The sequence below is a fragment of the Glacieibacterium arshaanense genome (assembly GCF_004681125.1).
Classification (GTDB): domain Bacteria; phylum Pseudomonadota; class Alphaproteobacteria; order Sphingomonadales; family Sphingomonadaceae; genus Polymorphobacter_A; species Polymorphobacter_A arshaanense.
The window spans coordinates 849,496-905,508 of sequence record NZ_SIHO01000002.1 but is presented as its reverse complement, the minus strand read 5'-3'; the positions used below and the strand labels follow the sequence as shown (position 1 = coordinate 905,508).

At 65.6% G+C, this 56,013-nt stretch carries 55 protein-coding genes and 2 pseudogenes (2 of these 57 cut by a window edge); 31 read left to right on the top strand and 26 right to left on the bottom strand.

The genetic code is table 11. The annotated features are described in order from the left end of the window. The 4 genes from gpmA to EUV02_RS10545 all read left to right on the top strand — a co-directional run. Positions 1-572, top strand: the 3' portion of a protein-coding gene (gene gpmA, locus EUV02_RS10560; protein ID WP_135246183.1) for a 2,3-diphosphoglycerate-dependent phosphoglycerate mutase. It extends 115 nt beyond the left edge of the window; the window shows 572 of its 687 coding nt (coding positions 116-687); its start codon lies off the left edge, out of view; the stop codon is at positions 570-572. 167 nt (positions 573-739) lie between these two features. Next, on the top strand, positions 740-1,222 hold the full coding sequence (gene purE / locus EUV02_RS10555; RefSeq protein ID WP_135246182.1) for a 5-(carboxyamino)imidazole ribonucleotide mutase: 483 nt from the start codon (positions 740-742) through the stop codon (positions 1,220-1,222). 11 nt (positions 1,223-1,233) lie between these two features. Further along, positions 1,234-2,292: a 5-(carboxyamino)imidazole ribonucleotide synthase gene (locus EUV02_RS10550; RefSeq protein ID WP_135246490.1), complete on the top strand. Its 1,059-nt coding sequence runs from the start codon at positions 1,234-1,236 to the stop codon at positions 2,290-2,292. After that, complete coding sequence (locus tag EUV02_RS10545) at positions 2,289-2,840, top strand: DUF924 family protein (protein WP_135246181.1); 552 nt, start codon at positions 2,289-2,291, stop codon at positions 2,838-2,840. The genes EUV02_RS10550 and EUV02_RS10545 overlap by 4 nt, the downstream gene beginning before the upstream one ends. Here the strand turns inward: EUV02_RS10545 and EUV02_RS10540 are convergent. Genes EUV02_RS10540 through EUV02_RS10505 form a run of 8 tightly spaced genes read right to left on the bottom strand, consistent with a single transcriptional unit; the run spans position 2,837 to position 10,612 of the window. Continuing rightward, on the bottom strand, positions 2,837-3,067 hold the full coding sequence (locus EUV02_RS10540; protein WP_135246180.1) for a ribbon-helix-helix domain-containing protein: 231 nt from the start codon (positions 3,065-3,067) through the stop codon (positions 2,837-2,839). The two genes, EUV02_RS10545 and EUV02_RS10540, sit on opposite strands and share 4 nt — an antisense overlap. Before the next feature lie 23 nt (positions 3,068-3,090). Then, positions 3,091-3,813 carry an acetoacetyl-CoA reductase gene (gene phbB, locus EUV02_RS10535; protein ID WP_135246179.1) on the bottom strand — a complete coding sequence of 241 codons (723 nt, stop codon included), beginning with the start codon at positions 3,811-3,813 and terminating at the stop codon, positions 3,091-3,093. Positions 3,814-3,846: 33 nt separating this feature from the next. Then, positions 3,847-4,893, bottom strand: a complete 1,047-nt coding sequence (hemH, locus tag EUV02_RS10530) for a ferrochelatase (protein WP_135246178.1) — start codon at positions 4,891-4,893, stop codon at positions 3,847-3,849. Further along, positions 4,893-7,196: a xanthine dehydrogenase family protein molybdopterin-binding subunit gene (locus EUV02_RS10525; protein ID WP_135246177.1), complete on the bottom strand. Its 2,304-nt coding sequence runs from the start codon at positions 7,194-7,196 to the stop codon at positions 4,893-4,895. The genes hemH and EUV02_RS10525 overlap by 1 nt, the downstream gene beginning before the upstream one ends. A gap of 56 nt (positions 7,197-7,252) precedes the next feature. Next, a complete protein-coding gene (gene nadC, locus EUV02_RS10520; RefSeq protein ID WP_135246176.1) occupies positions 7,253-8,098 on the bottom strand; it encodes a carboxylating nicotinate-nucleotide diphosphorylase in 846 nt (281 codons plus the stop codon). Further along, positions 8,091-9,089 carry a quinolinate synthase NadA gene (gene nadA / locus EUV02_RS10515; RefSeq protein ID WP_135246175.1) on the bottom strand — a complete coding sequence of 333 codons (999 nt, stop codon included), beginning with the start codon at positions 9,087-9,089 and terminating at the stop codon, positions 8,091-8,093. Before nadA ends, nadC begins: the two co-directional genes overlap by 8 nt. A gap of 3 nt (positions 9,090-9,092) precedes the next feature. Continuing rightward, positions 9,093-9,737 (bottom strand): DUF4230 domain-containing protein, encoded by a 645-nt coding sequence (locus EUV02_RS10510; protein WP_135246174.1) that lies wholly within the window; start codon positions 9,735-9,737, stop codon positions 9,093-9,095. Continuing rightward, positions 9,734-10,612: an MBL fold metallo-hydrolase gene (locus EUV02_RS10505; protein WP_135246173.1), complete on the bottom strand. Its 879-nt coding sequence runs from the start codon at positions 10,610-10,612 to the stop codon at positions 9,734-9,736. The genes EUV02_RS10510 and EUV02_RS10505 overlap by 4 nt, the downstream gene beginning before the upstream one ends. A gap of 140 nt (positions 10,613-10,752) precedes the next feature. Between EUV02_RS10505 and EUV02_RS10500 the strand changes: the two genes are divergently transcribed. From EUV02_RS10500 to EUV02_RS10485, 4 genes are all read left to right on the top strand, one after another. Continuing rightward, entirely contained in the window at positions 10,753-12,375 is a 1,623-nt protein-coding gene (locus tag EUV02_RS10500; protein ID WP_135246172.1) for a GMC family oxidoreductase, read from the top strand. A gap of 13 nt (positions 12,376-12,388) precedes the next feature. Then, positions 12,389-13,051 carry a lipoyl(octanoyl) transferase LipB gene (gene lipB, locus EUV02_RS10495; RefSeq protein WP_135246171.1) on the top strand — a complete coding sequence of 221 codons (663 nt, stop codon included), beginning with the start codon at positions 12,389-12,391 and terminating at the stop codon, positions 13,049-13,051. 145 nt (positions 13,052-13,196) lie between these two features. Next, positions 13,197-13,505, top strand: coding sequence for a hypothetical protein (locus EUV02_RS10490; protein WP_135246170.1), 309 nt, complete (start codon positions 13,197-13,199; stop codon positions 13,503-13,505). 224 nt (positions 13,506-13,729) lie between these two features. Continuing rightward, positions 13,730-14,383 (top strand): hypothetical protein, encoded by a 654-nt coding sequence (locus tag EUV02_RS10485; protein WP_135246169.1) that lies wholly within the window; start codon positions 13,730-13,732, stop codon positions 14,381-14,383. A 317-nt stretch (positions 14,384-14,700) separates the two neighbouring features. On the opposite strand, the gene EUV02_RS10480 is transcribed toward EUV02_RS10485, so the two are convergent. Together EUV02_RS10480 and EUV02_RS10475 are read right to left on the bottom strand one after the other, a co-directional pair. After that, positions 14,701-15,867: an OmpA family protein gene (locus EUV02_RS10480; RefSeq protein ID WP_135246168.1), complete on the bottom strand. Its 1,167-nt coding sequence runs from the start codon at positions 15,865-15,867 to the stop codon at positions 14,701-14,703. Positions 15,868-16,824: 957 nt separating this feature from the next. Next, the gene (locus EUV02_RS10475) at positions 16,825-17,769 is read right to left on the bottom strand and encodes a LysR family transcriptional regulator (RefSeq protein WP_135246167.1); all 945 of its coding nucleotides are present in this window, start codon (positions 17,767-17,769) and stop codon (positions 16,825-16,827) included. Positions 17,770-17,887: 118 nt separating this feature from the next. Here EUV02_RS10475 and EUV02_RS10470 point away from each other — a divergent pair, with 118 nt between their 5' ends. Next, positions 17,888-18,844, top strand: a complete 957-nt coding sequence (locus tag EUV02_RS10470; protein ID WP_135246166.1) for an NAD-dependent epimerase/dehydratase family protein — start codon at positions 17,888-17,890, stop codon at positions 18,842-18,844. Positions 18,845-18,892: 48 nt separating this feature from the next. On the opposite strand, the gene EUV02_RS10465 is transcribed toward EUV02_RS10470, so the two are convergent. Both EUV02_RS10465 and EUV02_RS15945 read right to left on the bottom strand, forming a co-directional pair. After that, positions 18,893-20,146 carry an alpha/beta hydrolase family protein gene (locus tag EUV02_RS10465; protein ID WP_135246165.1) on the bottom strand — a complete coding sequence of 418 codons (1,254 nt, stop codon included), beginning with the start codon at positions 20,144-20,146 and terminating at the stop codon, positions 18,893-18,895. A 67-nt stretch (positions 20,147-20,213) separates the two neighbouring features. Further along, positions 20,214-20,312, bottom strand: a pseudogene (locus EUV02_RS15945) (DUF6456 domain-containing protein); the annotation flags it as partial. 234 nt (positions 20,313-20,546) lie between these two features. Between EUV02_RS15945 and EUV02_RS10455 the strand changes: the two are divergent. From EUV02_RS10455 to aat, 3 genes are all read left to right on the top strand, one after another. Continuing rightward, the gene (locus tag EUV02_RS10455; protein ID WP_135246163.1) at positions 20,547-21,110 is read left to right on the top strand and encodes a helix-turn-helix domain-containing protein; all 564 of its coding nucleotides are present in this window, start codon (positions 20,547-20,549) and stop codon (positions 21,108-21,110) included. Between the two features lie 56 nt (positions 21,111-21,166). Then, positions 21,167-22,282, top strand: a complete 1,116-nt coding sequence (locus tag EUV02_RS10450; protein WP_135246162.1) for a zinc-binding dehydrogenase — start codon at positions 21,167-21,169, stop codon at positions 22,280-22,282. Positions 22,283-22,439: 157 nt separating this feature from the next. After that, positions 22,440-23,153 (top strand): leucyl/phenylalanyl-tRNA--protein transferase, encoded by a 714-nt coding sequence (gene aat, locus EUV02_RS10445; protein WP_135246489.1) that lies wholly within the window; start codon positions 22,440-22,442, stop codon positions 23,151-23,153. A 35-nt stretch (positions 23,154-23,188) separates the two neighbouring features. Here the strand turns inward: aat and EUV02_RS15940 are convergent. The 5 genes and pseudogenes from EUV02_RS15940 to EUV02_RS10420 form a co-directional block, all read right to left on the bottom strand. Further along, a pseudogene (locus EUV02_RS15940) lies at positions 23,189-23,395 on the bottom strand (DUF2155 domain-containing protein); the annotation flags it as partial. Between the two features lie 161 nt (positions 23,396-23,556). Continuing rightward, entirely contained in the window at positions 23,557-24,057 is a 501-nt protein-coding gene (mlaD, locus tag EUV02_RS10435) for an outer membrane lipid asymmetry maintenance protein MlaD (RefSeq protein WP_135246160.1), read from the bottom strand. After that, entirely contained in the window at positions 24,058-24,450 is a 393-nt protein-coding gene (locus tag EUV02_RS10430; RefSeq protein ID WP_135246159.1) for an NADH:ubiquinone oxidoreductase subunit NDUFA12, read from the bottom strand. A 98-nt stretch (positions 24,451-24,548) separates the two neighbouring features. Beyond that, positions 24,549-25,055, bottom strand: coding sequence for a DUF192 domain-containing protein (locus EUV02_RS10425; RefSeq protein ID WP_243445859.1), 507 nt, complete (start codon positions 25,053-25,055; stop codon positions 24,549-24,551). Further along, on the bottom strand, positions 25,055-25,660 hold the full coding sequence (locus EUV02_RS10420; protein ID WP_243445858.1) for a cold-shock protein: 606 nt from the start codon (positions 25,658-25,660) through the stop codon (positions 25,055-25,057). Before EUV02_RS10420 ends, EUV02_RS10425 begins: the two co-directional genes overlap by 1 nt. Before the next feature lie 164 nt (positions 25,661-25,824). Between EUV02_RS10420 and EUV02_RS10415 the strand changes: the two genes are divergently transcribed. The 3 genes from EUV02_RS10415 to EUV02_RS10405 all read left to right on the top strand — a co-directional run bounded on the left by EUV02_RS10415 (position 25,825) and on the right by EUV02_RS10405 (position 29,169). Next, positions 25,825-26,469: an SRPBCC family protein gene (locus EUV02_RS10415; protein WP_135246157.1), complete on the top strand. Its 645-nt coding sequence runs from the start codon at positions 25,825-25,827 to the stop codon at positions 26,467-26,469. Continuing rightward, on the top strand, positions 26,469-27,434 hold the full coding sequence (locus EUV02_RS10410) for an XdhC family protein (protein ID WP_135246156.1): 966 nt from the start codon (positions 26,469-26,471) through the stop codon (positions 27,432-27,434). The genes EUV02_RS10415 and EUV02_RS10410 overlap by 1 nt, the downstream gene beginning before the upstream one ends. Positions 27,435-27,594: 160 nt before the next feature. After that, positions 27,595-29,169 (top strand): NTP transferase domain-containing protein, encoded by a 1,575-nt coding sequence (locus tag EUV02_RS10405; RefSeq protein ID WP_135246155.1) that lies wholly within the window; start codon positions 27,595-27,597, stop codon positions 29,167-29,169. A 99-nt stretch (positions 29,170-29,268) separates the two neighbouring features. On the opposite strand, the gene EUV02_RS10400 is transcribed toward EUV02_RS10405, so the two are convergent. After that, a complete protein-coding gene (locus EUV02_RS10400) occupies positions 29,269-29,781 on the bottom strand; it encodes a regulatory protein RecX (RefSeq protein WP_135246154.1) in 513 nt (170 codons plus the stop codon). 193 nt (positions 29,782-29,974) lie between these two features. Between EUV02_RS10400 and EUV02_RS10395 the strand changes: the two genes are divergently transcribed. Next, positions 29,975-31,765, top strand: a complete 1,791-nt coding sequence (locus tag EUV02_RS10395) for a fatty acyl-AMP ligase (protein ID WP_243445857.1) — start codon at positions 29,975-29,977, stop codon at positions 31,763-31,765. A 158-nt stretch (positions 31,766-31,923) separates the two neighbouring features. Next, a complete protein-coding gene (locus EUV02_RS10390) occupies positions 31,924-32,850 on the top strand; it encodes an NAD-dependent epimerase/dehydratase family protein (RefSeq protein ID WP_135246152.1) in 927 nt (308 codons plus the stop codon). Positions 32,851-32,880: 30 nt separating this feature from the next. On the opposite strand, the gene EUV02_RS10385 is transcribed toward EUV02_RS10390, so the two are convergent. Then, complete coding sequence (locus EUV02_RS10385) at positions 32,881-34,038, bottom strand: M23 family metallopeptidase (protein WP_135246151.1); 1,158 nt, start codon at positions 34,036-34,038, stop codon at positions 32,881-32,883. Between the two features lie 163 nt (positions 34,039-34,201). Here EUV02_RS10385 and EUV02_RS10380 point away from each other — a divergent pair, with 163 nt between their 5' ends. The 8 genes from EUV02_RS10380 (at position 34,202) to EUV02_RS10350 (ending at position 43,889) form a co-directional block, all read left to right on the top strand. Continuing rightward, entirely contained in the window at positions 34,202-34,447 is a 246-nt protein-coding gene (locus EUV02_RS10380) for an acyl carrier protein (protein WP_135246150.1), read from the top strand. A 6-nt stretch (positions 34,448-34,453) separates the two neighbouring features. Beyond that, positions 34,454-35,674: a serine palmitoyltransferase gene (gene spt, locus EUV02_RS10375; protein ID WP_243445856.1), complete on the top strand. Its 1,221-nt coding sequence runs from the start codon at positions 34,454-34,456 to the stop codon at positions 35,672-35,674. Between the two features lie 141 nt (positions 35,675-35,815). Further along, the gene (locus EUV02_RS10370) at positions 35,816-36,526 is read left to right on the top strand and encodes an AcvB/VirJ family lysyl-phosphatidylglycerol hydrolase (RefSeq protein WP_135246149.1); all 711 of its coding nucleotides are present in this window, start codon (positions 35,816-35,818) and stop codon (positions 36,524-36,526) included. Continuing rightward, positions 36,507-39,188, top strand: coding sequence for a bifunctional lysylphosphatidylglycerol flippase/synthetase MprF (mprF, locus tag EUV02_RS10365; protein ID WP_135246148.1), 2,682 nt, complete (start codon positions 36,507-36,509; stop codon positions 39,186-39,188). The genes EUV02_RS10370 and mprF overlap by 20 nt, the downstream gene beginning before the upstream one ends. An 81-nt stretch (positions 39,189-39,269) precedes the next feature. After that, on the top strand, positions 39,270-40,406 hold the full coding sequence (locus tag EUV02_RS10360; RefSeq protein ID WP_135246147.1) for a helix-turn-helix transcriptional regulator: 1,137 nt from the start codon (positions 39,270-39,272) through the stop codon (positions 40,404-40,406). A gap of 79 nt (positions 40,407-40,485) precedes the next feature. Beyond that, positions 40,486-40,893: a hypothetical protein gene (locus tag EUV02_RS10355; protein ID WP_135246146.1), complete on the top strand. Its 408-nt coding sequence runs from the start codon at positions 40,486-40,488 to the stop codon at positions 40,891-40,893. Positions 40,894-41,089: 196 nt separating this feature from the next. Next, positions 41,090-41,806, top strand: coding sequence for a hypothetical protein (locus EUV02_RS15670; RefSeq protein WP_166430594.1), 717 nt, complete (start codon positions 41,090-41,092; stop codon positions 41,804-41,806). Between the two features lie 40 nt (positions 41,807-41,846). Next, a complete protein-coding gene (locus EUV02_RS10350) occupies positions 41,847-43,889 on the top strand; it encodes a M13 family metallopeptidase (protein WP_166430593.1) in 2,043 nt (680 codons plus the stop codon). Positions 43,890-43,895: 6 nt separating this feature from the next. Here EUV02_RS10350 and EUV02_RS10345 read toward each other — a convergent pair whose 3' ends face one another. Continuing rightward, positions 43,896-45,779, bottom strand: a complete 1,884-nt coding sequence (locus EUV02_RS10345) for a DUF3604 domain-containing protein (protein WP_135246144.1) — start codon at positions 45,777-45,779, stop codon at positions 43,896-43,898. Positions 45,780-45,879: 100 nt separating this feature from the next. On the opposite strand from EUV02_RS10345, the gene EUV02_RS10340 reads away from it, so the two are divergent. From EUV02_RS10340 to EUV02_RS10315, 6 genes are all read left to right on the top strand, one after another. Next, the gene (locus EUV02_RS10340; RefSeq protein WP_135246143.1) at positions 45,880-46,578 is read left to right on the top strand and encodes a Crp/Fnr family transcriptional regulator; all 699 of its coding nucleotides are present in this window, start codon (positions 45,880-45,882) and stop codon (positions 46,576-46,578) included. 79 nt (positions 46,579-46,657) lie between these two features. Further along, complete coding sequence (lptF, locus tag EUV02_RS10335; RefSeq protein ID WP_135246142.1) at positions 46,658-47,878, top strand: LPS export ABC transporter permease LptF; 1,221 nt, start codon at positions 46,658-46,660, stop codon at positions 47,876-47,878. Between the two features lie 18 nt (positions 47,879-47,896). Continuing rightward, complete coding sequence (lptG, locus tag EUV02_RS10330) at positions 47,897-48,988, top strand: LPS export ABC transporter permease LptG (protein WP_135246141.1); 1,092 nt, start codon at positions 47,897-47,899, stop codon at positions 48,986-48,988. A gap of 140 nt (positions 48,989-49,128) precedes the next feature. Further along, the gene (locus EUV02_RS10325) at positions 49,129-49,869 is read left to right on the top strand and encodes a sterol desaturase family protein (RefSeq protein WP_135246486.1); all 741 of its coding nucleotides are present in this window, start codon (positions 49,129-49,131) and stop codon (positions 49,867-49,869) included. Next, positions 49,866-51,029, top strand: a complete 1,164-nt coding sequence (locus EUV02_RS10320) for an N-acetyltransferase (RefSeq protein ID WP_135246140.1) — start codon at positions 49,866-49,868, stop codon at positions 51,027-51,029. The genes EUV02_RS10325 and EUV02_RS10320 overlap by 4 nt, the downstream gene beginning before the upstream one ends. A 103-nt stretch (positions 51,030-51,132) precedes the next feature. Then, on the top strand, positions 51,133-51,693 hold the full coding sequence (locus tag EUV02_RS10315; RefSeq protein WP_135246139.1) for a hypothetical protein: 561 nt from the start codon (positions 51,133-51,135) through the stop codon (positions 51,691-51,693). A gap of 57 nt (positions 51,694-51,750) precedes the next feature. On the opposite strand, the gene xth is transcribed toward EUV02_RS10315, so the two are convergent. The 6 genes from xth to EUV02_RS10285 form a co-directional block, all read right to left on the bottom strand. Beyond that, entirely contained in the window at positions 51,751-52,524 is a 774-nt protein-coding gene (gene xth, locus EUV02_RS10310; RefSeq protein ID WP_135246138.1) for an exodeoxyribonuclease III, read from the bottom strand. A 47-nt stretch (positions 52,525-52,571) separates the two neighbouring features. Further along, the gene (gene erpA / locus EUV02_RS10305; protein ID WP_135246137.1) at positions 52,572-52,901 is read right to left on the bottom strand and encodes an iron-sulfur cluster insertion protein ErpA; all 330 of its coding nucleotides are present in this window, start codon (positions 52,899-52,901) and stop codon (positions 52,572-52,574) included. 65 nt (positions 52,902-52,966) lie between these two features. Beyond that, the gene (locus EUV02_RS10300) at positions 52,967-54,100 is read right to left on the bottom strand and encodes a M23 family metallopeptidase (protein WP_166430592.1); all 1,134 of its coding nucleotides are present in this window, start codon (positions 54,098-54,100) and stop codon (positions 52,967-52,969) included. Positions 54,101-54,387: 287 nt separating this feature from the next. Then, on the bottom strand, positions 54,388-55,185 hold the full coding sequence (locus EUV02_RS10295) for a ferritin-like domain-containing protein (RefSeq protein ID WP_135246135.1): 798 nt from the start codon (positions 55,183-55,185) through the stop codon (positions 54,388-54,390). Further along, entirely contained in the window at positions 55,186-55,653 is a 468-nt protein-coding gene (locus tag EUV02_RS10290; protein WP_135246134.1) for a peroxiredoxin, read from the bottom strand. It lies immediately after the preceding gene. Positions 55,654-55,689: 36 nt separating this feature from the next. Then, positions 55,690-56,013: the end of a bifunctional [glutamine synthetase] adenylyltransferase/[glutamine synthetase]-adenylyl-L-tyrosine phosphorylase gene (locus tag EUV02_RS10285; RefSeq protein ID WP_135246133.1), read on the bottom strand. The gene runs 2,436 nt beyond the window's last position; only the last 324 of its 2,760 coding nucleotides appear in the window; the start codon falls outside the window, past its right edge; the stop codon is at positions 55,690-55,692.

Here is a 56,013-nt window from a genome sequence, read left to right as displayed (position 1 = left end):
CTGGCGAGCTGCTCAAGGCCAAGGGCTATGACTTCGACGTCGCTTTCACCAGCGTCCAGACGCGCGCCATCCAGACGCTCAACATCGTGCTCGAAAAGATGGATCGGCTGTGGCTGCCGGTGACCAAGGACTGGCACCTCAACGAGCGCCACTACGGCGGCCTGACCGGGCTCGACAAGGCCGAAACCGCCGCCAAATACGGCGACGAGCAAGTCCATGTCTGGCGCCGCAGCTTCGACACGCCGCCGCCGCCGATGGAGGCCGGCTCGCCATTCGACCTGTCAAACGACCGCCGCTATGCCGGCGTCAAGGTCCCCGCCACCGAAAGCCTGAAGGACACCATCGCGCGCGTCTTGCCCTATTGGGAGGCCGTCATCGTCCCTGAACTCAAGGCCGGCAAGCGCGTTGTCATCTCGGCGCACGGCAACTCGCTGCGCGCGCTCGTCAAGCACTTGTCGGGCATTTCGGATGCCGACATCCCCAACCTCGAAATCCCGACCGGCCAGCCGCTGGTTTATGAACTCGACGAGGCGCTCAAGCCGCGGGCGCGGTTTTATTTGAAGGACGCCTGAGGGCCTCCGGCGGGCAGGGACTTGTCCCTGCACCCATCAGTGGCCCCGGCCCAAACAAGTGGGTGCAGGTACGAGCCCCTGCCCGCGCAGCACGCTCTTTTCCCTAACGCAATTGCAACAGCGGTCTGACCTCCCTAAGGTGCATCGCTTCCTGCTGGGGAGCAAATATGGACAAGCCGCTGGTCGGTATCATCATGGGCAGCACGTCCGATTGGGCGACGATGAAGCCCGCTGCCGACATTTTGACCGCGCTTGGCGTGCCGCATGAGACGCGCGTTGTGTCGGCGCACCGCACCCCGGCGCGGCTGGTGGATTATGCGACGACTGCGGTCGGACGCGGCCTGCGCGCGATCATCGCTGGTGCCGGCGGCGCGGCGCATTTGCCGGGCATGGTGGCATCGATGACGCGGCTGCCGGTGTTCGGCGTACCGGTGCAGTCGAAGGCGTTGAGCGGCATGGACAGCCTGTTGTCGATTGTCCAGATGCCAGCGGGGATTCCAGTCGGCACGCTCGCCATCGGCCCAGCGGGCGCGACCAACGCCGCGCTAATCGTTGCGGCGCAGCTGGCGACAACCGATGAAGCGCTCGCCGAACGGCTCGATGCATGGCGCGCAACGCAAACTGAAAATGTTGCGGAGACGCCCGAGTGACCGCACGCCAGATGATCGCACCGGGTTCGACGATTGGGATTCTGGGCGGCGGCCAGTTGGGCCGCATGCTCGCGCTGGCGGCCGCCAACATGGGCTACCGCATCCACATCTTCGCACCCGAAGCCGAGCTGCCGGCGGGTGATGTCGCGGCGCAGGTGACGCGCGCGGCGTTCGATGATTTCGACGCGCTCGACGCCTTTGCCGGGCAGATCGATGTTGCGACGTTCGAGTTTGAAAACATCGACGTCGCAAGTGTCCGCCACCTTGCCACCAAGGTCGCTGTGCAGCCCGGTGCGGCAGCGCTCGAAATCGCGCAGGACCGGCTGAGCGAAAAGGCCTTTGTCCACGAACTTGGCGGCGCCACCGCGCCCTACCGCGCGGTCGACAGCCTGCCCGAGCTGGTGATGGCGCTCGATGCGCTCGGCACCCCGGCGCTGCTCAAGACGCGGCGCATGGGCTATGACGGCAAGGGCCAGGTCCGCATCAACGCTGACAGCGAAGCCGAGGCGGCGTGGGCGGCCATCGGCGGACAGTCGTGCATCCTCGAAGGCTTCGTGCAGTTCGACGGCGAGTTTTCGGTGCTGCTGGCGCGCGGCCAGGACGGCGATACGCGCGTCTATGACGTGCCGCACAACCGCCACGACGGTGGCATCCTCGCCACCAGTCAGGTGCCGGCGCCCGCCGACATTGCCGCGCACGCGCCGGAGGCGATGGCACTGGCGCGCCGCGTTGCTGAACGGCTCGATTATGTCGGGCTGTTGACGCTGGAGTTCTTCGCCACCGAAAACGGCCCAGTGTTCAACGAGATGGCGCCGCGCGTCCACAACAGCGGCCATTGGACGATCGAGGGCGCGCGCGTCAGCCAGTTCGAAAATCATATCCGCGCCGTCTGCGGCCTGCCGCTCGGCAACCCGGCGCTGACGGCGCCGAGCGTGCGGATGACCAATTTGCTCGGTGACGCGGTTCATGACTGGGCGACGCTGCTCGCCGACCCCAACGCGCACCTGCACCTGTATGGCAAAAGCGAGGTCAAGACCGGGCGCAAGATGGGGCACGTCACCTGGCTATGAGCCCCGACGCGCAAGCTGCAGCAGTGCTGCATTTCTGGTTCGAAGAGACGCCGCCGGCGCTGCACTTTGCGCGCGACGCCGGGCTCGATGCGGCGATTGCCGAGCGCTTCGGCGCGCTACATGCCGAGCTGTCGCGGCGCGTGACACCCGACTGGCGCGCGACGCCGCAGCAGCGGCTGGCGGCGGTGATCGTGCTCGACCAGTTCTCCCGCAACCTGTTTCGCGGCAGCGCGGCGGCGTTCGCGCAGGACGGCAAGGCGCAGGCGCTTGCCGAGCTGGCGATCGAGCGTGGCGACGAGGCGGTGCTGACGACGAAGCAACGCCAGTTCCTCTACCTGCCGTTCATGCACGGCGAGGACAAGGTCAGCCAGGCACGGTCGGTAGCGCTGTTCGAAGCGCTGGGTGACGCCGATGCGCTGCAATTCGCGCAAGCCCACCGCGACGTCATCGCGCGATTCAAGCGCTTCCCGTCCCGCAACGCGGCGCTGGGGCGAACGACGACCCCGGCGGAAGCCGCATGGCTCGCCTCACCCGAAGCGCGGTTCTAGTCGCGGACAGACTGCGCGCGGGCGCGCTCGAACAGCCAGACGCGAATTGCCGAGGACAGATTGGTCGTCCGCGCCTCGTCGATTTCGGTGATGATGACACTGAGCGGCCGCGCATCGGCGGCGGCCGCTTCGCGCAGTGCCGTCCAGAACAGCGGTTCGAGGCTGATCGAGGTGGCGTGACCGGCAATCTTGACCGAGCCTTTGACGAGGCCGGACTGGCGCGACATCAGCGGTCAACCACCCAGCCGCATCAGTACATGTGCTGCCCGCCGTTGATCGACATTGTCGAGCCGGTGACAAAGCCGGCATCGTCACCCACCAGGAACATCACGCCGCGCGCGATTTCACTGGCCTTGCCGAGCCGTCCGACGGGGATCTTGGCGACGATCTTTTCAAGGACGTCGGCGGGCACCGCGGCGACCATGTCGGTATCGATATAGCCCGGTGCGATGGCGTTGACGGTGATGCCGGCACGCGCGCCTTCCTGCGCCAGCGCCTTGGTGAAGCCATGGATGCCCGACTTGGCCGCGGCATAGTTGACCTGGCCGTACTGGCCGCCCTGGCCGTTGATCGAGCCGATGCTGACAATGCGGCCGAACTTGCGGTCGCGCATGCCCGGGAACACCGCCTTCGCCATGTTGAAGCAGCCGCCGAGGTTGACGTCGATGACTTCTTTCCACTGCTCGTAGGTCATTTTCATCAGCACGCCGTCGCGGGTGATGCCGGCGTTGTTGACGAGCACATCGACAGGGCCGAGATCTGCCTCGACCTTGGCGACGCCGGCCTGGCAGGCGGCAAAATCGGCGACGTTCCATTTGTACGCAGCGATGCCGGTGCGCTTGGTGAACTCGGCCGCCTTGGCGTCATCGCCGCCATAGTTTGCCGCCACGGTATAGCCGGCGTCGCGCAATGCGAGGCTGATCGCCTCGCCGATGCCGCGGGTGCCGCCGGTCACGATTGCCACACGAGCCATGTCTTCGATCTCCCAAACGATTACCTGGGCAGACTAGGACGCAGGCACCCATCCGGCAAGTTCGCGCGCGAGTAAATCTGCGAGCATTTTGAGCCCCGCGGCATCGGCGTTGAGGCAGGACAAATAGGCGAAGGCCTCGCCACCAGCCTCAAAGAATGTCTCGCGCCCCTGCAGCGCGATTTCCTCGAGCGTTTCGAGATTGTCCGCGGAAAATCCCGGCGAAATCACCGCCAGCTTGCGCACGCCCTGCCCCGGTAAATCGGCGAGCGTCTTGTCGGTATAGGGCTTGAGCCATTCGGCGCGTCCAAGCCGCGACTGGAAGCTCATCTGCACCGGCACATCGAGCGCCTCGCCGAGCAGGCGCGCGGTCTTGGCACACTGGCAGTGATAGGGGTCGCCGAGTTCGAGAGTGCGCGCCGGCATGCCGTGGAACGACGCCAGCAGCAGATCGGGGCGGAAATCGAGCCCGGCAAGCTGTTCGCGCACCGAGGTCGCGAGCGCAGCAATATGCGCCGGGTCATCATGGTACGGCGGCAGCGTGCGCAACGCCGGCTGCCAGCGCCAGTCCTGCAGCGTTTCGAAGACCTTGTCGTTGACCGTCCCCGTCGTCGCCGACGAGTATTGCGGGTAGAGCGGCGCGATCAGGATGCGGTCGCAGCCGGCGGCCTTGAGTGCGGCAAGGCGTTCCGGAATCGACGGATTGCCATATCGCATCGCCCATTCGACGATGACGCCGTCACCGAAGTGCGCGGTCATCGCTGACGCTTGTTCGCGGGTGATGCGGCGCAGTGGCGATTCGCCGCCAATAATGGCACCCGAAGCGTCGGGGCTGCCGCCCTCCCAAATCTTGGCGTAGTTCGCTGCGGTCTTGCTGGGGCGGGTGTTGAGGATGAAGCCGCGCAGGATTATCTGCCAAAGGAACTGCGGAATTTCGACAACGCGCGGGTCCGACAGGAATTCGGCGAGATAGCGTTTGACGCTGGCGCGGTCGGGGGCGTCGGGCGTGCCGAGGTTGACCAGCAGCACGCCGACGCGCGGTGTCAGTACCGGCGGGTGGCCGTCGGGCAGTATCGCCGCCATCAGACCTTGCCGATGAGCGGCAGGTCGCGGATGCGTTTGCCGGTCGCCGCGAACAGCGCATTGGCGACGGCAGGGGCGACTGGCGGCGTGCCGGGTTCACCGACGCCGCCGGGCGGTGCCGTGCTGGGCATGATGGTGACCTGCGTCGCCGGCGCCTGCGCCATCGACAGCAGCGGTGCGCCGTCGAAGTTGGTCGCGGTGGCGTGGCCGCCCTCGAACTGGATATCGCCCGTCAGCGCGGCGCTCAGCCCGAACAGCATCGCGCCTTCGACTTGCGCGGCGACGATGCCGGGGTTGACGACCTGCCCGCAATCGATCGCGCCTGACAGCCGGCGCACGGTGATCTCGCCGGGCTTGGCGGCGACTTCGGCGATGACCGCGACGATGCTGCCGAAGCTTTCGTGCAGCGCGATGCCGCGCGCCACACCGGGCTCGACGATGCCGAGCGGCCCGCCGAGACGCATAACCGCGCGTAGCACCGCGGCATGACGCGGGCTATTGTGGAGCAGCGCCAGCCGGAACGCGAATGGGTCGGCGCCGGCGGCATGCGCGAGCTCGTCGATGAAGCTTTCGACGAAGAAGCCGGTGAAGCTGTGGCCGACCGAGCGCCAGATGCCCGATGCCACCGGCAGGTCGACCAGCGCATGTTCGGCGAGCACCGCGCCAAGGTCATAGGGCTGGTCGAACGCGCCCTCGATCGAGCCGGCGCTGGCTTTGGGCTTGTCGCTGGCGAGGCGCGGCATGTTGCGGCGCATCACCGCCCACGCCGGGTCGGGCACCGCGATGCGCGCGCCCCAGGCGCCGACACGCTTGCCGGCGGCGGTAGTTTCGAGCTGGCCGCGCATCCGCGCCACCGCGGCGGGGCGAAACTTGTCCTGTGCAATGTCTTCGGCGCGGCTATAGATCAGCTGCACCGGGCGCTTGGTGGCACGCGCGATCAGCGCCGCCTGGACGATGCAATCGACCTCGACCTTGCGCCCGAAGCCGCCGCCGAGCAGCGTCGGATAGACGGTGACGTCCTTGTCTTCGATGCCAAGCGCGCGCGACACTGCCCAGGTCGCGAGCGTCAGCGACTGCGTCGGCGCCCAGACTTCGACATGGCCATCGGTGATGCGCGCAGTGGCGTTCATCGGCTCAAGGCAGGCGTGCGCGAGGAACGGCACGCTGTAGGTCGCAGTGATGGTCCCGGGCTTGGCGAGCAATGCTGCAGCATCGCCTTCATCCTGCGCGACGGCGATTTCACCGGTATCGAGGCCGTCGTGCAGCGCCTTTGCCATCCACGGCCCGGCGGGCTTGGGCTGCGCGGCGAACTGCGGCGCGGCGGCATCGAGCGCGTTGTTGGCGAGCCACCAGCTGGTGCCGACGACCGCAACCCAGCTCGGTCCCTTGACGACGTCAAGCACGCCCGGCACAGCGCGGGCTGCGGCGACGTTCGCGCCGGTCAGCGCCGGGTCACCCGTCGGCCCCGAACGCACCGCGGCATAGACCAGCCCGGGGATGCGGACATCGATGCCGAAACGGGCGCTGCCGTTGGTCTTGGCGGGAATGTCGATGCGCGGAGCGGATTTGCCCATCAGACGGTTTTTCGCCGGGCTGCGCAGCTTCGGCTCGCTCGGCATGTCTTCCTGGGCGGCTTCGCCCGCGATGTCGGCGAAGCGGATGCGGTTGGCCTTGTAGATGACGAAGCCGTTGGCAGTGTCGAGGTCTTCCCAGTCGGCATCCCAGCGCCGCGCGGCAGCCTTGCACAGCATCTCGCGCGCGGCGGCGCCGGCGAGCCGCAGCGTTGGTTCATAGGCGCGCACCGAGCTGCTGCCGCCGGTGAGCTGGACCTCGAAGCGGCTCATGACCTCGCCGATGCCCCAGTTGGCAATGCCGCGAAACAGCGCCGGCATCTTGGCGGTGGCATCGGCCGCCATGCCGCGATTGGCGTAGACCGGGTTGAGTGGTGCGGGTTCGACGCCGACGGTGTTCCAGTCGGCACCGAGTTCGTCGGCGAGGATCTGCGGGAGGGCGGTGAACACCCCCTGCCCCATTTCGGCCTGCGGCACGGCGACGATGACGCGGCCATCGGTGCCGATCTTGAGCCAGCCGTTGATGCGCGATTCGTCCGGGCCGGCGACCCAGTTGAGCCGCTGCTTGCGCGGCCACACGGCATAGCCAAGCAGCAGCCCGCCGACCGCGCCGGTGCCGATCAATATGTTGCGGCGCGTCGTGCCGCGCTTGGCTTGTGGGGGCGCGGCGACCGGCGCCGCGGCGGGTGCGGCTTCGGGCGTTGTTTCGGAGGTGACTTCAGGCTCGCTCATGACGCGGTTCTAGCGGCTGTCGCGGCACTTGTCGCGCCCCGCAATGCCGCAGCATCTTAAGCGAAATCGAGCCCGATATCGGCGGCGGGTGCGCTCTGCGTGATGCGGCCGACGCTGATGTAGGTGACCCCGGTTTCGGCGATGGCGCGGATGGTGTTGAGGTTGACGCCACCCGAAGCTTCGGTCGGCACGCGCCCGGCGATCAGCGCGACGGCCTCGCGCAGCATTGGCGGCCCCATGTTATCGAGCAGCAGGCGGTCGGCGCCAGCAGCCAGTGCGGGCGGAATCTGGTCCAGCGAATCGACTTCGACCACGATGTCGTGCAGCCCCGCGGCTTTGGCGGCGCGCACTGCAGCCTCGACACCGCCTGCGACGGCAATGTGGTTATCCTTGATCATCACACCGTCATCAAGGCGCATCCGGTGGTTGGTAGCGCCGCCCATGCGCGTCGCGTATTTTTCGAGCACCCGCAGCCCCGGCAGCGTCTTGCGCGTGTCGAGCAGGATCGCACCGGTGCCGTGAATGGCGTCGACATAGGCCCGCGTCAGCGTCGCGATGCCGGTGAGATGCTGGACGGTGTTGAGCGCCGAGCGTTCGGCGGTGAGCAGCGCGCGGGCGTTGGCGCTGATGCGCAGCAAGGCGCTGCCGGCGGGCAGATGATCGCCGTCATGCGCGACGACTTCGAAATGCGCATCGGGATCGAGCGCGCGGATGAAGGCGAGCGCCAGCGGCAGGCCCGCCACGACGACTTCGTCGCGGCTCGCCATCACGGCATGGAGTTGCGCGTCGGCGGGAATGACCGCGGCGGAGGTGCGGTCACCGCCGGTGCCGAGGTCTTCGGCGAGCGTCGACTGGATGAAGGCATCAAGGTCGAAGCCGGCGAGGGCGAACGGTTCAGTCACCTTTCACCGCCACCGGCGACGCGTTGGCCGCCATTTCGAGCATGCGGTCGAGCGGCACCTTGGCGCGCAGGCGGATGGCCTCGGGCACGACGATTTCGGGTTTGAGGTCACGCAGGCACAGGTAAAGCTTCTCGAGCGTGTTGAGCGCCATGAACGGGCAGGTATTGCAGCTGCAATTGCCGTCGGCACCCGGAGCGCCGATGAAGGTCTTGTGCGGCGCCTTCAACTGCATCTGGTGGATGATGTTGGGCTCGGTGGCGACGATCAGCGTCTGTTCGGGCGACTTGAGCGCATAGTCGAGGATGCCGCTCGTCGCGCCGATATAGTCGGCGAGTTCGAGGATCGGTGCCGGGCATTCGGGGTGCGCAAGCACCGGTGCCGCCGGGTTGAGCGCCTTCAATTTGAGCAATTCGGTGACCGAAAAACGCTCGTGAACGATGCAGCTGCCGTCCCACAGCAGCATGTCGCGGCCGGTCTTGCGGTTGAGCCAGGCACCCAGATGCTTGTCGGGGGCGAACAGGATTTTCTGGTCGCGCGGCAGCTGGTTGATGATGCGTTCGGCCGATGACGAGGTGACGATGATGTCCGAATGCGCCTTCACCGCCGCCGAGCAGTTGATGTAGGTCAGGCTGATGTGATCGGGGTGAGCGGCACGGAACGCACCGAATTCGTCGGGGGGACACGAATCCTCGAGGCTGCACCCGGCCTTCATGTCGGGCAGCACGACGATCTTTTGCGGCGACAGGATCTTCGCGACTTCGGCCATGAAGCGCACGCCGCAGAACGCAATGACATCGGCGTCGGTGGCAGCAGCCTTGCGGCTGAGGTCGAGGCTGTCGCCGACGAAATCGGCAAGGTCCTGCAACACCGGGTCCTGATAATAATGCGCCAGTATGACGGCGTTCTTCTCCTTGCGCAGCCGGGCGATTTCGGCGTGCAGGTCGATGCCGTCAAGGGCACCGCGGCCAAGCGGGTTCAGGCGCGCGTCCATGGTCTAGCCTTTCAGCAATGCTTCGCTTCGGAAGCGAACGGTAACGTTGGGATTGAGGCCGGCGGCAACCAGCGGCGCGGCGAAATTCCCCTGCAACGCAGCGCGGCCGGCTTCGCGTGCCGAGCCCATAAAGAACGCCTCGCGCGCCTTGCGGCCGATATCGTCGCGCGCCACGGCGAGGCTCTTTTGCAGGATGCGTTCGCGTTCATCGCCGGTCGCCAGATCGACACCGTCGACCAGCACGCGGGCGCGGGCGCCATCGATATTGGCCTCGGTCGGCACCGGATCGGGGACGACGACGACGAGCGTCCGCGTCTTCGCATCCCAGTTGAAATTGCCACGATCCAGCGTCGACAGATTGACGACATAGCGCACCGACCCCGGCACGATGACCCAGGTCGTGGTGTCGAGCGCATCGATCAGACCTTCGTGCGGCGTCTTGACGATCGAATAGAGCTGCGCGCCGAAAACGCTGAGGTCGTTCATCTTGTGAACCGAGGTCACCAGCGTCGCGACGACATCCTCGTCGCCGCCGAGCCGTGTCAGGAAGCCGCTGACCGGCGCCGGCAGCTTCTCGATGAGCTGCGGGCCATAGGCGATGCCCAGCCCGAGCGCGACAACGCCGACGAGGAGCGTCCCGCCCCTCATGCCAGTCGCCAGACTTCGCCGTCGCGCACGACGACGCCGCGCGTTTCGAGATCGATCAGATGCGCCAGCACCGAGCGACCGGCAGCAGGGTGGAGCTTTTTGTCCACCATTGCGTACATGACGGCGACCATTGCCGGGATCGACTGCGGCGCTTCGCCGAGCAGCTTCATGATCTGGTTTTCACGCTGCTTGCGGTGGGTGATGAGCCCGCGCGCGAAGCGCTGCGGATCAGTGACCGGGTCGCCGTGCGTCGGGTAGTAAATCGCGTCGTCACGGTCGAGCAGCAGCTTGAGGCTCGCCATATACGCCGCCATGTCGCCGTCGGGCGGCGCCACCACCGTTGTCGACCAGCCCATGACATGGTCGCCGGTGAACAACGCCTTCTCCTGCGCCAGCGCGAAACACAAATGGTTCGAGGTGTGGCCCGGCGTGTGCAGCGCAGTCAGCGTCCAGTCGGGTCCGGAAATGCTGTCGCCATCGGCCATCACCGCATCGGGGGCGTAGGTCGCATCAAATCCGGCATCGGCGCGCGGGCCATCGTCGCTGAGCACCAGCGGCATGCAGCCGACAATGCGCGCGCCCGTGGCGGCCGCCAGCGCCGGTGCGGCGGGCGAATGGTCCATGTGCGTGTGGGTGATGGCGATATGGCTGACGGTTTTTCCCGCGACCGCGTCGATCAGTGCAGCGACGTGCGCGGGCTCGGCAGGGCCGGGATCGATCACCGCGACGGTGTCGCCGCCGCCGATGATATAGGTGCCGGTGCCGATATAGGTGAACGGCGACGGGTTCTTCGCCAGCACGCGCCGGATCAGCGGGGTCAGTTGCTCGATGCGGCCATAGGGCGCGTTGGCAACAAGGTCATCGGCGGTGCTCATCGCGCTGATGTGGCAGCGTCGCGCCCGAATGTGAAGGGGCCGCGGCACAAACACGCATTTGCCCGTATTGCCCATGTCCGTATTGCCCTGCGCGGCCAATGCATTAAAGCTGCGCTCAAATCAGCCTTGGGAGTGGCAGCATGCGTGACGCGTTCGATTTCATCATTGTCGGTGCAGGATCTGCCGGGTGCGTGCTCGCCAACCGGCTTTCGGCCGACCCGAAGAACCGCGTGCTGCTGCTCGAAGCCGGCGGCAAAGACAACAAGACGATGGTCAACATGCCCGGCGGCATCGCGACCATCCTGCCGCCCGACAACAAGAGCCCGCTCAACTGGGGCTATTGGACGGTGCCGCAGCCGACGATGGGCGGGCGCCAGATGTATTGGCCGCGCGGCAAGGTTGTCGGCGGCTCGTCGTCGATCAACGGCATGGTCTATATACGCGGTCACAGCAGCGATTATGATCGATGGGCGCAACTCGGCCTGACCGGCTGGGGCTGGGCCGATGTGCTGCCGTATTTCCGGCGCAGCGAGGACAGCGAACGCGGTGCCGATGAGTTCCACGGCAAAGGTGGCCCGCTGCACACCGAAAAGCGCGCGCTGCCCAACGACCTGATCAGCGTGTTCCTCGATGCGGCACAGCAGGCCGGCATTCCGCACACCGATGATTTCAACGGACCGCAGTTCGAAGGCGCCGGCATCTATGATTCGACGATCAAGAACGGCAGCCGCTGGTCGGCGGCGCGCGGCTATCTGACGCCGGTCATGGGCCGCCCCAACCTTGAAGTCCGCACCGATGTCCAGGTCGAACGCGTGACGTTCGAGGGCAAGCGCGCCACCGGCGTCGCTTATGTCAAGGACGGCAAGCGCATCGAGGTGACCGCTGCCGAGACGATCCTGTGCGGCGGCGCGATCAATTCGCCGCAGATTTTGATGCTGTCGGGCGTCGGACCGGCGGCGCACCTGAAGTCGGTGGGCATCGATGTCGTGCATGACAGCCCCGATGTCGGCAGCAACCTGCAGGACCATCTCGACGTGCAAGTGCAATGGCATTGCACGCAGCCGGTGACGCTCAACGGTACCCGCTCTATTTTCACCCAGGCGGCGGCGTTGGGGAAATGGTTCTTCGCCAAGACCGGCCCGGCGAGCTACATCCCGACACCGGCGGGCGCTTTCGTGTCGACGCGTGAAGGGCTCGCCGCGCCGGATATCCAGATGCATTTCATGCCCCTGGTCGGCGCGCCGCACGGCCGCGAGAAGATGGGGCCGCAGCACGGCTACCAGATCCACGTCTGCCAGGTTCGCCCCGAAAGTCGCGGCACGATCCGGCTGGCGTCGAGCGATCCGCTGGCGGCGCCGTTGATTGATGCCAACTATCTGTCGGCGCCCGAAGATGTCGACACGATCGTCAAGGGCGTCGAGATCGCGCGGCGCATCGGTGCCAGTGCAGCGTTTGCGCCCTTCCGTGGCGAGGAAGTCTGGCCCGGTCCGGCGGCCGCAGCGACGCGCGAAACGCTCGTCGAGGCCATCCGCCACTGGGGCGAGACGATCTACCACCCAGTCGGCACCTGCCGCATGGGCGCCGATGCCGATGCTGTGCTCGACGGCGATTTGCGCGTGCGCGGGGTCAGCGGGCTGCGCGTCGTCGATGCCAGCGTCATGCCGTATCTGGTATCGGGCAACACCAACGCACCGACGATCATGATCGCCGAAAAGGCCAGCGATCTGATCCTTGCAGCGCGAGCGCAAGCTAAGGCGGCGTGACCACGGTGATGCCATGACGCACAGCCCGGGTATCGAAATTGACGGCGTCGAGTGGCGTGTCGAGCCCGGGCTGACCGACTATGCGGCCGCGCTGGCGTTCATGCAGGTGCGTGCCGACGACATCCGCGCGGGCACCGCCCGCGAACGCATCTGGCTGGTCGAGCATCCGCCGGTTTATACCGCCGGCACTAGCGCCAAAGCCGATGACTTGATCGACCCCGCGCGGTTCCCGGTGTATGTCGCTGGGCGCGGTGGCCAATACACCTACCATGGCCCGGGCCAACGCGTTGTCTATGTGATGCTCGACCTCGAACGCCGCGGGCGTGATGTGCGTTGCTTCGTCACGCAGCTCGAACGCTGGATCATCCGCGTGCTGGCAAAGTTCGACGTTGCGGCAAAGGTCGCGCCGGGGCGTGTCGGTGTGTGGGTGGACACAGCGCGCGGCGAAGAGAAGGTTGCAGCCATCGGCGTGCGGGTGCGGCGTTGGGTCACGCTGCACGGGGCAGCCATCAACGTCGATCCCGACCTGACGCACTTTGGCGGCATCGTGCCGTGCGGCATTGCCGACCACGGGGTCACAAGTCTGCGCGCATTGGGCCAGAATACCGCGATGGGTGACATAGATGCGGCGCTCAAAGCGACGTTTCCAAGTTTTCTTGCGGCCTTGGTGTCGTGAAAATGTCACCCTTGCTGGCAAATTTTGGCACTGCAGCAATGCCCCTTGAGGCGCATCACGTTTACGTTTAATGTCTACCTTGGTTAGGGGATAAGGGCTGAACCGAAACCGCAGGTATCTTGCTCAGGACTATTGGGAGACTATCATGAGTGATTTCGCACAGAAGCTGAAGACTGTTACGCTCGTTGCTGGCGTTGCACTGCTTGTCGTCGCATGCGGCGAGAAGAAGACCGAAACCACCACCACCGCAACGACGACCGAAGCTCCGGCCGCTGACGCCATGGCTGCCGCTCCGGCAACCGACACGGCTGCTACCGACGCTGCTGCTGCCGCTGCAACGGCGACCGATGCTGCTGCAACCGCGACCGACGCTGCCGCTACCGCGACGACCGCTGCTGATGCTGCTACCGCTGCTGCACCGGCTGCCGACGCAGCTGCACCGGCTGCCAAGTAATCAACGGTTAGTCCTTGATTATCGGAAAGGGCCGCCAGCAATGGCGGCCCTTTTTTTGTCCGTTGCACTTGTTTTGCGCCAATTCGGCCCATGAATATGCCGGCGGGGCTGATGGCGGCCCAATCGCAGCATTGACCTGCACGCGCGGCTTGTAGAAAACAGGTTTGCAAGGGCTGGCGCTATCAGAGCCCCAATGTTGGCCGACCTTCTGACGAGGCAATGTGATGAAAACTTCGGGCGTACTTATGGCGACTGCGGCGTTGACTGCACTGCTGATGAGTGGTGCTGGCGCGGCCGCGACCAAGAACAGCAAGCCCACGGCCACGAAGCCCAAGCCGGTCGCGGCAGCCGCAGCGCCGGCAGCAGACCCTGTCGTTGCGACCAAGCGCGGTCCGTCGGCACCCCAGGCTGTCAAATTGCGTCAAACCACAGCTGCCGAGGCCGAAGCCAACGCTGTCTGGAATATCCGGGCTGCGCTCAATATTGCAGCGCTCCAGTGTCAATTCCTGCCCTTCCTGGCTACAGTGAAGACGTACAACGACATCCTGCGTCATCATTCGGAGGAATTGAATCAAGCGCGGCTGACAATGCTGGATCACTTCAAGCGCTATGATGGCGCAAAGGCCCAGACCAGTTTCGACCAATACACCACCAAGACATACAACAGCTTTTCGACAATCGACGCACAGATACCATTTTGCGAAGAAGCCGGGATCGTCGGCCGTGAAATCCTGTCGCTCCCCAAGGGAGGGTTTGGCAAGGCTGCGCTTCGTCTGAATCCGGAAATTCGGGCATCGCTAGAACCCGGCGTTGGCCTGCCGAAGTCGTTGATTATCGTCGACATCGCGCCACGCCCGCTGCCTGAATTCGGCGCTTAAGGCGCAGCCGGCGGCGCATTTCCGGCCTTTGCCGCTATAGCTCTTTCATCGCTACGCCGCGCTAGGAGCGAGCGGCAGTAATCGGCTATTTGCGCTCTACCTAGATCCCCTGGAACTCGACACACGGCGCGACTGCGTCGAGCTTATCGATATACCGACCATTTTCAGTCGATCAACGGGTTGGAAAGCTGCGCTGAGATTCCAACGCCACTTGCGCAAGGCACGTAGCTGCATTGCCAGTCCAACAACAGCTGGCACAAAAAAACGGGGCTGCTCTTGCGAGCAGCCCCGAATTTTTCAACCGAATGTCGGCCGGATTACTGCGGCGTGCAGGGGCCGTTCGACACCGGCGCCGGAGCACCGCTGAAGGTGATCTCGACACGACGGTTCTGCGGTTCGCGGACACCATCGGCGGTCTGAACGAGCAGGTTCGTTTCACCGAAGCCCTGCGCGGTCATTGCGCTTTCAGGAACGCCCTTGGTCGCCATGTAGGCCTTCACCGCGTCAGCACGACGCTGCGAGAGACGCAGGTTGTAGTCGGCGGTACCCGAAGTATCGGTGTAACCGGCGAGAGCAACACTGGTCTGGCCCGTTGCAGCGAACTGCTCAGCGGCGCGATCGAGGATTGCCTGTGCTTCCGGCGTGACGATCGACTTATCCCAATCGAAGAAGACGAGGAACGGTCCAGGAGTCACAGCAGCCGGCGGGCACGGGGGCGGAGGCGGCGGCGGAGGCGGCGGCGGCGGCGGCGGCGGAGCGGCTTCTTCGTAGAAGTTGTAGGTGAAGCCAATCAGCAGGCTGTTGCTGACGAAATTGTTTTCGAACAACACGCCATTGGTGCTGTAAGTCTGCACGTTCGGCGCGTTGAAGTAGCGATACTTCAGCGAGATATCGACGTGCTTGGTGACCGACTTGCGGATACCAGCCAGCAGCTGCCAAGCAATGCCGGTGTCGCTGTCATCGAGATAGTGCGCGCCATACTTGACCAGCACCAGGCCCGAGTTCTTGACCTGCGCGATACCGACACCGGCGCCAGCGAAACCGCTCCAACCGAAGTCTTCATGGCCACCGAAGTCGACCATGCCGTTCAGCATGAACGACAGAACCTCAGCGTTGCCATCGGCAGCTTCGTAGTTACCCGTCGGCGGGACGCCGATGCCTGCGTAAGGCAACTGGATCGCCGGGATCACGCCGCGAACACCAATCGACTGAACGTTCGAGTTGCGATAGCCAAGTTCGAATTCGGTGCGGATTGCGCCAAAGTCATAGCCGACGACGCCATCGACGTCATAGCCGACTTCGTAGGTGTTCCGCATGCCATTGACGGCGGTGAAGGTGCCGGCCGCGTTGGTCAAGTCGAAGTTAGTTGCATTGACGATCATCGCACCAGCATCAAGACCGGCATACCAAGCCTTGTCATGAGCTAATGCCGGACCAGCGAGTGCAGTCGTGGCAAGTGCCAGCGCTACAGCAAATTTCCGCATGTTGTACCCCTTTCGTTATTCGCGCCTCAAACGAAGCCCGGAAAAGGTCTAGCGGAGGCCATGGAAGCGTGCAAGCGGGGAAACATCGAATCCTGTTGCAACCAAACAACACTGCGGCACTAACTCACGGCAATGCGGCCCGTTTAGGCCCCCCATAAGACCAATTTTGCGCAATTCGTTGAGGATCGACAGAATTGCTGCGCGCGATGCGGCATCGGTGCCCGTGCCGCTGCGGAGGCCAGCATGTCGCTGCCGCCAAATAACAACGCGATTAATGGCCATGTAACTGACAACCAGCAGCCATCTGTTCGAACGTCAATCACGCTAGGGCCCGTCACCCCGCCGGGGAACCTGCGGCCGGCGCGACAAAGCGCCAGCAGCCTTAGTCAAATGTCGCGATATCAGTGTCACATGCTGTCTAATCGGTCGTTGAACTTGCATCGACAATCGACGCGTGCATCCGGCACTGGCTCTGCAGTCGGCTGACCATGAAGAAGGCTGAGCTACGACAAACTTGGCGGTGCATCTGGGCGGAAGCTGGCCTTGCTACAGATGACCAACCGTTGCGTTCGGCCTGCCCCAATGAATGGTAGAACCTATCGGGGGCTCAAATCCGTCATCGACTTATCCCCTCAATATGCAACTCTTGCAAAGCGCTGTTTTGTTTAGTCGATCGCAATCAGCACTATTGCGTAGCCAAATACACCAAATCGGCTCTTTATTGTCCCCTCGTAAACCGCTGGCAGGAAGCACTCGCTTGACGCCTCCACCCTCGTGTCGGCGTCGGTCTGGCGATAACGGCTCTATACGAGATGCTCGTCACAAAGCATGCAAAAATTGAAAATAACCATATACGCCAATCAGACGTCTTGCGGAATGCTTCCAGGCGAACCAGCGCATCGCATTTATCGCCGGTATGGAATAACATTCTTTATAGCAATATTGCTATGCAATTAATCACATTATTGGTACTTTTTGTGGCTCGCCATGGTTCAAATTCTCCGCCACCTCGGTGAGCAGCGCCCTGAACCATGCCAGAACCGGGTCACCATTGCGCAGATCGGACCAGACAATGGTGATGCCGATATCCGAATCGGTAAATGGCGGCGGTTTGACCAGCAAATCGAATTGGTCGGCGTAAAATTCGGCGAATCGCGCACTTAGCGTCGTCACGCAGTCGCTACTGCCGACCGCGGCCAGCGCTGCGGTGAAATACGGCGTCACCAGTGCGAAGCGCCGCCGGACGCCTACCGCAGCCAGCCGCGCATCGAGGTCCGACGCCCCGTCGCCGAGCAGCGAAATCCCGACATGCGGCCAGCGGCCATAATCGGCGAGCGTCCAGTCGTGTGCCGCCGCCGGATGGCCGCGCCGCATCACCAACGCCAGCCGGTCGAGCGCCACCGGTGCGCTCATCGCGCCGGGCGGCAGCGGCGTAGCGCTCGTCGCAAACGCCAGGTCGAGATCGCCGCGTTCGATGCGCGCGATCAAATCGGGACCATAGCTTTCAACGCGCAGGTCGATTCCCGGCGCTTCCACCGCCAGCCGCGCCAGTACCGCGGGCAGCAGCAGCACCGCATGCGTGTCGGTTGCCGCCAACCGAATCGTCCGCACAGCCACCGCCGGATCGAACGCCGCCGGCGCCAGCAGCGCGCGCACGCCGCCCAGCGTAGATTCGAGCAGCGGCAGCAGCGCCGCCGCGCGCGGCGTCAGCACATAGCCGCGGTTGCCGCGCACCAGCAGCGGGTCACCCAGCAGCGCGCGCAACCGCGCCAACGCCCGGCTCATCGCCGGCTGGCTGAGCCCGGCATCATTCGCCGCATGCGTGACGTTGCGTCGCCGTAGCAGCGTCAGCAGCGGCGGCAGCAAATTGAGGTCGACACCGGATATATTCAGTTCACGCATGTTTTTTATCATAACAATGCATTTCAAATATGGTCAAGCGGCGCCTAATTGAAGGGCTCCACCCTGTGCCGCCGCCACCCTCCCCAGTTTTGACGGCGGCACCAATCGGAGAGATGACATGCAGGAAGAAGTTCTCGTTCTCGGCTACGGCCCCGTCGGTCGCGCCACCGTTGCCGCACTGCTCGCCGGTGGCGGCAGCGTCCGTGTCGCGCAACGCAGCCGCCCGGCCGACCTGCCGCCCGGCGTCGGCTTCACGTCCTGTGACGTGCTCGACCCCGCTTCTGTCAACGCAGCGCTTGCGGGCGCCGCGCAAATCGTCGTCACCATCGGCTTGCCGTACGACGGCGCGGTGTGGCTGCGCGACTGGCCGCGCGCCATGACCAACTTGCTCGAAGGCTGCGCCGCAACCGGCGCGCGCATGGTCTTCGTCGACAATCTCTACATGTACGGCGCGCAAGACCGCCCGCTGACCGAGGACATGCCGCTGGCGGCCAAGGGCCGCAAACCTGCCGCACGCGCGGAAGTGACGCGGCTGTGGCAAGCGGCCCGCGACCGCGTCCGTGTCGCGGCGTTGCGCGCACCCGATTTCTACGGCCCCGGCGTGACGCAGTCGCACCTCGGCGACATGGCGTTCGGCGCCCTGGCGCGCGGCAAGACCGCGCAGCTCGCCGCCCCTGCCGATATGCCGCATGACTTCGCCTATGTCCCCGATATCGGCCGCGCCGTCGTCATGCTGCTCGATGCCCCCGACAGCGACTTCGGCCAGGTCTGGCATATGCCGTGCGCGCCGACGCAAACGATGCGGCAGATCCTCGCGCTTGGCGCCGGTGGCAAGCCGCGCCTGCTGTCGATCCCGTTGGCGCTGCTGCCGTTGCTCGGCCTCGCAGTGCCGATGCTGCGCGAAATGGCCGAAATGCGCTTCCAGTGGGACCGGCCCTACCATGTCGACGCGCGCCGCTTTAGCCAACGCTTCGGGCTGGTGCTGACGCCGTTCGCGATCGGTGCGGTCGAAACGGCGCGGTCGTTCGCGGGCAGCACAGCGACTGACGTGTTCGGGGCAGCGCAGGCGGCTTGAGGGCCGCCGGCGGGCAGGGGCTAGCCCCTGCACCCGAATTCCTAGGTCCTATTTCAGCAGGCTGTCGAACCAGACCTTTTGGTCGAGCACGCCGAATATGAACACGCCGCGGTGGTCGGCCTTGGCGCCGGCGTTGATAGTGGTTGCCGGTGCGCCGCCCAGCAGCGCTTGCGTCGCTTCCGGAAGCTTGCCGATATATTCGGGCGTGACCTCGTCGCTGCCGCCGATATAGGCGCGCAGCGGCGTCACGCTTTTCCAGCGATAGGCCTGGTTGTCCTGCAGCACCCGCCAATAGGGTGCGGTGCCGATAGCGCCGGCGGCGACAAACTCGGGGCGCATGAAGCCCGTCAGCTTGGGGCCGGTGGCCTTCATGAAGTCCTCCCAGCTCATCTCGCCGGCGTAGAATGCCCGCGATGCGGCGAGGTATTGCGGGTTGATCGCCGACTCGGTCAGGCCGCCCTGCTGCAGATAATATTCCTGCGCCTGCAACTGCAGCGCCGCGCAGCCCGGCAGGTAAACCGCGTCGATCGGCTGCGGATTGCCCATCCAGCGGTTGATCGTCAGATAGACATCGACCGGCGCGCTCGCGGCTGCCGCTGCGGTCACCTTGACGCCGAGCTCCTCGAGTCGCTGCAGGAACACCATCGTCCCCCAGCCGCCCTGCGACCAGCCGCTGACGAACAACTTGCCCGGCGTCACCTGCTGCGCCTTCAGTACGTCGTTCGCCGCCAACAGCATGTCATAGGCCGCCTGTTGCGTGCTGCGCTTGACGAGGTAGCTGTCGGGCAGGTCGGAAATGCCGCGCCCGAAATAGTCGGCGCCGATCACCACATAACCCTGCGCCGCGAACGCCGCGATCATGATGCGCGTTTCGGCTGAGCTGTCGGGGTTCGACGGCACCCAGCTTTTGTCGAACACCGTGCCGTGCTGGTACGACACAACCGGCAGCGTCTGCGCGCCGCGCACGCCGTTTTGCGGAATCGCCACCAGCCCCGATGCGACTGTCGGCCGGTTGCCGAGTTCGGGCACCACCGAGCGGTAGGTGACGCGATACAGCCGGACATCGTAACGCGCCGGCGCGAACTTGCCGTCAAATTCGTGCGGCACCGTCGAACTCGACATAAAATTTTGCAGCTCGGACGACAGTATCTTGTCGAGCCGCGCTTTGTCGTAGCTGCCGATCAGCTCATAGGTGACGCCCGATGAGACCGCGACGGGTTTAGCGGACGCCACCGCGTCGGCCTGCACCGCGACCGGCATCGCCAGCAGCAACATCCAGGCCAGCAAAGCGCGCAGTATCATGACAAATCCCCTCGGTTCCTGCGCGGCGTGTAAGTCATCTTGGCCGCCAAGCCCAGTGCCGCGATGGTCAGCGCCCGCCGCGCGTATAGTGCGTATCGAGCCGGTCGAGCGCCAGCAGCAGCACCAGCTTGCCCGCACGCGACGGCCAGCCGAGACTGCGTTCGGCGAGATTGACGGTAACGCGGACGCGGTCGATGGCGTCCGAGGGCGACAGGCGCTTTTCGGCCAGCAACCGGTTGTGCGCATCGGGTAAGGCGACATCACGGGCTTCGGGCCGGGGTTTGCGGGCGTGCGACATGGCTATTCTCCAACAAATTTGCGGAATGTGCGAATCAGTCCTTGCCATAACTGCACGGTTGTAGGACAGAGGCGAACCGATACGGTTCAGGAAGGCCAAGCCATGATCACCCGCATCCGCGATGTCCGCAAATCCAAGCACATGACATTGCATGAAGTTGCCGCCGCCTGCGTGCCGCCGACGACGGCGCAGACCATCGGCCGTCTCGAAACCGGCATGCGCACCGTTTCAGTCGGCTGGCTCAACCGCATTGCCGGCGCGCTCGGTGTCGAGCCGTCGGACCTGGTCACCCTGCCCGACCGCGTCGACGTGCCGCTCGCCGCAGTGCTGACCTCGCTGGGTATCAGCGCCCCCAAGCGCGAACAGGCGCTGTTGCCGCCGATGCCCGAAGGCAGCTTCGTCGGCGTACTCGTCGAAGCCGCGGTCGGTGATTATCGCACCGGCGATTCGCTGTGGCTCGAACGGCTGGGCCCCGAAGACTTCGCCACCGCCGTCAACCGCGACGTGCTGGTGCCCCGCGCTGCCGGGCGCTTCGCCTTCGGCCGCCTCGCCGGCACCGATGGCAGCATGTTGCAGATCCTGCCGCTCACGCCCGGCGCGCGACAGCTGGTCATTGCCGATGCGCCGTGGATCGGTGTTGTGCGGACGCTGATCCGCGCGCTTTGATTCGAACAGCTGCTCGCCAATCCGCGTTGTGTTGAAGTCGCGTCACGGAGTTTGACATGAAGATTACCGCCGCCGTCCTCGATACCATCGGCGCCGTCGGGCCGTTTGCCGACACGCAGCCGATGCGCATTGCCGCGCTCGACCTAGCGCCGCCGCGCGACGGCGAACTGCTGGTCAAGATCGATGCCTGCGGGCTGTGCCATTCGGATTTGTCGGTGGTCAACGGCGACCGGCCGCGTCCCATGCCGATGGCGATCGGCCATGAAGCCGCCGCCACTGTGCTGGAATCAAGCCCCGGCAGCAGCTTCGCGCCCGGCGACCGCGTCGTGCTCGCGTTCCTGCCGGCGTGCGGCAAATGCCCGACGTGTGCCAGCGGCCAGGGCTATCTGTGCGCCGCGGGTGCGGCCGCGAACGGCGCCGGCCTGCTGATGCGCGGCGGCAGTCGGCTCGAAGAAAACGGCCATGCCGTCCATCATCACATGGGCGTGTCGGCGTTCGCAACGCACGCGGTCATCGACGAACGCTCGGCGGTCAAAATCCCGTCGGACATCGCCCCCGAAATCGCCGCGCTGTTCGGCTGCGCGGTGCTGACCGGCGTCGGCGCTGTGTTCAACACCGCGGCAGTCCGCCCCGGCGAGTCGGTGGCACTCTACGGCCTCGGCGGCGTCGGGCTGGCTGCCTTGCTCGGCGCGCTGGCCGCCGGCGCGCAACCGGTCATCGCCGTCGATCCCGTCGCCGCCAAGCGCGACCTCGCGCTCGAACTCGGCGCCACCGCCGCCGTCCACCCCGATGACGCCGCCGCCACCATCGCCGCACTGACGAACGGCGGCGCCGATGTGGCAATCGAATCGGTCGGCCGCGCCAAGGTGCTGGCAGACGCCTATAAATCGACGCGCCGTGGTGGCCGCACCATCACCGTCGGGCTGCCCAACCCCGCCGAAATGCTTGAAATCCCGGCGGTTTCGCTCGTCGGTGACGGCAAGACGCTGATGGGCAGCTACATGGGCTCGTCGATCCCGTCACGCGACATCCCGCGCTACATCGCGCTTTGGCGCGCCGGTCGGCTGCCCGTCGAACGACTGCTGACCTCGACGTCGCCGCTGTCGGACATCAACCACCTGCTTGACGAGCTCGCCAGCGGGCGGGCGATCCGGCAGGTGATGCTGCCTTGACGAAGAAGGGCCTCCGGCGGGCAGGCCTGAGGCCTGCACCCATTAATTGGCGCACTACAATCGGGTGCAGGCCCCTAATTTGTTTGCAAAGACTGGCCTGCCCGCCGGAGGCCCTTCGCTTCCTGCCATGACCATCATCCCCCCGCCTTCCCAGCAAATCCAGCACCTCGACCCTGACCTGCTGCTGCGTGCCTATGGCGCCGGCATGTTCCCGATGGGCGAAACGCGGTCGTCACCCGACGTATTCTGGGTCGAGCCCAAGATTCGCGGCGTTCTGCCGTTGGACGGTTTCCACCTGCCGCGCTCGCTCGCCAAGGTCATCCGCGCCGACCGCTTCCAGGTCACTGCCGACCGCGCCTTTACCGAGGTGATGGCCGGTTGCGCGGCCGCTGCCGAAGGGCGTGAGGAAAGCTGGATCAATGCGACGATTACCGAGGCCTATACCGCGCTGTTCGAACGCGGTGCGGCGCATTCGATCGAATGCTGGCAGGACGGCGAACTGGTTGGCGGGCTGTACGGCGTCAAGATCGGCGCGGCGTTCTTCGGCGAAAGCATGTTCACCCGGGTACGCGACGCCTCGAAGGTGGCGCTGGCGCATTTGGTGGCGCGGTTGCGTTTTGGCGGCTTCACCCTGCTCGACACGCAGTTCTTGACCGAACACCTCAGCCACTTCGGCGCCAAGGCGATACCGCGTGCGGCCTACCGCGGGCTGTTGGCGTCGGCTGTCGCTGGCGCGGGGGATTTCGGCGCGCTCGACGCGCGCTTCGGGTCGCCAGAGGTTTTATCACCCGGGCCGGCGCGTGAGGCGACCACGGTGTCAGGCCCGGTCGCCGGGAAGGACATCGTGCAGCTTTTGACCCAGACGTCGTAGCGCGGGTTCTGCAGCGGGTTGAGCGACGGACTTTCGGCGAACATCCAGCCCGAATAGACGCGCTTGCGCGCCGTTGCCGACGTTACCTCGTCAATCTGCAGGAACGCGGCGGTTTGCTTCTGTTCCCATTCGGGCGTGGTTTCGCAGGCTCGCATGCGGATCAGCAGCGACCCGAACGCCAGTTGCTGCCCGGCCTTGATGGCGAACCCCTGCGATTTGCCGGTGCGCTTGTCGAGCGCCATAAGTTCAGCGACGCGTTCGTTGACCGGGGTCGGCTGCGCGACGTTGACGGCGGCCGGCGGCGCGGCGGCAGCTTTGGGTGCGGCCGTTTTGGCGGGTGCCGCAGCGGGCGTCGCAGCAGGCGCCGACACTGCCACCGCTGCCGCCAGCGCCAGAAACAGGCTCACGGTTGTGGTGCGGCGGCGGGTGCAGCAGCCGGTGCGGCGTTTTTGCTGCCGCTGTTGTTGATGACCGATCCGATCAGCCCCATCAGGTCGGTGGCGCCCTGCGTATCGGTGATTTCGTCGCCGGGGCGCAGCATGTCGGGCTCGCCGCCCGGTACCAGCGAGATATAGCTGCCGCCGAGAATACCTTCGGAGGTGATCGCCGCGCTGGTGTCGATCGGCAGCTTGAGCGTATCATCGACGCGCATCGTCACCACCGCCTGATAGGTCTTGGGGTCGAGCTTCTGCTGCGAAACCACGCCGACCTTGATGCCCGAAACGCGGATGTCGGTGCCCGGCGTGATGCCGGTGGCGTTGGGGAAGCGCGCCAGCACCGGATAGCCGGCGCGGCTGTCGGCGCTGGTGCGGCCATAGGCGAACACGACGAACCACACCGCCACGGCAATGACCAACGCGCCGATCAGCGCCTCGACGACGTTTTCGCGCAGCGTCGATATCATTTATTCGGGGCTCCACGCTTCATAATCGCCGGTTGCACGTGCACGCTGGCCGCCAACGTTCAGGCTGCCCGACGGCACATGCGCACGGCCGGTGCCGGTCAAATTGGGGTGCCACGGCTTTTCCCAGACGCGGGGCTTGAGCGGCGCTTCATCGGGCGTCGTGTCGACGGTCTTGTGCAGCCACATGTGCCATTCGGGCGGTACGCGCGTTGCTTCGGGTGCGCCGTTGTAGATCACCCAGCGCTGCTGCGGTCCCTTCAGGCCGGGCTTCGACGCGTAATAGATATTGCCCTGATCATCGCGACCGACCTCGGCACCGCGGCGCCACGTCATGAAGCGCGTGCCGTATGTCGGCCCGTTCCACCAGGTGAAAATATTGAGAAGCAAACCCATGTGCGATGCCTTGCACGAAAACCAACCAATGGCCGCCGTTAGAGCCCGAAATCTTGCCAAAGTGCAAGCACCATCACGGCGCGTGACAGGCTGCGCACTTACTTCGGCAGCTTGTAAGTCACCTTGTCGCCCGGCCGCAGCCCGATGCGCGCGGCCTCGCCGCCATTGAGTTCGAGCACAGCGCGCGCCGGCACCTGCGAGCTGATGATGTCGCGCGACATCGGCTTGGCGTTGGCGGCGATGCTGACGACCTTGCCGTCTTCGCCGATGAACACCAGGTCAAGCGGCAGCCAGGTGTTTTCCATCCAGAACGTCAGCACCCGCGACGTTGAGAACGGAAAGATCATGCCGTGGTTCGCCGGCATCGAGCGCCGGTACATCAGCCCGGTCTCCTGCGCCTGCGGCGAGGCCGCCACCTCGACGGTGTAGCGATGTTTGCCCGTCGCGGTCTGAATCGTCAGCGGCACCGTCGCCAGCCCGGTCTGCGCCACGCCGGCGTTGGGTGCGGCAGCGTCATAGGCCGCAGCAACCGTCGCCAGACCAGGCGTCAACAGCGCCAGTGCCAGCACGCCGCGCAGCACGCGCGGCGTCAACCGCTGTGTCATCACAAAGCCTCGTCGGTCGCGGGTGACGGCGTATCGGATAGCGCTACCACCAGCGGGCCTTTCTGGCCTTCGGTAATGCGCGCGTGCAGCATCTGCCCCGGCATCAGCTCGGCGAGCCCGGCGCGGCGCACAGTTTCCATATGCACGAAGATATCCGCCTCACCGTCGGGACGCGTGACAAAGCCGTAGCCCTTGAGGCGGTTGAACCATTTGACGATGACCGGCTCGCTCGGCCCGGCGTTTTCGAACAACTCGGTCGGATCGACGCGCGACGCCATGCGGTTGACTGCAGTTTCCGGGTCGGGCCCGGTCGCGGTGGTCAAGTCGAGTTCGATGATGGCGCGCGCCTGGCGCCCACGTTCGCGTTCGACAGCATAGCAGGTCACCGTCGCGCCTTCGGGCAAGGTGCGGCGACCAGCATCACGGACAACAGTGAAGTGAATCAGTACATCGCCGGAATTGTCGTCAGGAACGATGAAGCCATAGCCGCGCACCGCATCGAACCACTTGACGAACCCCCGAATTCGCAAATCGTTATCGACGTTGTCCACAGCAATTCCATCAACTATCGACGAGTCGCGCTGCACCCAAGCGTGCTCGGTCATAACCGGCTCCCACGCAACCATTACCAACTTCAAGGAAACGTTAGCACAGTGATGCTGGCGCACAATAGCTTGTTGTCGCGGGCAAAATGCCGACGGCGGGCAAGATTGGCACTGCCGCCACGCGCAAATGTCGCCTATTGTGGCCACCATCAGGGAGCGATTTCATGGAACTCAAAGGCGAATCCTACATTGCGGCGCCGCGCAGTCTGGTCTGGGCCAAGCTCAACGACCCCGATGTTCTGGCGCGCTGCATCGACGGTGTCGAAACGCTGACGCGCGTCGGTGACGATCGCTTCGAAGGCAAGATGAACGCCAAGGTCGGGCCGGTGCGCGCCACCTTCACCGGCGGCGTCAACCTGACCGAACTCGATCCGCCGAACCGCTATGTCATCGTCGGCGAAGGCAAGGGCGGCGTCGCCGGTTTCGCCAAGGGCAATGCCGAAGTCATCCTGACCCCCGTCGGCGAAGGCGATCTGGAGACCACGCGGCTGTCGTATGTCGTGACCTCGAGCGTAGGCGGCAAGCTCGCGCAGCTCGGCGCGCGGCTCATCGAAGGCACCGCCAAGGCCTATGCCGAATCGTTCTTCGAGAAGTTCAAGATCGAAGTCGAAGGCCCGCCGGCCGTCGTCGAAAGCGGCGATGCGGCTGCCGGTGAAGGGCTGGCCGTCGGCGGTGATGCCGCGCAGCTTGGTGCCGCCAACGGTGGCGCCACCCCCGTGGCACCGCAGGGCAAGGGCCTGTCGCCGTTGGTCTGGGGCGGCCTACTGGTGTTGATCGTTCTCGCGCTGCTGTTCTGGCAGATGCAGTAATGACTTCCTCGCCGCTGCTTGACGACCTCGATCCCGTCCTCGAAGCGGCACGCGGCTGGCTGCGCGCCGGCCACCGCGTCGCCATCGCCACCGTCGCCAAGACCTGGGGCTCGGCGCCGCGGCGTATCGGCGCGCATCTGGTGGTGCGCGATGACGGCCATTTCGAAGGATCGGTCAGCGGTGGTTGCGTCGAAGGCGATGTCGTCACCGAGGCGCTCGCGCTGGTGCAGGACGGTGGCTTCAAGATACTCGACTACGGCGTCGCCGATGCGCGCGCCTGGGAAGTCGGGCTGGCGTGCGGCGGCCGCATTTCGGTGCTGCTGCAAAGCATCGATGCCGCGCATTTTCCGCCCGAATTGCTCGATGAACTGGCGCGGCTGCGACAAAATGGCACAGGCGCGACGCTCGCCACCGACCTCGCCACCGGTGCCACGACTCTGGCACCCGCCGATGCGCGCCCCGGGCCGGGCAGCGACGGCGTCTTCCTCAACCGCTACGAGCCACCGCTGCGCATCGCCATCATCGGCGCCGTGCATATCGCGCAGACGCTGGTGCCGCTGGCACGGCTGATCGGTCATGCCCCCAGCGTCATCGATCCGCGCGGGCTGTTCTCCTCCGAAGCGCGCTTTGCCGGCGTCGGTGTCGATCCGCGCTGGCCCGACGAAGCACTGGCCGAATGGCAACCCAACAGCGCCAGCGCCGTCGTCGCCTTATCGCACGACCCCAAGCTCGATGACCTCGCGCTGATCGCCGCGTTGCGCTCGCCCGCCTATTTCATCGCGGCACTCGGCTCGCGGAAAAACCACGCCAACCGCCTCGAACGACTCGCCGCCGCAGGCTTCGGCGCCGAAGATCTGGCGCGCGTCCATGGCCCCGCCGGGCTCGATATCGGTGCTGCCAACCCCGCCGAAATTGCGCTGTCGATCGCGGCGCAGATGACCGCGGCGTGGCGCGGGCGGCTTTGAGTTCGAGGGCCTCCGGCGGGCAGGCCGCAGGCCTGCACCATAGGTTTGGGGCGGTGCCAGTGCGGCTGACTTTGGTGTATGTTGCGCACCCTGAAACGATCGGTGCAGGCCTGCGGCCTGCCCTGCCGGAGGCGCTTTCTTTCGTCCGGCCTGCTGCGCGATGATCTTCGGGCCACTCGCGGTCGCCGATTGCGAAGGCGCAGTCCTCGCGCACTCGCTGCTGGTGGATGGCAAGCGCTGGGCCAAGGGCCGCGTGCTGTCGGCCGCCGACTGCGACGCGCTGCGCGCAGCCGGGCTGGCCGAGGTCACCGTCGCACGGTTCGAACCCGGCGAAGTCGCCGAGGATGCCGCCGCGACGCGCCTGGCTACTGCGCTGGCGGGGCGCGGCGTCACCGCGCTGGCGCCGGTGCATGGCCGCGTCAACCTGATTGCGGATGTCGACGGGCTGCTTGCCGCGCCGCGCGCCGCGGTCGATGCGCTCAATGCTGTAGATGAAGCACTGACGCTGGGTACGCTCGCCGACTTCGCGCGGGTGGCGCAGGGCGACATCATAGCGACGATCAAGATCATTCCCTATGCGGTGCGCGAAGCTGCGCTGGAGGCGGCGCTTGCGGCTGTCGTCCCGATCCGCGTCGCAGCTTTCCAATGTCTCGGCGTCGACCTGTTCCAGACCACGCTGCCCGGCACCGCCGACAAATTGCTGGCGCGCACCGACACGGTGACGCGGGGGCGCATCGCCGGCTGCCACGGCCATGTCGTGACGGCCGAAAATTGCGCGCATGACACCTCAAGGCTCGCCACATTGCTGCGGCGCCCGACCGACGCCGCGATCACGCTTGTCGCCGGCGCGTCGGCGACGGTCGATCGCGGCGATGTCATTCCCGCGGCCATTGTTGCCGCTGGCGGTATCGTCGAACGCCTCGGCATGCCGGTCGATCCGGGCAATCTGCTGGTGCTCGGGCGGATCGGCAGTCGCGCCGTCATCGGCCTGCCCGGTTGCGCACGCAGCCCCAAGCGCAATGGCTTCGACTGGGTGCTTGAACGACTGTTCGCGGGGATCCCCGTCACCGCCACCGATATCGCAGCGATGGGCAGCGGTGGGCTGCTGGCCGAAACCGAACGCCCCGAACCGCGCGCCCGCCATGCCCCCGCCCTAGCACCGATCGGCGCCGTGCTGCTCGCCGCCGGGCGCTCGACACGGATGGGCAGCTTCAAACTGCTCGAAGACTTGAACGGCCGGCCACTGGTCGCGCACGCGGCGCAGGCGCTCATCGATGCCGGGCTGCCGGTGTTCGTCGTACTCGGCCATGAAGCCGCCGCGGTGCGCGCCGCACTCGCCGGCTTGCCGGTGCAGTTCATCGTAGCCGCCGACTATGCGCGCGGCATGAGCCATTCGCTGCGCGCCGGCCTCGCCGCCATCCCCGGCGATTGGCGCGGCGTCCTCGTCGCATTGGGCGACATGCCGCGCGTCAGCGCCGCCACCGTCGCCGCCATAACCGCCGCCGCAACGTCCGAACGCAGCATCGTCGTGCCGGTACATGACGGCCGGCGCGGCAACCCCGTGTTGTTCGGCCGTGCCTGGCTCGCTCGCCTGTCCGACAGCAGCGGCGACCGCGGCGGCAAGGCGCTGCTCGATGAATTCGCCGACCTTGTCACCGAGGTCGAGGTGGCGGACGACGGCGTGTTATTCGATATCGATGATCCGGCGACACTGGCGGCTGCGCGCAAGGGATAGGTGGCAAAGCCTCCGGCGGGCAGGGCCTTGGCCCTGCACCCATGAGTTGGGACCGCGTAAAATGCGGGTGCAGGGCCAAGGCCCTGCCCGCCGGCGGCCCTACTCGAAGCCCTCTTCGTCGATATCCGCCCCCAGCGCCCGCTTGATCGCCGCCGGCGCATGCCCGGCGCGCAGCATTGCGGCAAACTGCTTGCGCGTGCGCAGCGGATCGGCGGGCGCGGTGTCCCAGCGCCCGAAGCGCCGGCGCCGTGCATAGGTCAGCGCTGCGGCATCGGCGTCAGGCGTGGCGGCGAGTTCGGCAACCAGCCCGCGGTCGAGCCCGGCAGCGGTCAGCGCCTGGCTGACGCGCCGCGCGCCATAACCGCGTGCCGCAAGCCCGCGCACCTTGGCCTCGCCGAACACCCGGTCATCGATGTAGCCGAGGTCGATCATCCGGGCGACAATCGCCTCGCTATCGGGCGCGGCAGCTCCGTCCCAGCCTCGCTCCTTGATCTTACGCGTCAGATATTGCCGCAATTTCGCGGCGCTGGTGGCGTAGCGCGCGACATAGCGCAGTGCCAACGCCCGCAGGCTGTCGGCATCGAGCGGTGGAGGGGTATAGTTGCGCGACATGGGCTCTGCCACGTTCCTGCCATAGTCGCGTCCGATTTTGAACGTGTGTTTATGACAGATGGGAAATGTGGTTCAATGTCACAGGCAGGGTTGCCCCCCGCCAAGAGGCATTGCCAAGGGAATAAACGACCGGGTGTCGCAAAACGTGAGTGAAACACGCGTGAGTTACAAAGTGGGTCAGGAGTTCGGGGATTTGGCGCAGAATCAGACCAAGGCCGACGTTGCCGGTGCCGATGCGCCCGCAGCGACGCCGACGCTCGATACGCTGAAGCGCCGCCTGTCCGATTTCAACACGCTGGGCGAAGCGCTCGACTATGCCGCCAGCGGCGTCCGCGGTTTCAACTTTTTCGACGCCCGCGCCACGCTCGTCCGCGCCTATCCGTTCGCCGAACTGCGCGCCGATGCCATTGCGGGCGCGCACCGCCTGATCGCGGCCGGCGTCAAGCCCGGCGACCGCGTCGCGCTGATCGCCGAAACCTCGGCTGAGTTTGCGCAGCTGTTCTTCGCTGCCATTTACGCCGCTGCTTTGCCGACGCCGCTGCCGTTGCCGACCTCGTTCGGCGGCCGCGATGCCTATGTCGACCAGATCCGCACCCAGCTCGGCAGCTGCGATCCGGTCATCGTGCTGGCGCCCGAAGGCCTGTTCACGATGGTTGCCGAGGCCGCGGAAACGCTCAAGACCTGCACCGCGCTCGACTGGAGCGCCTTCCTTGGCCAACCCGCAGCGCCTGTCGCTGCGCTGCCGGCCCCCTCGCCCGAAGACATCGCTTATCTGCAATACAGCAGCGGCAGCACGCGCTTCCCGCACGGCGTCATGGTCACCCACCGCGCGCTGCTCGCCAACCTGTCGGGCCACGCGATATCGATGCAGGCGCAACCCACCGACCGTGTCGTGTCGTGGCTGCCCTGGTATCACGACATGGGCCTTGTCGGCTGCATGCTGACGCCGGTCGCCAACCAGATTTCGGCCGACTTTATCGCCACCGATGACTTCGCCCGTCGGCCGCTGTCTTGGATGGCGCTGGTCAGCCGCAACGAAGGCACCACCGTCAGTTTCTCGCCGACCTTCGGCTATGACATCTGCACGCGCCGCATCAGCAGCCAGGTCGATGTCAAAACCCGCTTCGATCTGTCGCGCTGGCGCATCGCCGGCAACGGCGCCGACATGATCCGCCCAGATGTCATGCAGGCGTTCGTCGATGCGTTCGCCCCCGCCGGCTTCCGCGCCGATGCCTTCCTGCCGAGCTACGGTCTGGCGGAAGCGACGCTCGCGGTCAGCACCATGCCCGTCGGCGAAGGCATCGTCACCGACCTCGTCGATGAACGCATCCTGTCGGGCGAAGGCCGCGCCACGACTGATGACGCCACCGACGACAGCAAGCCGACGCGCTACCGCGCCATCGTCAACTGCGGCAAGCCGCTCCCCGGCCTGACCGTTGAAATCATCGGCGAAGACGGCGAACCGCTCGCCGACCGCCAGATCGGCAAGATTTTCGTCTCCGGGCTCGGCATCATGTCGGGCTATTTCCGCGACCCCGAAGCCACCGCCGCCTGCCTCCAGGACGGCCGCCTCGATACCGGCGATATGGGCTATCTGGCTGACGGCTACATCTACATCGTCGGCCGCGCCAAGGACATGATCATCGTCAACGGCAAGAACCACTGGCCGCAGGACATCGAATGGGCGATCGAGCAGCTGCCGGGCTTCAAGGCCGGCGACATCGCCGCCTTCTCGATCACCACCTCGAACGGCGAGGAAGCCCCCGCCGTCCTCGTCCAGTGCCGCACCACCGACATGGACGAACGCAGCCGCCTGCGCGACGAAATCCGCGCCAAGGTGCGCCTGCTCACCGGCATGACCTGCGTCGTCGAACTCGTCCCGCCGCGCACGCTGCCGCGCACCTCGAGCGGCAAGCTCAGCCGGTCGAAGGCGCGCACGCTGTATCTTTCGGGGCATATCCAGCCGCTTGATATTGCAGCTTAAGGTTCTACGGGCCTCCGGCGGGCAGGGGCTTGCCCCTGCACCCAATTGTTAGGCTGGTGACCCGAAACTGTGCCGGGCCTGATGCGCCGACCCAATAATCGGGTGCAGGGGCAAGCCCCTGCCCGCCGGAGGCCCTGCCACTCTATGTCTCCCTGCCCATGACTACCCTCGCCGTCACTGGCGGCACCGGCTTCGTCGGCAGCCACGTCCTGCGCATCGCTGCCGAAAACGGCGTCACCGTGCGCGCGCTGGCGCGGTCGCCGCAGCCGGCGCTGCCCGGCGTGGCGTGGGTGCAGGGCAGCCTGTCCGACAGCGACAGCCTCGCCCGGCTGGTCGAAGGCACCGATGCCGTGCTGCACATCGCCGGCGTCATCAACGCCCGCACCCGCGCCGAGTTCGACGCCGGCAATGTCGCGGGCACGGCGGCGTTGCTCGACGCCGCGCGCGCCGCCGGCGTCGGTCGCTTCGTCAATGTCTCGTCGCTTGCCGCGCGCGAGCCACTGCTATCGGCCTACGGCGCCAGCAAAGCCTCTGCCGAAGCACTGGTCACCGCCAGCGGCCTCGATTGGGATATTATCCGCCCGCCCGGCGTCTATGGCCCCGGCGACCGCGAGACGCTAGCACTGTTCCAGATGGTCAAGACCGGCGTCGCGCTGCTGCCGACGCGCGGCCGCATTTCGATGATCGAAGTCGGCGACCTGGCGCGCGCCCTGCTCGCCGTCACCGCCGCGCCAGCGGCACGCAGCACCGCCGAAATCGACGACGCTACGAACGCTGACGGCCAGCGCGGCATCACCCACGTCGACTTCGCCCGCGCCATCGGCACCGCGCTGGACAAGCGCCCGCGCCTGATCACCGCACCACCGTGGCTGGTAAAGACCGCTGCCACCGCCGACACCAGCCTCGCGCGCCTGTCCAACCGCTTGCCGAAACTCAGCCACGACCGTGCCCGCTATCTAATGCACCCCGACTGGGTGGCACAGGGCGACAACCTCGCCTCGCGCGGAATCTGGACGCCGCAGGTGGCGCTTGCCGACGGGTTGGCGGCGACGGCGCGCTGGTACCGCGACGCGGGGTGGCTTTAGGCGCCTGCGGCGGTCAGACGCGAAGCCGGACTATTTCACCGTCTCGACGATGTCCCCAGACTGGATGGTACGTGGCGCGAGTTCGAACGGCAGACGGTAGTCGATGAAGCTGATGGGTATCGGCTGGCAGCTGCCAATGTCGGGACCGTCGCAGATTTGAAAATGCAGGTGCGGCTCGGTCGAATTGCCCGAACTGCCGACGGCACCGATGGACTCGCCCGCCTTGACCATCGCACCGGGCGCCACCGCCACGCTGCCCTGCTTCAGATGCGCATAGATCGAAAACTCACCGTTGCCATGATCGATCACCACATGGTTGCCGAGCACGGCGGCCATGCCCTTGGCGAGCAGCGCCATCTGCCCCTGCTGCAATCGGACCATATAGGCTTCGTCGGTTTCGCCCGGCCGTTTGAGCATTGCGACATTGTCGGCACCATTGCCGACCGCCGCCACCACCTTGCCGTCAGCGACGGCGCGCACCGGCTTGCCGAACACGGCATAGTCGGCAAGCTTCGTCCCGGTCCCGCTGTAGGTCGTGGTATTGCCAGTCATCATCAGGATATCATAGGCGAATTCCTCGATACTCGCCCAGCGGTGCGGCGTGTGAAAGCTGGCACCGACTGCGGCGAAGCTGCGGCCGGCGACAGGAAACAGCGCCTGCGTCTTCGATGTCGCCGTGGTGATCGGCAGCACGATCCGGTCGGTCTTCGCCAACGCGCCCAACCTGGTCTCCGCAATGATTTCCAGCCCGTCGCGCGCGCCCTTCCAGACAAACGGCTGGTACATGAATACCACCGCCTCGCCCGGCGCGAGCGTGTCGGTGGTGGCGAGTTTGGTACCCGCCAGCATCTTGCCGTTGCAGAACTGTGCCGGGAAAATCTGGGCCAGCATGGTGACCTGCGGCGCCTGCTTCGCGGCCCGCGCCACATCGGCGGCCGCTAGCCAGCGCGAATCGCGGCGTTCCTGCTTGTCGAGCAGATTGAAACTGACACCGGTCAGCGTGACCGGACTATTGCCGGTGTTGACGACGGCAAAGCGCTGCAGCAGCATCGATTGCACGCCACGCTCGTCGCTCAGCGGCGCCGTGCGCATTTCATGCTCGCACAACCGGATTTCGACTGCGTGCGTCGGTGCGGCGGCGATCGCCAAGCTCGCGGCAAAGACAGTGGCAAAAAGGTTGCGGCCCATCGAGCTCTCCCCTGCTGATGACACAAAGTCTAGCAGCGCGCGCACTCGTTTCAATGGCCGTGCTGGCGTCACGCTAGCCCTTCCCCCGCAAAAACCCACGCCTCGGCCAAAGTCTCACCATATTGTCCTGCCAAAGCGCGCATCAGTCAGTCAGGAGCACCCCATGTCGAACCGCGCCGCGCTCTATGCGCGCATCATCGAGTTGATCGAACCGTTCAACCCGAAGAAGATCGCGCTGACCGAAGCCACCAGCTTTTCGGACGATATCGAGATGGATTCGCTGACGGTGATGGACCTCGTCGCAAATATGGAAGACGAATGGGACATTGTTATCCCGCTGAATTTGCTGCCTGAACTCGAAACCATCGGCCAGCTCACCGATGCCATTGCCAAGCTGGTCAAGGACTGAGCACAAGTGACGAAATCCGACCTTTTCGACAAGTTCAACCCGATCATCGCCGAGCGCCAGGCGCTACTCGACACCGGCGTCGCCGATCCATTCGCGATCGTCATGGACGCGGTGCGCTCGCCGACCGAAGCTATCATCAACGGCCGCGAGACGATCCTGCTCGGCACCTACAACTACATGGGCATGACGTTCGACAAGGACGTGATCGCCGCCGGCGTCGAGGCGCTGACCAAGTTCGGCGCCGGCACCACCGGCAGCCGCGTGCTCAACGGCACCTACGGCGCGCACCGCGACTGCGAGAACGCGCTCAAGGATTACTACGGCACCAGCCACGCGATGGTGTTTTCGACCGGCTACCAGGCCAACCTCGGCATGGTGTCGACGCTGGCCGGGCGCGGCGATTATGTCATCTTGGACGCCGACAGCCATGCGTCGATCTATGATGGCTGCGCGATGGGCAACGCCGATATCGTGCGCTTCCGCCACAACAGCGTCGAAGATCTCGACAAGCGCCTTGGCCGGCTGCCGCCCGAAGCCGGCAAGCTTGTCGTACTCGAAGGCGTCTATTCGATGCTCGGCGACATCGCGCCGCTCGCCGAACTGGTCGCGGTCGCCAAGAAACACGGCGCGATGGTGCTCGTCGACGAAGCCCATGCGATGGGGTTCTTCGGCAAACATGGCCGCGGCGTCACCGAAGCTGTCGGTGTCGAGGCCGATGTCGATTTCATCGTCGGCACCTTCTCCAAATCGGTCGGCACCGTCGGCGGCTTCTGCGTGTCAAACCACCCGAAGTTCGAAATCCTGCGCCTCGTCTGCCGCCCCTATACCTTCACCGCATCGCTGCCACCCGCGGTCATGGCGTGTGCCGCGACGTCGATCCGCAAGCTGATGAGCGACGGCCCGGCCAAGGCCGAGCGGCTGTGGAAAATCACCCGCACGCTCCACGCCGGGCTGATTGCCAAGGGCTTCAAGCTCGCCACCGACACGCCGCAAAGCGCCATCATTTCGGTGCTGATGCCCGATCAGGAAATGACTGTGCGAATGTGGCAGGCGCTGCTCGAACTCGGCGTCTACGTCAACATGTCGCGCCCGCCGGCAACGCCGATGGGCGTGTTCCTGCTGCGATGCTCTTTGTGCGCCGAGCACACCGACGCGCAGGCCGCCACCGTGCTGGAACGCTTCGAAGCCGCCGCCAAGGCTGTCGGGCTGCCGCTCGGCGCAGCCTGACCCCCGACACGGCACGGCTCCAGACATCGGCGATTAATGTCGGCTGTCGCTAGGGTGGTCGGGCGCTGACGCGGTCCGGTCACGCCCGTGCGAATCGTATCGGTCAGATGCGCCCGAAGCTTTGACGTAAAGGTCTCGCCCATGTCGCTGCTTGCTTTGGCCTCCGCCGCCGCAATTTTCAGCGGCTTCGGCTATTTCGGCGGGCCAACCATCGAGATGTACCCGGCAGCGTCCACGCACGCTACGGCTGCCGGCCATGCCGGCGTCGCCGCCGTGGTATTGTCGAGCGACATGGGCCTCAATGCCGGCATGGGCGGCGAACTCGCCAAGAGCCTCGCTGCCGACGGCATTCCCGTCGTCGGCTTCAACTCGCTCGCCTTCTTCAAAACCCGCCGCACGCCCACCGAAGTCGTCACCATGGTCGAAGCGGTCACCCGCAAGGCGCTGGCACTGCCCGGCATCAAGCGGGTCGTGCTGATCGGCCAATCGTTCGGCGCCGATGTGCTGCCGACCGGCCTCGATGGCCTGCCCGCGGCGCTGCGCCCGAACGTCATGCTGGTCGGGCTGATCGTGCCAAGCGAAACCATCACCTACAAGGCTTCGCCGGCGGAAATTTTCACCAGGAACGAACCGGCGTTCGATGCGGCGCCGGCGGCACGCGCGTTGAACTGGGTGCCGGTGCTGTGCATCAGCGGCGCACAGGAAGACCATAGCCTGTGCCCGGCACTGAACCAGCCCAACGTCCGGCGCATCGCCATGCCGGGCGGGCATTTGCTCGACCGCAACGCCGCGGCGGTGTACAAGCAGTTGATTGCAGCCATCGAAGCGGCGAATGCCAACGTCAAACCGTGACGCAGCACAGACCACCGGAACCCATCCATTGAACGCGCGAATATTACCAGTCGGTCACGGCCTGCGCCGCTACCGCAGCGCGCTGCTGCTGTTCGCGGTACTGGCGCTGGCGGCACTGGGCTTTTTCGCCATCCACCGGCTGCTGACCGAAGTCCATCCGGGCGACGTGCGCGCCGCCTTTGCTGCGATCCGGCCCACCCAGCTCGCCGCCGCGCTGGCGCTGACCGGGCTGAGCTACCTGACCCTGACGCTCTACGACGTCTTCGCGCTGCGCGTCATCGGCCGGCCGCTGCCGTGGCGGACGGCGGCACTGGCATCATTCGTCAGCTACACCGTCAGCCATAATTTCGGGCTCGGTCCGCTGACCGGTGGGTCGGCGCGCTACCGCATCTACAGCGGCGCCGGGCTGTCGGCGGCCGATATCGCGCGTATCATCGCCACCGCGACAATGACCTTCTGGGCCGGCGTCGGCGTGCTCGCGGGCATCGCGCTGCTCGTCCACCCCGGCGACATGACGATCGCCGGCTTCGCGCTGCCTGTCATTGCGCAGCGCCTTGCCGGCGGCGCGGCGCTGGTCGTGACAGCGGCATTGCTTTTCTACAGCCGCCGACCGGGCCGTGTCGTGCACCTCGGGCGCTGGTCACTGCCGCTACCGATCCTGCCGCACGCACTCGCGCTGCTGGGCGTCGCAGTGGTCGATCTCGCCGCCGCCAGCGCAGCGCTGTGGGTGCTGTTGCCCGACCCAGGTGCAGTGGCGTTTCCGGCGCTGTTCCTTGGCTATGCGCTGGCGCTTGTCGTCGCGCTCGCCAGCCATGTTCCCGGCGGGGTCGGCGTTTTTGAAGCGGTCATCCTCGCCGCCGTCCCCGATGTCGACAAATCGGGGTTGCTCGCAGCGCTGATCGCCTACCGCGCGATCTATTACCTGCTGCCGCTGTTCATTGCCGCGCTGCTGGTCGCGGTGCGTGAAGGCAGCCGTTGGCGGCTGCCGCTGACGCGCGCCATCGAAACCGCCGAATCGATTGCCGGCACGGTCACCCCCGTCCTGCTCGCCGCACTGGTCTTCGTTGGCGGCGCCATCCTGTTGGTGTCGGGCGCGCTACCGGCCGAAACCAGCCGGCTGCATTGGCTGCGCGCGGTGGTGCCGCTGCCGTTCGTCGAAGCCTCGCACATCGCCGCAAGTCTGGTCGGCACCGCGCTGCTGCTGCTCGCCCCGGCGCTATATCGCCGCCTCGATGCGGCGTTCATCCTGACCCGCGCGCTGCTCGTCGCCGGCATCATATTTTCGCTCGTCAAGGGCGTCGATTACGAGGAAGCGCTGCTGCTCGGGGTCATTGCGCTGTTATTGCATTGGACGCGCGGTGCCTTCTACCGGCGCACCACGCTGACCACCGCGATATTCTCGCCGGGCTGGCTGCTGGCGATCGGCGTCGTCATCGCGCTATCGCTGGCGATCGGGTTCTTCGCCTACAAGCATGTCGACTACGACAACGAACTCTGGTGGCAGATCGCCTGGGGCAGCGACGCCTCGCGCTTCCTGCGCGCCTCGTTTGCCATTGCGGTCTTCCTGTCCGCCATCGCGTTCGTCCGGTTGTTCCGCCCTGCCGTCGCCGCTGCGGAGGGCGAAGCCGCAACGCCGCCGCAGGTTGCCGCCATCCTCGCCGCCACCGATCAGACCTATGCGATGCTGGCCTTGACCGGCGACAAGCGCTTCCTGCTGTCGCCCGAAGGCGATGCCTTCATCATGTACCAGATCCAGGGCCAAAGCTGGATTGTCATGGGCGATCCCGTCGGCCCGCAGCCGCGCTGGGCCGACCTGCTCTGGCAACTACGCGAACGTGCCGATGCTGCGCAGGGCCGGCTACTGCTGTATCAGATCAGCCCCAAGGCATTGCCGCTGGCGATCGATCTCGGCCTGCAACTGGTCAAATACGGCGAGGAAGCCCGCGTCGATCTGCAAAGCTTCACGCTCGACGGCCCGAACGCGCGGCCGCTGCGCTATGCCGAACGCCGGGCAACGCGCGAAGGCGCCAGCTTCGACGTCGTCAGTGCGCACAATGTCGCCGCGCTGCTCCCCGAACTGCAGTCGGTCTCGGACGCCTGGCTGTTGGAAAAGCGTAGCACCGAAAAGGCCTTCAGTGTCGGCGCCTTCGATCCGGCCTATCTCGAAAACTTCGACGTCGCCGTCGTCCGGCAGGGCGGCAGGATCGTGGCGTTCGCCAATATCTGGACCACGAGCGGCCGGCAGGAACTGTCGCTCGACCTGATGCGGCACACGTCGGACATGCCCTATGGCACGATGGATTTCCTGTTCGTGCGGCTGATGCAATGGGGGCACGACAACGGCTTCGCGTGGTTCAACCTCGGTCTGGCGCCGCTGTCGGGCATCGAAGCGCGGCGGCTGGCGCCGCTGTGGGCGCGCGCCGGTGCCTTCCTCTACCGGCACGGCGAGGCGCTCTACGGCTTCGAAGGCCTGCGCGCCTACAAACAGAAATTCGCGCCGGTGTGGGCGCCCCGCTACATTGCCGGCCCCGACGGCGTCGGCATGGCACGCGCGCTGATCGACCTTCAGAACCTAGTCGGCAACCGCCGGCCCGCCGTGGTCAAACGGGCGCCGTCGACGCCCAAAGTCGTGCCCGTCGGCTTGTCGGTCAATACTGCCTGAACCGCCACGCGGCCTTGCCGCAGCGCTCCCGTACGTGCAACACTTCAACCACGCGCAACGCCGCGGGCAAAGAAGGGTGACTTGGGGAGCCGTACGCACACCAACGCGTCAGGCGCAGACGCCGGTTTGGATCCGGGCGCCGCAGCCGAACTGGCGCAAATTCTGACGCAGCTCGGGCCGGTCGCCGACCGACTCGGCTCGCGCGCCGTCATCGCGCAGTATGAAGCCGATATCGGTGATCCGGCACTTACCCGCCGGGGCACGTCAATTGCCGGCAGCACCGGGCCACTGCCGCGCTTTCTGCCGGTGCGCGACATCTTGCGCATCAACTTCAACATGCACGGGCTGGTACCCGCGGTTGCCGTGCCCAACCGCTTCGCGCGCAGTGTCCGCATGCCCACCGATGACAATCTGGCATCGACGGTGCCCTATGCGCCGACGTTGCGCGCCGCGCTGAATCTGGTGGCGCGTTACGGCGATGCAGCCGTGCCGTGGTACCGGCGCAGCGTCCGCCGCGCTGGCAACGCCTTGCACATCAGCTACGGTCCAATCGTGCCGCTGGGCCGCATCGAACCGCTCGCCACCGAAATCGCGCTGGCGACCATCCACCGCATCGTCGAAACTTTCGTCGGCGACCGCATTGCCAACGCCCGCATCCATTTCGCACGCGCTCCGGTGTCGGATCCGCTGGTCCTGGCCGGGCGCTTCAGCTGCCCGATCGAGGTCGGCGGCGATGACAATTTCATGGCGATTCCGGCGCCCTGGGGCGACATGCCAAGCCCCTACCATGACCCGCACGCCTGGGCCGAGGGCGAGGCGCGCTGCGACGCCGACATTCGCCTGCTGACGGCAGCGCCGCTGGTCAGCCGCGTCCGTGCCCATGTCGAGCCGGCGCTCGACGGGGGCCATGTCGCGTTGCTCGCCGAGACCGCACGGCATCTGGGCATTTCGGCGCGTTCGCTGGTGCGCGCGCTGGCGCACGCCGGCACGACGCACCACGCCATTGTCGATGACGCGCGCAAGGCCCGGGCGCTCGACCTGCTCGCCAAACCGCGGTTGCCGATGCCCGAAATTGCCGAGCAGCTGGGCTTTACCGACCAGAGCAATTTCGGCCGAAAGTGTCGCGCCTGGTTCGGCGACAGCCCCGGCCGGCTGCGCGAGCGACTGGTCGCCATGCAACCAACTGAGGCCCTCCACTCGCGGCTTGGCGCGAATTGACCAAAAATTGGCGCGCCGCGACCTAGGCTACAAACGACCGTAGCGCCATAATCCGCACATGGGCTCAGGGATACGTGCGATGGCATGGACTCAAGTGTTGCGACGCCGCTGCGGTCTGTTGCCGGCGCTGCTTCTCGTGGCCTGCAGCCAGCCCGCCCCGTCGAGTTCCGAAAAGCCCGCCGCAGCGCCAACGGCATTCGTCTGGCCTGCCACGCTCAGCCCGTTCGGTGACGGCTTCCCCAATGCCGGCGATCCGTGCCGGCGTCTCGGCGAGAGTCCGCTCACTGCCAGCTATCTCGATGACAGCGCAATTCTGGTCGGCTGCCCGGGCGCCGCGTTCGATGCCGCTGCGGCAAGCGTCATCAACGGCAAGGCGGGTCGGGTCGTCGGTGCCGCCGAAGGCGTCACGCTGATTTCCATCCCGCAGGGTGATGCCAACCAGGGCATGCCTGCCGCCGACGAAGCAACAGCGGCGTCCAAGAAATGAGTTTGAATGGCGACCTACGCCAATGAGTTGTCGGCAGCCTCAAAACTGCCTGCAAACGCGCTGCCGGTGACGGTCGAGCCCCCGACGCCGGCAGCGCGTAACGCCGCAAATTGTATATTGCGCGGCAGGGCGTCCCAGTTGACGATGACATACTGAAATCGCGATTCCAGCTGCTGAACCACAACCGGAGACTGTCATGATCAGAACCGTGCTCACTGCCTTCGCCGCCGCCGGACTGGTGCTCGCCGTGCCTGCCGCCGCACAACAGATCGTCCCCGTCACTTTCGCCAAAGGCAAGAGCGCCGCAACGCTGACCGGCAGCATCAAGGGCGATCAGGACCGCAGCTACACTATCGACGCGCGCGCCGGCCAGACGCTGACGGTGACGCTGAAAGCCACCAAGGGCTCGGTCGAAATGAACGTTTATGCGCCGGGCAATGACACGGCGATCTCGCTGGGTTCGACCGACCCGTACAAGTTCACCACGGTGCTGCCGACGACCGGCCGCTACAAGGTCCAGGTCTATCAGATGCGTGCCAGCGCACGCCGCGGTGAAACCGCCAGCTACACACTGACCATCGGCGTCACCGGCAGCGCTGCCAAGGCCTCGACCGATGCGCTGGTGCCCGGCACCAAATACAACGCCACCGCCGATATCAGCTGCACCACCTCGGTCGGCGGCAAGACCGGCGCGTGCAAGGCCGGCGTCATCCGCAAGGGCGGCGGCAACGCCACCGTCGAGCTCAACACCCCCGATGGCGGCCAGCGCAGCATCTATTTTACCGGCGGCAAGGCGAGCGGCAGCGACTCCGCAACGCCGATCAAGGCGACCAAGGCCGGCGACATCACCACCGTCCGCATCGGCACTGTCGAAGTCTATTACATCCCCGACGCGCTGGTCTTCGGCGGCTGATCAACCCGACGTCAACTTTCCCGAATTGGGGGCCATGGCCATGAAATCCCTTCTACTTGGCAGCGCGGCAGCTTTGCTTCTGGCCATGGCCCCCGCCCATGCGGCGACCACCGCCGCACCAAAGGCCGCCATCGGCGACTGGGGGCTCGATACCAAGGGACTGTCGAAAACCGTCAAACCCGGCGATGACTTCTACCGCTATGTCAACGCCGGGTGGCTGGCGACCGCCAAGATCCCGCAGGGGCTCGCCGCAATCGATGCCGCCACCGAAGTCTATCTGTCGACCGAACAGCGCGTCGGCGGCATCATCAAGCAATCGCGCGACGGCAATGCCGCGCCCGGCACCCCCGAGCAACAGATTGCCGATTTCTACCGGTCGCACGCCGACATGACGAAGCGCAACGCGCTCGGGCTGACGCCGATCGCCGGCGATCTGGCAACCATCACCGCCGCCAAGGACCATGCCGCATTGGCCCGCGTCATGGCCTTGCCGTGGATGGATGGCATGATTGGCGGCGGCGTCATCACCAATTCGAACGATCCGCGCCACCAGATCGCCGGGGTCGCCGCCGGCGGCCTGACGATGCCCTCGCGCGACTATTATCTAACGCAAACCGAGCCCTATATCGGCTACCGCAAGGCGTTGCAGGACTATATCGCTTCGAGCTTCCGGCGTGCCGGCATTGCCGAAGCCGATGCCCGCGCCGCCAGCGTGCTGGCGCTTGAAACCGAAATCGCCAAACGGCAGTGGAGCACCAGCGAGCGCCGCGATGTCGTGCGCATGAACCATGTGATGACACCCACCGAGCTCAAGTCCTATGCGCCGGGCTTCCCGTGGGACGTATTCCTGACCGCGATGCAGCTCGACAAGCAACCGCAGATCAAGGTGCTCACCGACACCTCGGTGCGCGACACCGCCAAGCTGTTTGCCGACACCTCTGTCGCCGATCTCCAGTCCTATATGCTGTTCCGCGCGCTCGACGGCTGGGCGCCGTCGCTGTCGGAGCCGTGGGTGCAGGCGCATTTCGACTTCCACAGCAAGACGCTGTCCGACGTACCGGCGCGCCGCGCCCGCGAACTCGAAGACGTAGCCGCGGTCAACGCCGCCTTTGGCGAAGAGCTCGGCCGCATCTATGTCCGCGAGTTCTTCGGCGCGGCCGACCGCGCACAAGTCGATGAAATGGTCGGCTATCTGCGCGCCACCTACCGCGACCGCATCACCAAGAACCCGTGGATGGATGCGCCGACGCGCGCCGAGGCCGTCGCCAAGCTCGACAAGATCGTCAGCCACATCGGCTATCCCGACCGCTGGCACGACCGCTCGAGCGTGCGCATCAGCCCCGACGATCTGGTCGGCAACGAGCGCCGCATGATGGACTGGGCGCGCGCCGACAGCCTGCAGCGTCTCGCCGACGGCACGCGTGACTGGGAATTCCCGTACAGCCCGCAGGAAATCAACGCAGGCTATGCCCAGTCGCTCAATTCGATCACCTTCCCGGCCGGCATCCTGCAGGCGCCATTCTTCGATGCCAATGCCGATCCGGCGGTCAATTTCGGCGCGATTGCTGCGGTCATCGGCCATGAAATCGGCCATGCGTTCGACGATCAGGGCAGCCGCTCCGACGGCGACGGCAAGATCCGCAACTGGTGGACCCCCGCCGCCCGCGCCGAATTCGAAAAGCGCACCGCCGGGCTGGCCGCGCAGTTCGACCAGTTCGAGCCGGTTCCCGGCGTCCACATCAACGGCAAACAGAACCTTGGCGAAAACATCGGCGATCTCGGTGGGCTCAGCGTCGCCTATGCCGCCTACAGCCAATATGTCACCGACAAGCAGGGCGGCAAGGCGCCCGTCATCGACGGCTTTACTGGCGACCAACGCTTCTTCATGTCGTGGGCGCAGCTGTGGCGCAACATCACCGCCGAAGCCGAGGAACGCCGCCGCACGCTGTCGGACAACCACAGCGCCGGCGAGTTCCGCGTCAACGGCATCGTTCGCAATGTCGATGCCTGGTACGACGCCTTCAAGGTCAAGCCGGGCGACAAGCTCTACCTGCCGCCCGACCAGCGCGTGAAAATCTGGTAGCCCCAGCTAGGCGGGATCATACCAGATCGGCGACGTCAGCGCGCGTTCCTGCTGGATCATCGTCACCTCGGGCGACATTTTCGCCTTGAAGCGCACCACGTCATAGGCGGTCCAGCGCGGCGTCGGTATTTCGAGCACGCGGACGTAATAGAACGCCTTGAGCTTCGGATCGAACGCCGGGTCGGTCCAGCGCGCCACCAGTTCCGCCGCACCGATGCTGTTGGCATAGGTCGCGGTCTTCAGGTCGACGGTGTTGCCGACCGGCGGCAGCTTGCCGTTCGGTCCCGGCTTGCGGTCACCGGCCCATTTGACGTCATAGACCTGTTCGTGGGTCTTGCCGTCGGCACCGAGCCAACCCTTGACCACCTGGACGCGGTCGAGATTGGCGCCATCGGGGTCCTTCATCGCCGCAATCAGGAAGCTCGGCGCGGCACCCGCCGGTGCCGGCTTCAAATCGCCGCCCATCGGCACGCCCTTGGTGTAGCCGGCCTTGACCAGCCCGGCGCCCGCATCGGCATCAGCGAAATCATAACCGCCGAAGAAGCGCACCGTCATGCGCGGGCCGGTTGTCGCAAAGGTCTCCTTGCGCGCCATCGCGTCCCACAGCGCCGCACGCGTGTTGGCGGTCGCCCAGACGCCGGTATAGCCCGCCGCCGCCTGCTCCCAGCCGCGGTAAGGCCGCGTCACCACGCGGTTCCAGCGGTCGGGCCCGGGCTCGACGGTCTTGAACTTGCCCCAGAAGTTATTGTCGTCGGCGGTCGCCAGCCCGGTATGCGTGTCGGTCGCGCCATTGGCGCCATATTTGAACGGATTGGCGCCGAGGCTGCTTTCAAGCCGCATGCCGCTCTTCAGACCTTCGCGCCAATATTCGGTGCGGATCATGCCGGGCTTCTTGGGCACGCCGTTGAGGTTGACCTTGTCCCACAGGTCCCAGGCGGCGAATTCGTCGTTGGGGCTGAGGCTCGGGTGGCTTTCGCTCTGGCCCTTGATCTGGGTGACTTCCATCAGCGGCTCCCACTTCTGCCGCGCCTCGGCATAGGCCTTGGTCATCGGGCCGCCGGTGAAGGTGGTTTCCTCATACATCCGGCCGTTCGACAGATTGCCGTTGTGCGGGATGGCGATGACCTTGCCGCCGGTCTTGCCCTCGTACTTCGCCATCCATTCCCACAGCTTTTCGGGATCCTGCGTCTGGAAGGTGGTCAGCGGCAGCATTTGCCCTGCGTAGGTGGCGTCATCGCGGTAGATGATGTTGCGGTGCAGATTGTCGCCGCCGCCGGCGTTGACCGTCCATTCATAGCCGATCAGCGCGGTGAACTTGCCGGGGTCATTGTATTTGTCGGCAATAGCGATGGTCTTGTTCCAGGCCGAGACCATCCACTCGGGGTCCATCACCTGCTTGGGCAGCTTGCCGGTCGATTGCAGGTTGATGAGCTCAAGCACGACCTTGCTCGCCTGCGCTTCGTCACCACTCTTCATCGCCTCGTACATGCGCTTGAGGAACGGGTCGGAAATCATCTTGGGATTGCCGGCGGCGATCTCGTTGATCGTACCCATGCCGTCGGAATGGTCGGTGATCACCATCCAGTCGAGCGGCCGCGCCAGCTTGGCGTCCTGCCCGGTGTTCGACTTGACGGTGTCGCCGCGCGCGAAGCGAAACGCGTCTTCGGGCGAGGTGACCGCGCCGTCCATGCCGGCATCCGCCGACCAGCCGGTGTGGACATGCGTGTCGCCGAAATAGGCATGTTCGGGATAGGCGGCTGCGGTCGCCGTCGCGCTACTGGTGGTCGCCGTGGCGGTCGACGTCGTCGCCTCGCCCGGCTTCTTGTCGCAGCCGGCGAGCGCCACCAGGCTGGCACCGGCCAGAATTGCACCCACGAATTTGATTGTCATTGTCCTACCCCATGGCTCCGTCACGGGGGCAGAATAACATTGACCGGCAGCGCAGATTGTCAAATATCTTACAAACCAGAAACGGCGTAGAACGCTGCACATGAAGATTTCGGCGGCTGATATTGCCGAAGCGTCGGCGGTGCTGCGAGCGGGCGGCTGGCTGAGTCGCACGCCGGCGGCGTTTCAGGATGCGATCCTCGAACGCAGTATCTGGCACCATATCGAGGCCGGCGCGGCACTGACGCATGGCGGTGACCGCGAAGGCGGCATGTACGGCATCGGCCAGGGCAGCGTCGACGTCACGCCGGCGACCGGCCCGGCCGATCTGCCGGTCGTGCATATCGGACGCGCGCCCTATTGGTTCGGAATCCTGCCGGTGGTTTCACATGCGCCGCGCGCGGTCAGCATCGCCACGCGCAGCGATTGTCTGGCAGCGGTCGTGCCGCAGCCGGCGCTCGATGCGTTGCTGGCGGCGCATCCCGAATGGTGGCAGCTGCTGGCGATGCAGGCGCTCGAACATTTCAGCCTCGCGGCGCAAACGACCAGCGATTTGCTGATCCCCGATACCCGGCGACGCTGCATTGCCGTGCTGCTGCGCGAAACCGGGCACCGCGTCGGCGATGTGCCGCGGCCGCAAATCGACATAGGTCAGGACGAGCTTGCCGCGATGGCCAACATGTCGCGCCAGACCGCGAGTACCGTGCTGCGCGGCCTTGCCGCCCATGGGTTGATCGAAATCGGCTACCGGACGCTGACCGTGCGCGACGCGCCGCAGCTTCAGGCGCTGCTGGATGGCTAAACCGTTTGACAATAATCCATGCTTTGCGCGCCCTCGCCTGCTAGGCTAGGCAGGCCGCACACCGCCGCAGGAACATCGCTTGCCCCTTCTCACCCGTGTTGACCGATATCTGGCGCGGCTGATCGCGTTGCCGCTGCTGTCGACGTTGACGATCGCGGCGATGCTGCTGTTGCTCGACCGGATGCTGCGACTGTTCGACTTCGTGATGAACGAAGGCGGCCCGGTCAGCGTCGTGTGGCGGATGCTCGGCAATCTGCTGCCCGAGTATCTGTCGCTGGGCATCCCGATCGGCGTCATGCTGGGCATCTTGCTGGCGTTTCGCGGGCTGGCGGCCTCGAGCGAACTCGACGCGCTGCGCGCGGTGGGTATTTCGTACAACCGCCTGCTGCGCGTGCCGATGCTGTTCGCGCTGCTGTTCGCCGTCATCAATTTCGGCATTGTCGGGTTCCTGCAGCCGACATCGCGCTACGCCTATGAAGGGCTGCGCTTCGAACTGCGCTCGGGCGCGCTCGGGGCGTCGATCAAAGTCGGCGAGTTCGCCAAGCTCGGCAAGGGCATCACGCTGCGCGTCGAGGAAAGCTTCAACCACGGCGCCGACTTGCGCGGGCTGTTCGTCCGCGCCGTCGGCAAGGACGGACAGACCGTGGCGGTCACCGCCGACAGCGGCATGTTCCTGTCGACCGACGACCCCGATGTCATCCTGCTACGCCTCAAACACGGCACGCTGGTCCACAACGTCAACCCGACCGCCGTGCCGCGGGTATTGTCGTTCGACCAGCATGACCTGCCGGTCAATCTGCCGCGCATGGGGGTGTTCCGCACCCGCGGCGACAAGCGGCTCGAAATGACCTTGCCCGAACTGGTGCGCGTCAGCCGCGCCGCCGACACGCCGTCGCTTGACCGCTACGCCGCCAAGGCGACGCTGCACCGGCGCATCGTGCAGTGCGTGGTGATGTTCATCCTGCCGTTCCTCGCGGTGGCGCTGGCGGTGCCGCCCAAGCGCTCGACATCGGCGCTCGGGGTATTTCTGAGCATCATCATCTTGGTGACCTATCATAAGATGTCCGAATATGGCGAACGCATGGGCGCCATCGGCCGCGTCGATCCGGTGCTGGCGCAGTGGATACCCTTCACCGGCTTCGTCATGCTGTCGATGTGGATGTACTACATCATCGCCTACAAGCCCGGCGGCCAGCCGATTGCATGGCTCGACAAGGGCTTCGCCAAGCTTTCGGGGCTGTTTGTCAAGCTGGTGCGCCGCGCGCAGCCATGGCGTGACGATGTGCGGACGGCGGGTTAAAGTGGCGGGGGGTTGACCATGGCCGGCAGAATTTTCCCGTCGCGCACCATCGCCGCCTATACCGCCAAGATGTTCCTGGTGCGGACGTTTGCTTTCCTCGCCGCGCTGGTGGTCATCCTGCAGACGCTCGACCTGCTCGGCGAATCGTCGAACATCTTGGCGGCGGGCAATTCGGAGGCGCAGCTTTGGTACTATGTGTCGCTGCGCGCGCCGCAGATTGCCGCGCTGTTCCTGCCGTTTTCGGTGCTGCTTGGCACGTTGGTCACGCTCGCCACGCTCAACCAGAATAGCGAGGTGGTGATCTTCAAATCCGCCGGCATTTCGGCGCACCAGATTCTGGCGCCGCTGATTTTTGCCGCGCTCGGCATTGCGGTGCTCAACTTCGCCTTCAACGAAACCGTGCTGGTCAGGGCCAATGCGACGCTCGATGTGTGGAAGGGCAGCGATTACAAAAAGCTGCCGTCCGGCCCCAAGACCGTCACCAACAGCTGGGTGCGCGGCGGCGATGACCTTTTCAACGCAGAAACCGTGACCGGTACCGGTGCGGCGACACAACTCCGAAACGTCACCATCTATGACCGGTCGGGCAACCGGCTGCAGCGCGTTATCCGCGCGACCGCGGCACGGCCGGTCAGCGGCGGCTGGCGACTGACCGGCGTGCGCGCCTTCGATGTCAACCGCGGTGTCGAAACCGCCAGCGAAGTGCTCGACATCAAAAGCACGGTCATCCCGGCGCAATTCACTACCGTGTCGGTCAACGCCGACTTCGTGCCGTTCTGGAAGCTGCTCGGCGACATTCGCGAACAGCGCGACGCCGGCAAGTCCGTCGACCAGCTGATCGCCAAGGCCAACCACAAGATTTCGGGACCGCTGTCGGCGGTGCTGATGCCGCTGCTTGGCGCCGTCGCCGCCTTCGGGCTGGCGCGGTCGGGGCATTTGTTCTTCCGCGCCGTCATCGGGCTGGCGCTGGGCTTCACCTTCTTCGTCGCCGACAACTTCCTGATGGCGATGGGCAGCTTCGGCAACATCCCGCCGCTGCTCGCCGCCTGGGCGCCGTTCCTGCTGTTCTTCCTGATCGGCGAGGCCGTGCTTTTCCGCACCGAGGAATAGGCACGCCGTCCAAAATCCGCCGCATTGGCGCGCTATCAACATCAGCCTAAGGCGATGTGCGCCACAAAGGAGAAGTTACGGTGAAGGCTGGAGTTTTGCCAAAGCCCGGTATCTGGAATCGCTCACACTTCCTCGACAAGATGAGCCTGCGCGAGCTGGTCGTTGCCTATTTCCAATACTACGCCATTCAGGCTTATCTGGTGCTGACCGCCGTGTGCGCGTACATCGCCTGGGCCAACCCGACGACGCTGGTGCGCGGCTTTGTCGCAGCCGCGTTTGCGGTCGTCGTCTATCCGTTCGCCTGGTACGTGCTGCACCGCTGGGTCCTGCACGGCCGCTGGATGTGGCGTTACCCGCTGCTGTCGCCGGCGTGGAAGCGCATCCACTATGACCATCATCAGGATCCGAACCACCTCGAAGTGCTGTTCGGCGCGCTCTACACGACGCTGCCGACGATCGTCATCGCCACGGCACCCGTCGGCTACCTGATCGGTGGAATCGGCGGCGCGGCGATTGCCACGGCGGCCGGCCTGCTGGCGACGTGCTTCTACGAATTCTGCCACTGCATCGAACACCTCAACATCAAGCCCAAGGCGAAGTGGCTGGCGGAGATGAAGATGCGTCACATGGCGCACCATTTCCACGATGAAGACGGCAATTTCGGCATCACCAACTTCGTGCCCGACCGGCTGTTCGGCACGCTGTACGACCGCGCCGACCGCAAGGCAAAAAGCCCGACGGTGTTCAACCTCGGCTATACCGAGGAAGTCGCCAAGGTTTACCCATGGGTCGCGAAGCTGTCGGGCGGCGTCATCCAGAACAGCCACCCGCGCCAGCGCGCGCAGGCGGCCGCCAACGCCGACACCGAACGCGCCGCGTGACCGATCCCAAGGCTGCCTCCGGGCTGGTGATCCGTGAAGTCACCAGCCCCGCCGACCGCAAGGCGTTCATCGATCTGGTCTACACGCTGTACGCCAATGACCCGAACTTCGTGCCGCCGCTCAAGTCGGACATCGCGGCGCTGATCGGCGACATCCGCAGCAATCCATGGTTCGAACACGGCCGTGCCAAGTTCTGGCTGGCATGGCGCGGCGGTGAAGCCGTCGGCCGCATCTCGGCGCAGGTCGACACGCTGGTGCTCGAACACATCGACCCGGCGCTCGGCCATTTCGGCATGTTCGAATGCATCGATGACGCCGCTGTCGCCAAGGCGTTGATCGACACCGCCGAAGCCTGGTTGCGGTCCGAAGGCATGCAGCGCGCGCAAGGTCCGTACAGCATCTCGATCTGGGACGAACCCGGCCTGCTGGTCGATGGCTTCGATAAGCCGCCGACGGTGATGATGGGCCACCACCTGCCCTATTACAAAACGCTGATCGAAGGCTGCGGCTATGTCGGGGTCAAGGACCTCTACACCTATGAGCTCGACGTCACGCGCAGCTTCCCCGACATCGTCCAGCGCATCGTGTCGTCGGGCGAAAAGAACAAGCGCATCAGCGTCCGCAAGGTCGACAAGTCGCGCTTTGCCGAAGAAGCCGCGCTGATCCTCGACATTCTCAACGACGCCTGGACGGGGAACTGGGGCTTCGTACCGCTGACCCCGCTCGAAGTCGCGCATGTCGGCAAAAAGCTCAAGCCGCTGGTCTATGAAGACCTCATCCGCATCGCCAGCTACGACGGCGTGCCGGTGGCGTTCATGATCGCGCTGCCCGACCTCAACGAATTCACCCGCGACCTCGGCGGCAGCCTGTTCCCGTTCGGCTGGGCAAAGCTGCTATGGCGGCTGCACAATCCCAAGACACGGCGGCTGCGCGTGCCACTGATGGGGGTACGCAAATCGCTGCAGGGCTCGCGCACCGCATCGATGCTGGCGTTCATGCTGATCGAATATATCCGGCGCTCGGGCACCGAAACCTATGACGGCAAGGTCGGCGAAATCGGCTGGATCCTCGATGACAATGGCCCGATGCAGTCGATCGCCCACGCCATCGACAGCCATATCACCAAGACCTACCGGATTTTCGAACGCACGATCGCGTAAAAGAGCCTCCGGCGGGCAGGGGCTAGCCCCTGCCCGCCGGAGGCCCTGTTCAACATCCCCCTGATTTCTGGCATGCTGCCGCCCGCTACGGGGGGAGAATGTGATGTCGCTATCGGATCTGGTGTCGATTGGCAGCCTGCTCAGCAGCCTCGCCGTGCTCGTTTCGCTGATCTACCTCAACCGGCAAGTCCGCCAGACCGATCGCAATCAGCAGGCCGCCATTCGACACGGCCGCTCGACCCGCCTCGTGGAAATCCTGCTCGCCGCCACCGATGCTTCGCTAGCCGATGCGCTCGCCAAGGGTCTCGCCGGCGCCGAAGACATCAGCGATACCGAAGTCAACCAGTTCATCTATTACATGAACGCGTTCTTCAATGACGCCGAAGACGCTTATTATCAGCACGAAAGCGGTCTGCTCAACGCCGAAGCCTTTGCGTCGTTTACCGCGAGCTGGCGAATGGCGCTGTCGACTCCGGGCTGGCGCGTCGCCTGGAAGCAGCGCCGTGCGCTCTACCACGGATCGTTCGGCAAGTTCATGGACCGGATCGTCGCCGAAACGCCGGTGCGCGCGGTATCCAGCACGGTCGCGCAGTGGAAGGCCGACGTCGCGGCCGAAAAAGGTCGCGTTGAAACGACAGGAAGAGCCTCCGGCGGGCAAGCCTGAGCCCTGCACCCGATTATTGGGTGCAGGGGCTAGCCCCTGCCCGCCGGAGGCCCTTTCTTAAGCCGCCCTCAAATCCACCCAAGCCGGCGCATGGTCCGACGCGCGCTCGGCGCCGCGCACCTTGTGGTCGACACCGGCGTCGGTGATCCGGTCGGCGGCACGCGGTGACAGCAGCAGATGGTCGATGCGCAGCCCGTGGTTGCGTGCCCAGGCGCCCGCCTGATAGTCCCAGAAGGTATAGACCGGCCCGGTCGGCGTGCGGGCGCGGATGGCGTCCGTCCAGCCGGCGTAGAGAAGCCGGCGATACGCGGCACGCGACTCCGGCTGCATCAGTGCGTCATCGGCCATCGCGGCAGGGCTGAACACATCGGCATCGGTCGGAATGACGTTATAGTCGCCGGCCAGCACCACCGGCAGTTCGGTGGCAAACAGCGCGGCGGCGTGGCGCTCGAGTCGCGCCAGCCATGCCAGCTTGTAATCGAACTTCGGGCCGGGCTGCGGGTTGCCGTTGGGCAGGTAGATCGACGCGACGCGCACGCCGCCGACATCGGCCTCAAGGTAGCGCGACTGTTCGTCGGCGTCGTCGCCGGGCAGTCCGCGCTGCGTTTCGGTCGCGGGTTCCTTCGACAGGATGGCGACGCCGTTGAAGCCCTTCTGCCCGTGGACGAGGCAGTGATACCCCGCTTCGCGCAGCGCCTCGACCGGGAAATTCTCGCTGACGGTCTTGATTTCCTGCAGACAGGCGACGTCGGGCTGCGTCGTCGCCAGCCATTCGAGCAAGCGCGGAAGGCGGGCGGCGGTACCGTTGATGTTGAAGGTCGCGATGCGCATGGCGTCTGTTTAGCAGTGCCGGCGCGCGGCTCCTAGGGCCGTAAAGCCTAAACCGAAAAGCTGCTGCCGCAGCCGCAGCCCGACTGGGCGTTGGGGTTCTTCACCTGGAAGCTGGCGGCGCCGATGGTTTCGACATAGTCGACTTGCGCGCCCTCCAGAAACGGCAGGCTGATGGCATCGACGAGCATCGTCACGCCATCGGTTTCAACCACCAGATCATCGGGCGCGGCATCGGTTTCAAGGCCGAAGCGGTACTGGAAGCCGGCGCAACCCCCGCCATCGACAGCGAGCCGCAGCTTGAGCCCCGGCTTGCCCTGCCGCGCGGCGATGGCAGCGACGCGGGCGGCGGCGGCGGGCATGAGTTGGGGTGCGTTCATGCCCTCAACATAGGCATGATGCGACGTGGTTGCAATTGGCTAGGATGCGCTGCCGCGGGCTGGGCTTAGCGGCCGCCGATACCTGCGGTGAAGCTTTGGCCGGTGAAGCTGCTGGCAGCGACGGCGGTGCCCGATTCGGTTGCGCCCTGCACGGCGCGGCTTTGCGCGGCGAGCACATAGCTGCTGGCGGCGAGATAGGGGCGCGGATTGACCGCGCGGCCATCGATGCGGACTTCATAGTGCAGATGCGTGCCGGTCGAGCGGCCGGTCGAGCCCATGCGGCCGATCAGCTGGCCCTGCTTGACGGTCTCGCCGGGCTGCACGAGGATCGCCGACAGATGGCCGTAGCGCGTCGCCATGCCGCGACCGTGTTCGAGTTCGATGAGGTTGCCGTAGCCGCCGCTGCGACCGGCAACGCCGACGACACCCGCAGCCGCCGCATAAATCGGCTCGCCTTGGCTGCCGGCCATGTCGAGCCCGGCGTGCATCGCGGCACCGCCATTGAACGGGTCGTAGCGATAACCGAAGCCCGAGGTCAGCGAATAATTGGCGACCGGCGCGAAAGCCGGAATCGACACCAGCGCGGCTTCGAGCGTGGTGAGCTTTTTCCAGCTGAGATAGAGATCCTTGAAGCGCGGCTCGGCGCCGGTCAGTTCTTCGCTGTTTGCCGGGATGTAGGGGCCACCCATGCCAGTCGCCGACTGCGCGATCAGCCGGTCGGGATCGAGCCCGAGGCGGCGCACCAGCGTCTGGGTTTCCTTGAGGCGGGCCTGCGCGGCGTTGGTCGCGGTATCGACAAACGCCAGCTGCTGCGATTCAAGTTTACGGAACGGTTCGAGCACGGCGGCTTCGGCGAGCGCCGGATTGATCTGGGCGTTCTTGCCGCGCTTGCCCTTGACCGGCAGCAGCTCGGCGGCGGTGACGAGCGCATCACCACCGGCATCGGCGCGCGGCAGCATCGCTGCCAGCTGGGCGAGGTCGCGCTTGCCCGTGAGCAGCGTGGCGAGGAATTGCTGGCGGGCTTCGATCTTGGCGGCGGTGGTGGCGACGTTGCCCTTGAGCGCGTTGACGTCGGACTTCATCACCGAAACCTGGGTCGACAGCGCCGCGAGTTCGGCCTGTTTGGCGGCAAGCTGTGCATCGGTGACGCTGTTGCCAGCGACCATGTTGGCGGTTGCGACACCGAGCCAACCCAACACCAGAGCAGTTCCACCAATTGCCATAAGCTGTTCGCGTGTCCCTATCGTGATGACGTGCACCCGGTCGGCGCGGTGCCAGGTGAAGACGTGTTCCGGAAGCGCTCGCGTCAGACGCGTCGCAAACCTTTGCCAGGCAGCGTCGATCCGAATCACGTTGTGCAACCCCCTGTAGTCTTCACTTTCCGGTCCGCAGCCGCTGCTGCCGACCGGGCGCCGAATCAACCTTCAGCCTTCCTGATCCTGCCGGGAACTTGGCGAACCGCGGTCCCGACGAGCCTGTTGAAGCATCACGCCGCCGGGGGCACAACCGGCAGATAGAAGCCGGGGGGCAAACCGGCCTGTTCGCGCGCCGAGTCGTTGAACGGGGGCTTAACGGCCCCGCTGAAATGGCGCGAAACCGCGTTTTTGAACGTTTCCTGCGGGGCCAGATTCGATTCGGCACAGCAAAAATGAAACCATTTCGACCCCGCCGCGACATGGCCGATTTCGTCGGCATAGATGCGCTGCAGGATGGCAGCGCTGTCATGGTCGCCGCCGCGTTCGAGCCGCGCGATCATTTCCGGCGTCACATCGAGCCCGCGCGCCTCCAGCACCAGCGGCACCACCGCCAGCCGCGCCAGCAGGTCATGCGCCGTCGCCATTGACGAGCGCCATAGCCCGTCATGCGCCGGCAGCGCGCCGTAGTGGCTGCCAATCACCTCGAGCCGGTCGGCGAGCAGCGTAAAATGTTCGGCCTCCTCGCCGCCGATGCGCACCCAGTCATCGACAAACGCCCGCGGCATGGCGGTGCCGAAGCGCGCGACGATGTCGAACGCCAGGTCGATCGCGTTGAGTTCGATATGCGCCACCGCATGCAGCAACGCCTGCCGTGACGCCAGATTGCCCGCCTTGCCGCGCTTGGGCATGTGCGACGGGTCGCGCAGTTCAGGGTGCAATGGCCGCGCCGGACGGTCGGGCACAGGCACCCAGCCCTCCGCCAGCTTGCCGGCGCGCCAGTCCGCGGCAGCCTGCAACGCGGCGGCGGCCTTGGCGCGCGCGTCGCCGGTCAGCAGCACGCCGACCGCCGCTTGCCCGAGTGTCGTCACTTACGCGAGCGCTTGTGCGGCCTTGAGCACCGCTTCGGCATGGCCCGCGACCTTCACCTTGTGCCAGGCCTGCGCGATCTTGCCGTCGCGGCCGATCAGGAAGGTGGCGCGTTCGATGCCCATGTACTTGCGCCCGTACAGGCTCTTTTCGACCCAGACACCATAGGCTTCGAGCGCCTTGCCCTCGGGGTCCGAACCGAGCGCCACGCCCAATGCGTGCTTGGCGCGGAACTTGGCATGCGCGGCGATGCTGTCCTTCGATACGCCGATGACCAAGGTGTCGGCGGCGGCGAAGTCGGCGGCGAGCGCGGTGAACGCCTTGGCTTCGGTGGTGCAGCCCGACGTGTCGTCCTTCGGGTAGAAATACAGCACCAGCTTGCGGCCCTTGGCGCTGGCGAGCGTCAGGTCGCCGTCGGCGTCGGTGGGCAGGTGGAAGTCGGGGGCGGCAGTGCCGGGGGCGAGGGTCATGCGAGGCTCCTGTAATTTTCAGGCCATTGCCTAGCATCACCGCCGCTTGTCGAACAGCACCTCCCAGGCGCCGATGATGCTGCTTCTTGCAGCAGCGACCGCAGCCTCGAGCGCCGCAAAGTCCGCCTGCCCCGTCGCCTGCGCCAATAGCGCGGTGACGCCCGCCGGTGCGGCGGCGACGCGCGTTGCCGCCGCACCGGCGTCGGGCAGCACCAGCCGCAGCATGATCAGCAGCCGCGTCAGCAGGTCGTGCGCGTCGAGCAACGTAGGGTCGAGCGTGCCACGCGCCACTAGCTCGGCAATCGCGGCGCGCAGGTCGGGGGTCTGCGCCATACGGTCGCGCAGCTGCAGGAAGTGCGT

Bases quoted from the DNA above. Each gene is read 5' to 3' on its own strand.
- purE (WP_135246182.1), top strand. From the start codon at position 740: ATGGACAAGCCGCTGGTCGGTATCATCATGGGCAGCACGTCCGATTGG.
- EUV02_RS10550 (WP_135246490.1), top strand. From the start codon at position 1,234: ATGATCGCACCGGGTTCGACGATTGGGATTCTGGGCGGCGGCCAGTTG.
- EUV02_RS10545 (WP_135246181.1), top strand. From the start codon at position 2,289: ATGAGCCCCGACGCGCAAGCTGCAGCAGTGCTGCATTTCTGGTTCGAA.
- EUV02_RS10540 (WP_135246180.1), bottom strand. From the start codon at position 3,067: ATGTCGCGCCAGTCCGGCCTCGTCAAAGGCTCGGTCAAGATTGCCGGT.
- phbB (WP_135246179.1), bottom strand. From the start codon at position 3,813: ATGGCTCGTGTGGCAATCGTGACCGGCGGCACCCGCGGCATCGGCGAG.
- hemH (WP_135246178.1), bottom strand. From the start codon at position 4,893: ATGGCGGCGATACTGCCCGACGGCCACCCGCCGGTACTGACACCGCGC.
- EUV02_RS10525 (WP_135246177.1), bottom strand. From the start codon at position 7,196: ATGAGCGAGCCTGAAGTCACCTCCGAAACAACGCCCGAAGCCGCACCC.
- nadA (WP_135246175.1), bottom strand. From the start codon at position 9,089: ATGGACGCGCGCCTGAACCCGCTTGGCCGCGGTGCCCTTGACGGCATC.
- EUV02_RS10510 (WP_135246174.1), bottom strand. From the start codon at position 9,737: ATGAGGGGCGGGACGCTCCTCGTCGGCGTTGTCGCGCTCGGGCTGGGC.
- EUV02_RS10505 (WP_135246173.1), bottom strand. From the start codon at position 10,612: ATGAGCACCGCCGATGACCTTGTTGCCAACGCGCCCTATGGCCGCATC.
- EUV02_RS10500 (WP_135246172.1), top strand. From the start codon at position 10,753: ATGCGTGACGCGTTCGATTTCATCATTGTCGGTGCAGGATCTGCCGGG.
- lipB (WP_135246171.1), top strand. From the start codon at position 12,389: ATGACGCACAGCCCGGGTATCGAAATTGACGGCGTCGAGTGGCGTGTC.
- EUV02_RS10490 (WP_135246170.1), top strand. From the start codon at position 13,197: ATGAGTGATTTCGCACAGAAGCTGAAGACTGTTACGCTCGTTGCTGGC.
- EUV02_RS10485 (WP_135246169.1), top strand. From the start codon at position 13,730: ATGAAAACTTCGGGCGTACTTATGGCGACTGCGGCGTTGACTGCACTG.
- EUV02_RS10480 (WP_135246168.1), bottom strand. From the start codon at position 15,867: ATGCGGAAATTTGCTGTAGCGCTGGCACTTGCCACGACTGCACTCGCT.
- EUV02_RS10475 (WP_135246167.1), bottom strand. From the start codon at position 17,769: ATGCGTGAACTGAATATATCCGGTGTCGACCTCAATTTGCTGCCGCCG.
- EUV02_RS10470 (WP_135246166.1), top strand. From the start codon at position 17,888: ATGCAGGAAGAAGTTCTCGTTCTCGGCTACGGCCCCGTCGGTCGCGCC.
- EUV02_RS10465 (WP_135246165.1), bottom strand. From the start codon at position 20,146: ATGATACTGCGCGCTTTGCTGGCCTGGATGTTGCTGCTGGCGATGCCG.
- EUV02_RS10455 (WP_135246163.1), top strand. From the start codon at position 20,547: ATGATCACCCGCATCCGCGATGTCCGCAAATCCAAGCACATGACATTG.
- EUV02_RS10450 (WP_135246162.1), top strand. From the start codon at position 21,167: ATGAAGATTACCGCCGCCGTCCTCGATACCATCGGCGCCGTCGGGCCG.
- mlaD (WP_135246160.1), bottom strand. From the start codon at position 24,057: ATGATATCGACGCTGCGCGAAAACGTCGTCGAGGCGCTGATCGGCGCG.
- EUV02_RS10430 (WP_135246159.1), bottom strand. From the start codon at position 24,450: ATGGGTTTGCTTCTCAATATTTTCACCTGGTGGAACGGGCCGACATAC.
- EUV02_RS10425 (WP_243445859.1), bottom strand. From the start codon at position 25,055: ATGACACAGCGGTTGACGCCGCGCGTGCTGCGCGGCGTGCTGGCACTG.
- EUV02_RS10420 (WP_243445858.1), bottom strand. From the start codon at position 25,660: ATGACCGAGCACGCTTGGGTGCAGCGCGACTCGTCGATAGTTGATGGA.
- EUV02_RS10415 (WP_135246157.1), top strand. From the start codon at position 25,825: ATGGAACTCAAAGGCGAATCCTACATTGCGGCGCCGCGCAGTCTGGTC.
- EUV02_RS10410 (WP_135246156.1), top strand. From the start codon at position 26,469: ATGACTTCCTCGCCGCTGCTTGACGACCTCGATCCCGTCCTCGAAGCG.
- EUV02_RS10405 (WP_135246155.1), top strand. From the start codon at position 27,595: ATGATCTTCGGGCCACTCGCGGTCGCCGATTGCGAAGGCGCAGTCCTC.
- EUV02_RS10400 (WP_135246154.1), bottom strand. From the start codon at position 29,781: ATGTCGCGCAACTATACCCCTCCACCGCTCGATGCCGACAGCCTGCGG.
- EUV02_RS10390 (WP_135246152.1), top strand. From the start codon at position 31,924: ATGACTACCCTCGCCGTCACTGGCGGCACCGGCTTCGTCGGCAGCCAC.
- EUV02_RS10385 (WP_135246151.1), bottom strand. From the start codon at position 34,038: ATGGGCCGCAACCTTTTTGCCACTGTCTTTGCCGCGAGCTTGGCGATC.
- EUV02_RS10380 (WP_135246150.1), top strand. From the start codon at position 34,202: ATGTCGAACCGCGCCGCGCTCTATGCGCGCATCATCGAGTTGATCGAA.
- EUV02_RS10370 (WP_135246149.1), top strand. From the start codon at position 35,816: ATGTCGCTGCTTGCTTTGGCCTCCGCCGCCGCAATTTTCAGCGGCTTC.
- mprF (WP_135246148.1), top strand. From the start codon at position 36,507: ATGCCAACGTCAAACCGTGACGCAGCACAGACCACCGGAACCCATCCA.
- EUV02_RS10355 (WP_135246146.1), top strand. From the start codon at position 40,486: ATGGCATGGACTCAAGTGTTGCGACGCCGCTGCGGTCTGTTGCCGGCG.
- EUV02_RS15670 (WP_166430594.1), top strand. From the start codon at position 41,090: ATGATCAGAACCGTGCTCACTGCCTTCGCCGCCGCCGGACTGGTGCTC.
- EUV02_RS10350 (WP_166430593.1), top strand. From the start codon at position 41,847: ATGAAATCCCTTCTACTTGGCAGCGCGGCAGCTTTGCTTCTGGCCATG.
- EUV02_RS10345 (WP_135246144.1), bottom strand. From the start codon at position 45,779: ATGACAATCAAATTCGTGGGTGCAATTCTGGCCGGTGCCAGCCTGGTG.
- EUV02_RS10340 (WP_135246143.1), top strand. From the start codon at position 45,880: ATGAAGATTTCGGCGGCTGATATTGCCGAAGCGTCGGCGGTGCTGCGA.
- lptG (WP_135246141.1), top strand. From the start codon at position 47,897: ATGGCCGGCAGAATTTTCCCGTCGCGCACCATCGCCGCCTATACCGCC.
- EUV02_RS10325 (WP_135246486.1), top strand. From the start codon at position 49,129: ATGAGCCTGCGCGAGCTGGTCGTTGCCTATTTCCAATACTACGCCATT.
- EUV02_RS10315 (WP_135246139.1), top strand. From the start codon at position 51,133: ATGTCGCTATCGGATCTGGTGTCGATTGGCAGCCTGCTCAGCAGCCTC.
- xth (WP_135246138.1), bottom strand. From the start codon at position 52,524: ATGCGCATCGCGACCTTCAACATCAACGGTACCGCCGCCCGCCTTCCG.
- erpA (WP_135246137.1), bottom strand. From the start codon at position 52,901: ATGAACGCACCCCAACTCATGCCCGCCGCCGCCGCCCGCGTCGCTGCC.
- EUV02_RS10290 (WP_135246134.1), bottom strand. From the start codon at position 55,653: ATGACCCTCGCCCCCGGCACTGCCGCCCCCGACTTCCACCTGCCCACC.